This is a genomic window from Streptomyces kunmingensis (assembly GCF_039533535.1).
In the GTDB taxonomy this organism is placed as follows: domain Bacteria; phylum Actinomycetota; class Actinomycetes; order Streptomycetales; family Streptomycetaceae; genus Streptomyces; species Streptomyces kunmingensis.
On the sequence record NZ_BAAATS010000002.1, the window covers coordinates 375838 to 419422 of the forward strand.

Genomic DNA, 43585 nt, shown 5'->3' on the forward strand with positions numbered 1-43585 from the left:
CAGTTGCGGGTGCCGCCGGCGCCCTCCCCCGCGGTCAGCGTCTTTCGAGCCGGAAGAGTCTGATCTCGCGTTCCACCCGTGCCTGATACGCCGCGTACGGCGGCCAGAACTTCAGCGCGGCGGCCCACGCCTCCTCCCGCTCGGCGGAGTCGAGCAGCCGGGCCGTCACCGCGATGTTCTCGCCCCGCCAGTTGATCTCGGCGTCCGGGTGGGCCAGCAGGTTCGCCGTCCACGCCGGATGGCCCGGCCGCCCGAAGTTCGACCCGATGAGCAGCCAGCTGTCCTTCCCCTCCTCGGGCATACAGGCCAGCGGGGTGCGCCGCACGATCCCGCTCCTGGCGCCGCGGGCGCTGAGGATGACGCCGGGCAGCATCCGCGCGCTGAGCAGCACCTTGCCGCGGGTCAGCCGGTGGACGGCGCGGTCCAGGGCGGGGACGACGTGCGGGGCGATACGGGCGAAGATCCGGGTCGAGGAGACTTTCTGGACGAGCCGGACGCCGGGCGGTGCCATCAGACGCCCGCTTCCGCGGCCTGCGCGAACAGCTCGGCGGCCTGCGCCGCGCGGGCCCGCAGCAGATGGACGGGCCCGAAGAGCAGCTCGTCGCCGGTCGCCCGCTTCAGGTAGAGGTGCGCGTCGTGCTCCCAGGTGAAGCCGATTCCGCCGTGCAGCTGGACGGCTTCGGCGGCGGCCGTGCGCAGCGCTTCGAGGCCCTGGGCGAGGGCGAGCCCGCCGACGCGTTCGCCGCCGGGGACGCTCGCGGCCCAGGCGGCGTAGTACGCGGCCGAGCGCGCCGCCTGTACTTGTACGTACACGTCGGCAAGGCGGTGTTTGACGGCCTGGAAGGAGCCGATGGGCCGCCCGAACTGTTCGCGCTGCTTGACGTGCTCGACCGTCCGCTCCAGGGCCCGGCCGGCGGCGCCGACGGCTTCGGCGGCGAGCAGGGTGGCGACGCTGTCACCGGCGGCGGCGAGCGCGCCGACCACGTCGGCACCCTCCTCCCCCAGCAACTCGGCGCGCACATGGCGCAGTTCGATCCGGGCCTGCGGCCGTGTCTCGTCGAGGGTCGTCTGCCGTGTGCGTACGAGGCCGGGGGCGTCGTCGCGGACGAGGAACAGCAGCGTCCGGGAGCGGGCGAAGCCGCCGGTGTGCGCGGCGACGAGGAGCAGGCCCGCGCTGTGCCCGTCGAGCACCTGCCCGGCCTGCCCGTAGAGCTGCCAGCCGTCGCCCTGCCGGGTGGCCTGCACTCCGCCCGCGCGGCCCCCGCCGGCCCAGTCGCCCGCGTTGTCGGCGATGAGACCGAGGGCGGTGGCGAGCCCGGTGCCGGGTACGGCGAGGGCCGCGGTCAGGCCCCCGCCCGCGATCCGCGGCAACAGCCCGGCCTGCTGCTCCTCGGTGCCGAGGGCCGAGATCAGCGGGGCGGCGAGGCCGCTGGTGGCGAAGAGGGGGGTCGGCGCGAGCACGCGCCCCAGCTCCTCCTCCACCAGCGCCAGCTCAACGATCCCGGCGCCGACGCCGCCCCGCGTCTCGGGCAGGGCGAGGCCCGGCAGTCCGAGTTCGACACCGAGGGTGCTCCACAGGGCAGGGTCGTGGCCGGCCGGGGTGCGGACCGCGGCTTTGACGTCGTCCGGGGAGCAGCGTTTGGTGGTGAGTTCACGCAGCGTGCGGCGGATCTCCTGCTGTTCCTCGGTGAACCTTGCGTCCATGCGGGCCCCTTTCTGACGGGCCGTCATGTTAGGACGGGGGGCGGCGGATGCCCAGAGGCGGGCGCACGCGTTCACGGATGCCCGGAGGCGGGGCGCACGCGTTCACGGATGCCCGGAGGCGGACGCGCCCTTTCACGGGTACCGACACCCGGAGGCGGACGCGCCCTTTCACGGGTACCGACACCCGGAGGCGGACGCGCCCGTTACGAGCAGCCTTATCTGATGTACCGTCAGATTTATGACTGGCCCCCACCGTAAGGCCGCCATCACGGGCATCGCCCTCTCCGACTGCGACCGCGTTGACGAAGCCACCCCCTACGCCCTGCACGCCCAGGCCGCGCGCCGCGCGCTCGCCGACGCCGGGCTCACCCCGGACGCCGTCGACGGGTTCGCGAGCGCGGGCCTCGGCACGCTCGCCCCGGCCGAGGTCGCCGAGTACCTGGGCCTGCGGCCCCGCTGGGTCGACTCCACCTCGGTCGGCGGCGCCACCTGGGAGGTCATGGCGGCCCACGCGGCGGACGCCATCGCCGCCGGGCACGCCCGCGCTGTCCTCCTCGTCTACGGTTCGACGGCCCGCGCCGACATCAAGGCGAAGCGGCGTACGGCGAACCTGTCGTTCGGCGCGCGGGGCCCCCTCCAGTTCGAGGTCCCGTACGGGCACACGCTGATCGCCAAGTACGCGATGGCGGCCCGCCGCCACATGTACGAGTACGGCACCACGCTCGGCCAGCTCGCCCGGATCGCCGTGCAGGCGCGGGAGAACGCGTCCCGCAACCCGGACGCGATGTTCCGCGACCCCATCACCGTCGACGACGTCCTGTCGGGGCCGATGATCGCCGACCCGTTCACCAGACTGCACTGCTGCATACGCTCCGACGGCGGCGCCGCCGTGCTCGTCGTGGCCGAGGACCTGGTGCCGGACTGCGCGAAGCCGCCGGTCTGGATCCTGGGCTCGGGCGAGTACGTCTCCCACACGACGATGTCGCAGTGGGACGACTTCACCGTCTCGCCCGCCGCCGTCAGCGGCCGCCTGGCCTTCGAACGGGCCGGGGTCACCCCCGACGAGATCGACATCGCCGAGATCTACGACGCGTTCACGTACATGACACTGGTGACGCTGGAGGACCTCGGGTTCTGCGGCAAGGGCGAGGGCGGCCCGTTCATCGAGAAGAACCGGCTGCGGCACGACGGCGAACTGCCCACGAACACGGACGGCGGCGGCCTCTCCGCCCAGCACCCGGGCATGCGCGGCCTCTTCCTCCTCGTGGAGGCCGTACGGCAACTGCGCGGGGAGGCGGGCGGACACCAGGTGCACCGGCCGGACGGCTCCCCGCCCGCGCTCGCGGTCGCGTCCGGCACGGGGGGATGGTTCTGCTCGGCGGGCACGGTCGTACTCGGCCGCGACTGACGCGCCGCGGCACAGGTATAAGTACGGACACGGGCACGGTCCGGTCTCGGGCGAGGCGGAACCGTTACCCGTGCGGCGGCTGAGGCCCTGCTGAGCCGACCATTCCGGAGCTAGCGTCGGACGCTATGCGGGAACGTCTGCTCAGCGGCCGGTACCGGCTCATCGAGACCATCGGCTCCGGCGGCATGGGGCAGGTGTGGCGCGCCCGCGACGAGGAGCTGGGGCGGTTCGTCGCGCTGAAGGTGTTCGCGCCGCCGGACGACATCGAAACGGCCGAACGGCAGGAGCTGCTGCGCCGCTTCCACCGGGAGGCACGGGCGGTCGCGGCCCTCTCCACCCCCTACGTCGTGACCGTCCACGACCACGGGACCGACGAGTTCGACGGCGCTCAAGTCCCCTACCTGGTCATGGAGTTGATCGGCGGCGAGTCGTTGCAGGAGGTTCTGCGGCGCGAGGTCCGGGTCCCCGTCGACCGGGCCCTGGAGTGGGCGCGGCAGACCCTGCTGGGTCTGGCCGCCGCGCACGGCGCCGGGATCGTCCACCGGGACGTCAAGCCCGCCAATCTCATGGTCACGCCCGCGGGCCCGGACGCCCCGCACGGCACCGTCAGGATCCTCGACTTCGGGATCGCCGCGTTCGTGGAGGGCGCCGAGGCCGCGACACGGCTGACCAGGACGGGCGCACTGCCGATCGGAAGCGTGCTCTACATGGCGCCCGAACGGTTCCGGCAGGAGCCGGGCGACGGGCGTATCGACCTGTATGCACTGGGGTGCGTCCTCTACGAACTCCTCGTCGGCCGCCCGCCGTTCACGGGCCCTGCCGCCGGGGTCATGTACAACCACCTGAACGACACACCGATGCGCCCGAGCCGCATACGGGCCGAAGTCCCGCCCTGCGTCGATGACTTGCTCTCCTCGCTGATGGCCAAAAAGGCCGCGGACCGCCCGGCGGACGCGACCGCGGCGCTGGCGGCACTGGACGACATACTGGACGACGTACGGGACGACGCCGTACGGGAAGAGACGTCACGGAGCGTGGGCCCGACCCTGCTGCCCGCGAAGCAGCCACCCCCGACGCCCGCCCCTCCCCCCGTCCCTTCCCTCGTCCTTTCGCCCGTCCCTTCGCCCGCTCCTTCCCCGGCCCCTGCCTCCGCCCCACCCCCTGCCGCCGCTACGAAGAAGGCGCCCGCCGCCCCGGCCCCGCGCGCGCTCGCCCTGAAACGCGTACCGCGCCGCCGTCTGCTGCTCGGCGCGGTCTCCCTGATCTGCGTCGGAGCCGGGATCGCCGTGCCCGCGGTGCTGCGAGGCGGGGAGGGGGCGCCACCGGCCTCGCCCGGCATCATGCGCCCGGTCGACCGGCCGGTTTTCCGGATCGCCGTCACGAACCCGGGCGCCGACGCCGACGCCAACACCCATACCGATACCGATACCGGCACCGGCACCGGCACCGGCACCGAGGCCGTGCGGCAGGCCCTGGACGACTACGCGGGCCGGCTCCCGCTGGACGTGGTGGCGGTGCCGCGGGCCCACCGCATGACAGCGCGCGAGTTCGCGCGGCAGTACCCGGATGTCGTCGCCCGCGTCGGGGCCGCGGCGGACCTGCCCGACTTCCTGCGCGACCTCCCCGGACCGAGCACCTGCCAGGACCGCACAGGCCACCCCACGAGGGCGGCCGACCCTTCCGGCCTCGTCGAACAGTTCGCCTCGTACCTCGAAACCGGCCTGAAGACAGGGAGGTTGCTCGTCCCGGACGGCCCGGGGCTGAAGCCGCTGGCCGACCGGTTCGGTGCGGACCGGGGACCCGGCTACCGCTACACGACGTACGGGAAGCCGCTCTCCTCCCTCGAGCGGGACGAACTGCGCTCCCTGCTCGACCGGGCCGGGCCCGACACCGTCTACCTCGCCGACCGGTCGAACCGGCGGTTCGACGTGGAGGCGTTGCGCGACGCCGGCTACCAGGGACGTGTCGTCCTCGCGCCGGACCGCGATGACGGCTGCACGAGCACCGCTGCCGATTCCGGGACCGAGGACGGGACCGAGGACGTGGCCGAGGGCGTGGCCGAGGACGTGGCCGACGGCGTCTACCGCTTCCGCAGCGTCTCGAACGCCCCGTTCCGCGCGGGCGAGTGCCTCCAGGAGGCGTCCTGGTGCGACCGTGTCCGGCCGTTGATGACGCGGCCCGGCGCCCTGGAGGAGTACGAGGCGACGCAGGCGGTCGTCGCGGCGTTCCGGACCGCCGCGGCCGACGACACGACGGCGGCCGACGTCCGCGCACACCTCAAGGCCGCGCTCCCCACCACACGGGTCAACGGTCTTCAGGGCGACTACACCCTCGGTTCCCCGGACAGCGCCGTCACCCGCCCCGCCTGGGTGGAGCGGCGTACGGACGGCGCCTGGACGACGCTCGGCACGGTGGCGGCCCTCACCCGTACGTGATCAGCCGACACCCCTGCACCCCGAGGCTCCCCGGCCCGCCCCGCCCACCAGCCACAATCGCTCCATGGACACCGAACCGGACACCGGACCGCACAGCGCACCGCACGCCGAAACGGACAGCGCACCGCACGCCGGACCGCACAGCGCACCGCACTCGGAACCGAACAGCGAACTGGAGACCCTGCTGAGGTCCCTGCGCGTCTGGGACACCGAGCTGCCCGCCTTCGACCCCGAGGCCACGCCCGAAGCGCCGCTGCCCCTGTTCACGCAGTGGTTCGCGGCGGCCGTGGCGGCCGGGCAGTCCGAGCCGCACACCCCGTCGCTGGCGACCACGGACGCGGAGGGCCACGCGGACATCCGTACGGTGATGCTGCACGGCGCCGACGCCCGCTCCCTGCATTTCGCCTCGCACGCGGGCAGCGCCAAGGGCCGCCAGCTCGCCGCCCGGCCGTTCGCGGCGCTCGGCTTCTACTGGCCGGTGCAGGGCCGGCAGATCCGGCTGCGCGGCACCGTCCGCACGGCCCCCGCCGAAGTCGCGCACACCGATCTGCACGCCCGCTCGACGGGCGCGCTCGCCGCGGCCCTGACCGGCCGCCAGAGCGAACCGCTCGCTACGTACGAGGAGTTGGCCCGCGCCTCCGAGGCCGCCTGGGAACGGGCGCAGCGGGAGCCGGACGCGCGTGTGCCGTCCTGGACGGTGTACGAGCTGGAGCCGGACGAGGTGGAGTTCTTCCAGGGCGACGCGCGCCGCAGGCACGTACGCCTCAAGTACACGCGCCACGAAGGCGGTTGGGCCAAGGAGCTCCTCTGGCCGTGAGCCGGCCGGCACCGTGAGCCAGCCGGCACCCGGATGCCGTCGCCTCACATGCCTTCGGCGGGCCGGAACACCGGTATCGCGTACCCGGCCCCGTCCTGGCGGAAGGCGACCTGGAGGTCCATCCCGGTCCGCAGACCGGCCTCCGCGCAGTCCACGACCTCGGTCATCATCCGGGGCCCTTCGGCGAGGTCGACGACGGCCGCGACGTACGGGGTGCGGTGGCCGAAGGGGGGCAGGTCGTTGCGGTGCACGACGGACCAGGTGTAGAGCACGGCGCGCCCGCTCGCGACCCGCCACCGCACGACGTCGGGGGCGTCGCTCCAGCAGTACGGGCAGAACTCGCGCGGGTAGTGGTGGGCGCGCCCGCAGGCGGCGCACTGCCGCAGCAGCAGGCGGCCTTCGGCGGCCGCGTCCCAGTAGGCCCGGGTGAAGGCGTCGGGCTCGGGGACGTCGAACCGGGCGCCGGCCCCGTCCGCGGCCATCAGAACAGTCCGATCGCGTGGTCGAAAGACCAGGTCTGCCAGGACATGGCGAACAGTGCGACGACGGAGATCAGCGCCATCATCGCGTTCTGTCCCTGCTCGGCCCAGTCGTGGATCATGAGCGTGAGGTAGAGGAGATTGAGCAGCAGTCCGCCGATGAGCGCGACGGGCGTCAGGAAGCCTGCGACGAGGCCGAGTCCGAGGGCGAGTTCGGCGTAGACGACGACGTACGCCATGGTTCTCGGCCGCGGCCGGACCACCACGTCGAATCCGCTGCGCACGGCGTTCCACCGGTGTTTTTCCGCGATGTCCGCGGCCCACGCGATGCCGGTGCCGCGCTCGAACCAGGCCTTCCTGTCCTTGTGCCGCCAGCTCTCCAGCCACCACAGGCCGAGCCCGATGCGCAGTACGGCGAGCCATTCGGCGCCGTTGAGCCCTATCGCGTCCATGCGCTTCAGCCGCCTCACGATCGTCGCGCCGCAGGTTTCTGACGGTACGTCAGTTCAGCGCATACGGCGACACCCGCGCAAGAGCCCGGGCCTACGGCGACACCCGCGCAAGAGCCCGGGCCTACGGCGACGCTCGCGCAAGAGCCCGTACGACCACCGAGCCACACACGGGCGCGACCGCGAACCGCACTCGGGCCGCGACCGCGAACCACACACAGGCGCGACCGCGAACCACACCAGAGCAGCCGCGCTCCCGCGAACGCACCCGTGATCAATTCGCAACCGGATCCGGCCTTGACCGAGACCCATCAAGTGAGGGCGCGATTACGCTCCCGCACATGACCGCCCCGATTCCCTCACCGGCCGCCCGCAGCCATGAACGTCCGCCCGTGTACGTCATCGGCGGTGGCCCCGGCGGCCTCGCGGCGGCCGAGCGGCTCAAGGCGCACGGTGTACGGGCCGTCGTCCTGGAGAAGTCCGACCGGGTCGGCTCCTCATGGCGCGGCCACTACGACCGCCTCCACCTGCACACCACGCGCCGTCTCTCGTCCCTGCCGGGCCTGCCGATACCGCGCCGCTTCGGCCGCTGGGTCTCCCGGGACAACGTGGTGCGCTACCTGGAGAAGTACGCCGAGTACCACGATCTGGAAGTGGTCACCGGGGTCGAGGTCACGCGTATCGACCGCGCCCCGGACGGCGCCGGGTGGCTGCTGCGGGCCACCGGCGGGCGGGAGCTGACGGCCGCCGCGGTCGTCGTCGCCACCGGCTACAACCACACCCCGCGGCTGCCCTCCTGGCCGGGCTCCGCCTCGTACACCGGGCGGCTGCTGCACGCGAGCGAGTACCGCGCGCCCGGCCCCTACGCGGGCCGGGACGTCCTCGTCGTCGGCGCCGGGAACACCGGTGCCGAGATCGCCGTGGACCTGGCCGAGGGCGGCGCCGCGCGCGTCCGGCTCGCGGTGCGCACCACGCCGCACATCGTGCGCCGCTCCACGCTCGGCTGGCCGGCCCAGCGCACCGGCATCCTCTGCCGCCGCCTGCCGGTGAGGCTCGTCGACCGGCTGGCCGTCCCACTGGGCAGACTGAGCGTGCCGGACCTGACGGAGCGGGGGCTGCCGCGCCCCGGCACGGGCCTGTACTCACGGGCCCGCGCGGGCGCCATCCCGGTGCAGGACGTCGGCCTGATCGCCGCGGTGCGCGCGGGCACGGTCGAGCCCGTGGCGGCGCTCGCGTCCTTCGAGGACGCCGAGGTGGTCCTGGCCGACGGGACCCGCCTGACCCCCGACACGGTGATCGCGGCGACCGGCTACCGGCAGGGCCTGGAACACCTGGTGGGCCACCTCGACATCCTCGACCCCGCCACGGGCCGCCCGCGCTCCCACGGCGCCCGCACCCTGCCGGCCGCCCCCGGTCTCTACTTCTCGGGCTACACGAACCCGATCAGCGGCATGCTGCGCGAGCTGGCCCTGGACGCGGACCGGATCGGCAGGGCACTGGCCAGGTCACTCTGACGCGGGCCGCTCCGTCACTTCATCTCCGTAACTTCGTCTCCGTCACTTCATCTCCGTCACTTCGCCGGGTTCAGCACCACCTTCGCCGTGTTGTTGCCCGGCCTCGGGTCGAACGGGAAGCTGTCGCCGTAGGCAGGCCGGACGGTGACCGCACCGGTCGCGTTGCGTACCACCTTGTCCACGTGCAGCGAGAAGGCGAAGTCGCGCACCGCGTCCGGGGCGACCCACATCGGCGTCGAGCACGCATAGCGCGGGGCGCCCGTCGTGCCCTCGAAGTACCCGCCGTCCAGGGTGGTGGGGTGGCACTCCTCGGGGTAGGCCGTGACGGTCGAGCCCCGCGGCACGACGAGGGCGACCTCGGCGACCGGGTCGCCCGAGCCCAGGTTCGCCACCCACGCCGGGCCCGCGTTGCGGAAGCGCAGGCTCGCGGTGACGGTCCTGCCCGCCCCGGCCCGTATCGTGGCGCCGCGGGCCCGGAAGTCCGCGGTGTTGTCGGCGGTGATGTCCGCCTGCGCGTAGTCGTTCCCGGTGTCGATGTCGGTGGCGCCGCCGCCGACCGTGACGCTCACGTCGAGCCGCTCGTACAGGGCGTGCTCACGGACCGCGAGCCGCACACCGCCGGGCAGCGCGAAGGACTCACCGGGCTCCAGGGTCCGGTCGAAGACGCAGGTGGCGAACGTCATCGGCGCGTACTCCTCACCCTCCGGCGTGCGGTACTCGCACTCCGCGGGCCGCGCGACGAAGTCCAGGCCGTACGGGGCGGTCATCTCCAGGGTGAATCCGTGGGCGGCCTCGGTGCCCTTGTTCGTGACGGTCAGCGGCTGCGTCAGCGTGGAGCCGGGCACGGCGTGCTCCACCTTGTTCACCCCGCTCAGGGCGAGATCGGGGCCGGAGGCCACGGTGACGGCGGTCTCCTGGTCGAACGCGGTCAGTGTGCCGTCGGGGCCGCCGGTCGCCGTGGCGGAGTAGCGGACCGTGCCCTGGGCGCCGGCCTCGGAGCCCGCCGCGGCCCGCACCGTGAGGTGCACGTCGTCGGGATCGGCGCTGCCGTCGACGACGGGCACCGAGCACACGGCCGTCGTGCCGCTGGGCGTGCAGTTCGCGGGCCAGTCGACCTGTGCGAAGGAGGCGATCCCCGAGACGTCGACGCTCACGCGGCCGTCGGTCACCTCGAAGTCGGTGTCGTGGTGGTAGAGCCCGATGCTCACCTCCCGTAAGTCACCGGGGCTCTGCGCACTCGCCGCGGGAAGCACGAGGTCGGAGGGGGCGTTCATCCACAGCTGATCGATCTCGGGCTCGTCGGCGAAGGCGGGCACGCCCGCCGGGCCGAGCCCGACCAGTCCGATCACCACGGCCGCGACGGCGGCGCGAGCAGAAAGTCTCATGTCGTCCTCTGAGGTGGTGTAAGTGGTGGAAGTGGCACAAGAGGCGCGGCCGGAGACGACCGCTTGCGAACCAGACAATCCAGGCGCCCCCAGGGTTGTACGCCCCTCCCCCGTTCCACCCGCCCCCGGAGTGGGCAGGAAAGGGCCACGGGAGAGCGCGTCCCACATCCGCCCCAGGCTTTGCGTGCAGCCCTGTTCCTGACGGAGCGTCAAATCAGTAATCTGACAGTGCGTCAGTTCACGTACGGCGCCGATCGACACACCGCACAGGCAACAGTTGTCGCTGTCACACAGGAGCGGGGCGGACCGATGCTCGGATCGACTTACGGCACCCTGACCACCGACTCCCGCCGGGCCCGCGTGATCGCCTGCGGCGAGCAGCCCGGTCCTGCCGTGCACGGCAGGACCACCGCCGACGAGCGCGACGTCAGCGGACGCCCACTGCACGCCGACGTACCCGACCTGGACCGGTTCTTCCGGCCGGAGTCCGTGGCCGTCGTCGGCGCCTCGGACGCCGAGGGACGGCCCAACACGGGCATCACGCGCCAGCTCCTCGCCTGGGCGGAGCGGGTCGGCGCACGCCTGTATCCGGTGCATCCGACCCGGGAGTCGGTCTTCGGTCTGCCCTGCTTCCCGTCCGTCCCCGACCTGCCCGAAGAGGTCGATCTCGCCGTCCTCCTGGTCGCCGACCCGCTGCGCGTGGTCGAACAACTCGCTGAGACGAAGGTGAAGTTCGCCGTCGCCTTCGCCTCCGGGTTCGCCGAGACCGGCGACGCGGGCGCGGCCGCGCAGCAGCGGCTCGCCGAGACCGTCGAGGGCTCCGGGCTGCGCCTGCTCGGCCCGAACACCAACCTCAACGCCTTCGAGCGCTTCCGCGACGACCTCGACGGGCCCGCCATCGCGCTCATCACCCAGTCCGGGCACCAGGGCCGCCCGGTCTTCTCCCTACAGGAGCTGGGCATCCGTCTCTCGCACTGGGCTCCGACGGGCAACGAGGCCGATCTGGAGACCGCCGACTTCATCTCGTACTTCTCCGGGCGGCCGGAGGTCGGCGCCATCGCCGCCTATGTCGAGGGGCTCAAGGACGGCCGGTCCTTTCTGCTCGCCGCCGACCGGGCCGCGCGCGAAGGCGTGCCCGTCGTCGCGGTGAAGGTGGGCAGGACCGAGACCGGCGCACGCACCGCCGCCTCGCACACCGGGAAGCTGACCGGCGCGGACTCCGTCGTGGACGCGGCGATGCGGCAGTTCGGGGTGATCCGGGTCGACGGCCTCGACGAACTCCAGGACACGGCGGCGCTGCTGGCCCGCGCCAGGCCGCCCCGGTCGGACGGCGTCGTCGTGTACTCCATATCCGGCGGCACGGGCGCCCACTTCTCGGACCTCGCGACAACGGCCGGCCTGTCCCTGCCCACCCTCTCCGAGGCCAGGCAGACCGAACTGCACCAGTGGATCCCCGACTATCTGAACGTCGCCAACCCGGTCGACAACGGCGGGCACCCCGTCGGCGACGAGCGCGGCCGGAAGATCATCGACGCGATCCTCGCCGACCCGTCCGTCGGCGTGCTCATCTGCCCGATCACCGGCCCCTTCCCCCCGATGAGCGACAGACTCGCGCACGACCTGGTGGACGCCGCCGAACGGACGGACAAGCTGGTCTGCGTCGTATGGGGCTCTCCGGTCGGCACCGAGGCCGCGTACCGCGAGACGCTCCTCGGCTCCTCCCGGGTGGCCACCTTCCGCACCTTCGCCAACTGCATCACCGCCGTCCGCGCCTACCTCGACCACCACCGCTTCACCGCCGCCTACCGCTCGCCCTTCGACGAGGCGCCGCGCACCCCCTCCCCCTCGTTCCGCAAGGCGCAGGCACTGATGCGCCCGGGCAAGCAGCTGAGCGAGCACGCGGCGAAGCAACTGCTGCGGGCGTACGGCATCCGCGTACCGCGCGAGCAGCTGGTGACCAGCGCGGCCGCCGCGGTGCGCGCCGCTTCGCTCGTCGGCTATCCGGTCGTCATGAAGGCGTCCGCACCCCAGCTCGCCCACAAGTCCGAACTCGGCCTGATCAAGATCAATCTGACGTCGGCGAGCCAGGTCAGGGACGCGTACCGCGAACTCACCGACATCGCCCGCTACGAGGACATCGACCTCGACGGCGTCCTCGTCTGCCAGATGGTCGAGCGGGGCGTGGAGATGGTCGTCGGGGTCACGCACGACGACCTGTTCGGCCCGGCCGTGACCGTCGGCCTCGGCGGCGTGCTCGTCGAGGTCCTCCGCGACACCGCCGTCTGTGTGCCCCCCTTCGGCGAGCACCAGGCCCGCGCCGCGCTCGACCGACTGCGCGGCCGTGCGCTCCTCGACGGGGTCCGGGGGGCGCCCCCGGCGGACATCGAGGCGCTGGTCGAGGTGGTCCTGCGGGTCCAGCGCATGGCGCTCGAACTCGGTGACGACCTCGCCGAACTGGACATCAACCCGCTGATGGTGCTGGGCCGCGGCCAGGGCGCGGTCGCCCTCGACGCGCTGGCCGTCTGCCGCTGAGGGCCCTTCACCGAACCAAAACCGGAGCCATCCCCTCATGACGCTGCCCCCGCCCTCCCCCGAGACCGAACCTTCCTCATGGGTACTCCACGCCACTGACAATCACGTCTCCTGGATCACGCTCAACCGCCCCGAGGCGATGAACGCCGTCACCTGGGACCAGCGGGAACGCGTCATCGCACTCCTCGACGCCGCCTCCGCGGACCCGGACGTACGGGCCGTCGTCCTCACGGCCACCGGAAAAGGTTTCTGCGCGGGCGCGGACCTGCGCGGCGCGCCCGCCGCCCCCGGGGAGCGGATCGCGGGCGACGTCTCCCGCACGATCCGCCTGGGCGCCCAGCGCCTCGTCTCTGCCGTACTGGACTGCGAGAAACCGGTGATCGCGGCGGTCAACGGCACGGCCGCGGGGCTCGGCGCGCACCTGGCCCTCGCCTGCGACCTGGTCCTCGCATCGGAGTCGGCCCGCTTCATCGAGGTGTTCGTCCGCCGCGGCCTGGTCCCCGACGCGGGCGGCGCCTATCTGCTGCCCCGCCTTGTGGGACCGCAGCGCGCGAAGGAGCTGATGTTCTTCGGCGACGCGCTGTCCGCGGCCGACGCGGAGCGCCTGGGTCTGGTCAACAGGGTCGTGGCGGACGCGCAGTTGGCGAAGACGGCCAAGGAATGGGCCGACCGCCTCGCCACCGGCCCGACCCGCGCCCTGGCCCTCACCAAACAGCTGGTGAACGCGTCCCTGGACACCGACCGGGCCACCGCGTTCGCGGCGGAGGCGACGGCGCAGGAGCTGAACATGACCACGCACGACGCGAACGAGGGAGTCACCAGCTTCAGAGAACGCCGCGCACCGCACTACCGGGGCCGCTGAAGCCCCTGACCAGACCTCACGAGGGTCATGACCTTCATGACCTCCATGACCCTTCCCATCTGACGCTCCGTCAGCTTCACTGGTGGACATGATGGGACACGCAGGGATGGCGGCCACCGTCGTCCGGTACCTCAGGTCGGTCGGCGCCCCCACCTCGGCGGGCCCCGTGGAGCCGCTCCCGCGCCCCGAGCTGCGGGCGGTCGGGGACGACGAGCGCGCCCCGGTCGACCCGGCCGAGTTCCGCCGCGTACTGGGCACCTTCGCGACCGGAGTCACCGTGGTCACAGCCCCGCCGTCCGCGCCCGGCGAAGGCCCGGCCGGGTTCGCCTGCCAGTCCTTCGCGTCACTCTCCCTCGACCCGCCGCTGGTCGCGTTCATGGTGGCCCGTACGTCGACGACGTGGCCGCGGATCGCGCGCGCGGGGGCCTTCTGCGTGAACGTACTGGGCGAGGACCAGGGCGAGCTGTGCCGCGGTTTCGCGGTCAGCGGGGCCGACAAGTTCGCGGGCGTCGACCACACCCCGGCACCGGTGTCCGGCTCTCCCCGCCTGGACGGCGCGACGGCGTGGATCGACTGCGCGATCCATGCGGTCCACACCGGCGGCGACCACTTGATCGTGGTGGGCAGGGTGACGGCGCTGGGCACCCCGGCCGCCGACCGCCGACCGCTCCTCTTCCACAGGGGCCGCTTCACGAAACTCGGCGACCGAACCCCGTAGTCACTCAGACGGCGACGCTCGGAGCCCCCACGTTCCCGGCCTCACCGGCCTCCCCGGTGCGCCCGCGGCGGATCACCAGCGACATCAGGGCGGCGACGGCGCACAGGGCTCCGGCCGCGTACCAGACCACGTCGTACCTCCCGAAGACGTCCCGCGCCAGACCCCCGAGGAACGCCACCACCGCGGCCCCCACCTGGTGGGAGGCGAGCACCCAGCCGAAGACGATGGCGCTGTCCTCGCCGTAGTGCTCACGGCACAGAGCGATGGTCGGCGGAACCGTGGCGACCCAGTCGAGGCCGTAGAACACGATGAAGAAGACCATCGGCGGGTGGACACTCGGCGCGAGCAGAACGGGCAGGAACAGGAGCGAGATCCCGCGGAGCGCGTAGTACCCGGCCAGCAGCCGGCGCGCCTCGAACCGGTCGGTGAACCACCCCGAGGCGATCGTCCCGATGACATCGAACACACCGATGACCGCGAGCAGCGAGGCGGCGGCGGGAACGGGCATGCCGTGATCGTGGGCGGCGGGCACGAAGTGCGTCTTGACGAGCCCGTTCGTGGAGGCGCCGCAGATCGCGAACGTACCGGCGAGCAGCCAGAAAGGCCCGGTGCGGGCGGCCTTCACCAGCACGGTGACGGCGCGCCGGGCGGCCCCGGTCACGGGCGCGGGCTTGGGCACGAACTCCTGGGCCCCGTACGGCGCGACACCCACATCGGCGGGGTGGTCCCGCAGCAGCAGCCACACGAACGGCACGACGGAGAGCGCGGCGAGTGAGACCGTGACCGCGGCGGGCCGCCACTGGTGCTCCTCGACGATCCACGCGAGCAGCGGCAGGAAGATCAACTGTCCCGAGGCGCCCGCGGCGGTCAGCAGCCCTGTGACGAGACCGCGGCGGGCGACGAACCACCGGTTGGTGACGGTGGCGGCGAACGCGAGCGCCATCGACCCGCTGCCGAGCCCGACGAGCACGCCCCAGTACAGGACGAGCTGCCAGGCGGCGGTCATCCACACGGTGAGCAGCGACCCCAGCGAAATCACCAACAGCGCGACCGCAACGACTCTCCGTATGCCAAAACGATCCATCAGCGCGGCGGCGAACGGGGCGGTCACGCCGTACAGCGCGAGGTTCACGGAGACGGCGAACCCGATGGTCCCGCGGGACCAGCCGAAGCCGAGGTCCGGGTCGTGCAGCGGTTCGATGAGCAGTCCGGGCAGCGAGGCGAAGGCCGCGGCGCCGATGATCGTCACGAAGGTGACCGCGGCGACGGCCCAGGCGCGGTGCGGGCGTCTGCGGCCGTCGGTGCGGGGAACGGGATGCTGCGTCTGCGTCGTCACACCAGAGAGCATCCGGCAGCGGCCCGGCCCGATCGACTGGCCCGAATGCCAATGTTCGCTACGATCGGGCCATGACCGCGCACCCGTACTCGCAGCCTCGGCCGCAGCCGCACCGGGTCGCCGTACTCGCCCTCGACGGGGTCATCCCCTTCGAACTGGGCATCCCGCAGCGCATCTTCGGCCGCGCGCGCACCAAGGATCACCAGCCGCTCTACTCGGTCGTCACCTGCGGAGTCCGCGGGCCGGGCCCGGTCCATACCGACGCGGACTTCTCGATCCTCGTCGAGCACGGCCCCGAAGCGCTGGCCACCGCGGACACGGTGATCGTCCCGGCGTCGTACGAACTCGGCCCGGTCTACGAGGAGGGCCGCCTCACGCCCGACCTCGCCGAGGCCCTGGCCCGTATCCGCCCCGGCACGCGCCTGGTCTCGATCTGCACGGGCAGTTGGGTACTGGCCGCGGCCGGCTATCTCGACGGCCGGCCCGCCACCACACACTGGGCCGACGCGGCGGCCTTCCAACGGATGTTTCCGGCGGTCCGGGTCGACGCGGATGTCCTCTTCATCGACGACGGTGACGTCCTGACCTCCGCCGGGGTCGCCGCGGGCATCGATCTGTGCCTGCACATCGTGCGGCGGGACCATGGTGCGGCCGTCGCCAATGACGTGGCCCGCCGCACCGTGGTCCCGCCGCACCGTGACGGGGGCCAGGCCCAGTACATCCGACGCCCTGTCCCCGAGCCCCAGTTGGCGACCACGACGACGGCCCGCGCCTGGGCTCTGGCACGCCTCCACGAGCCCATCCAGCTCCGCGACATGGCTGAGCAGGAATCCATGTCCGTACGTACCTTTACGCGCCGCTTCCGGGAGGAGGCCGGCGTCAGTCCCGGGCAGTGGCTCACGCAGCAGCGGGTGGAGCGGGCGCGGCATCTGCTGGAGACCTCGGGGCTCTCCATCGACCAGGTGGCTCGTGATTCCGGGTTCGGGACGGCGCAATCGATGCGGCAGCATCTTCAATCGGCCCTCGGGGTGACGCCCACCACCTACCGCCGAACGTTTCGCTCCGCGGGTTGACCGGCCGACCCCGAGCGGTTCCTTTTCCCCCCAGAACACGGACCCCGCGCCGGCCACACTCCCCGGGGCTCCGCCCCAGCCCCCGCTGCCTCTCGTCCGCAAGGCGGGGCTTGATCGGGAACAGCCGGAGTGGGGGAGATTGCCACGCGCCCGGCGCTGGGGCGAAGCCCCGGGGCTCTGCCCCGAACCCCGCTCCTCAATCGCCGGCGGGGCTTGGATGGCGACAGCCGGAGCGGTGGGAATTGCCAGGCGCCCGGCGCTGGGGCGAAGCCCCGGGGCTCTGCCCCGGACCCCGCTGCCTCTCGTCCGCAAGGCGGGGCTTGAGTGGGGGCCAGCCGCAGGGGCTGCAGAAAACGACGTCGGCGGACAGGTAGGGGACAACGGGAGGGGGTGGGCGGGGTATGTCCGCGCGCAGCACCCCTGCCCCCAACCGCGGCAGCCGAAGCAAGCAGCGCTGACACCGAGATGGCGAGCACGGACATACCCCGACCGCCCCCGCCCCCACCCACACACCTGCCACAACGAACCCGACAGCCGCCAGCGATACCGCAACCAGCCACCCTCCATTCATCGCGACAGCGAACCCACGGCCTAAAACGTCAGAACCCCCCGCGCAACCCGCCCCGCCCCCGCATCCTCAACCGCCTTGCCGAACTCCTCCACCGGATACGTCCGCGTCACCAACTCGTCCAGCAACAACCGCCCCTCCCCATAGAGATCCGCATACAGCCGAACATCCCGCTGCGGCCGAGAAGACCCGTACCGGCACCCCAGCACCGCCTTGTCCAAGAACAACGAGGCCGGCACAAAAGACGCCTCCGCATCAGCCGCCGGCATCCCGAGCAGCACCGCCTGCCCACGCCGGTCCAGCAGATCGATCGCGGCCCGGATCAACTCCACCCGCCCCACGCACTCAAACACGTGATCGGCCCCCTCCGGCAGAACCCCCCGCACCTCCCCCACCCCGGTCAAAAAGTCCGTAGCCCCGAACAGCCGGGCAACCCCTTCCTTCCCCGCATTGGAGTCAACCGCAACAACCCTCCCCGCCCCAGCAATCCGCGCCCCTTGCAACACATTCAGCCCCACCCCACCCGCCCCGATGACAACAACCGAATCCCCAGGCTCAACCCGCGCCCGATTGAGCACGGCCCCCACCCCCGTAAGCACCCCGCACCCGAGCAACGCGGCAGACGTCAGCGGAATGCTCCGAGGAATCCGTACGGCCTGCACGGCCTTGACCACGGTCCGCTCGGCGAACGCAGAGTTCGACGCGAACTGATAGACCGGCTCCCCGCCCCGCGAGAACGGCTGCCCGGGCCGCCCGATGGCCCGCCGGCACATGGTCGGCCGCCCCCGGTCGCACTCGGCGCAGGCCCCACAGTTGGCCAGCGTGGACAGCGCCACATGATCCCCGGGGACCACATGCGTCACCCCGTCCCCCACAGCCTCCACAACCCCCGCCCCCTCATGCCCGAGCACCACGGGCCGCGGAAACGGAATGGTCCCGTCGATCACGGACAGATCCGAGTGACAGAGCCCGGCGGCGGCGACGGCGACAAGCACCTCACCGGCCCCCGGAACACGAACCTCCAGGTCGTCCACAACGCCAACCTTCTGCCCATCGAACAGAACACCTCTCATGACCTACGCCTCCGCCCTGGGAAGGCCGAGCACCCGCTCGGCGATGATGTTCCGCTGGATCTCGTCCGAACCGCCATAAATGGTGTCGGCCCGACTGAACAGAAAAAGACGCTGCCGAGCATCAAGTTCGTACGGGGAGTCGACACCCCAATCCGCCCCGCTCACCGCTCCCCGGGCCCCACGAACCCGCAGAGCGACCTCCCCCAGCCGCTGATGCCACCCACCCCACAGCAACTTGGCAACACTGGCGGCACCCACCCCCTCCGCTGCTCCTCCCCCCTCCCCGCTCCCCTCCCCGCCCCGCTCCCCAAGCGTCCGCAAGGCGTTCCACCGCATCACCCGCAACTCGGCCCACAACCGCACCAGCTCCCCACTCAGCACGGAATCACCCAAGGCCCCCGTGGCAACGGCATCCCGTACGACTCCTCGCAGCTCCTCCTCGAACCCCACCTGCTGCGCCAGCGTCGACACCCCCCGCTCGAACCCGAGCAGCCCCATGGCGACCCGCCACCCGTCGCCGACGCCGCCGACGACGTCCGCGGCGACGGCCCCGTCGAAGAACACCTCGTTGAACTCACTGGTCCCGGTCAGCTGCCGGATGGGCCGTACGTCGATGAGCCCCGGCTGATCCATGGGCACCAGCAGAAAGGACAGCCCCCGGTGCCGCACGGACCCGGCCTCGGTCCGGGCGAGCACGAAACACCAGTCGGCTTCGTGGGCGAGCGAGGTCCACACCTTCTGCCCGGTGACGCGCCAGCGCCCGTCGCGGCCCGGCTCGGCGGAGGTCCGCAGCGAGGCCAGGTCCGACCCGGCGCCGGGTTCGCTGTACCCCTGGCACCACAGTTCCTCGCCGCGCGCGATGGGCGGAAGGAACCGCTGCCGCTGCTCCTCGGTGCCGTGGGCGAGCAACGTGGGGGCCAGCAGATTCTCACCGATGTGCCCGCACCGGCCGGGTGCGCGGGCGCGGGCGTACTCCTCGGCCCAGACGACCTGCTGGGTCAGACCGACCGAACGGTTCCCGTACGACGACCGACGACCGCCGCCACCACCGCCACCATCGCCCCACCCCAACCCGATCCACCCACCACTGCCCAACTCCCGCTCCCAAGCCCGCCGTTCCCCCACCCCCACATGCTCACTACCGGCCCCGCCCTTCCCCACAACACCCGAGAACCGCCCGCCAAGGCGCTCCCGCAACCACTCCCTGGCCTCCTGCCGAAACACGGCATCCTCAGCCCCGAACCCGAACTCCACGCCGACCCCCTCCCCCTCCCGCACCCGCTCCCGCTCCCGCTCCCCCTCCAACGTCACTGATTCGGCCGCTTCTTGGCGGCGGCGGCCCTCGCCATCTCCTCCACGGCGGCGAGCAGCGGCATCGGATCGACCCCGACGGTCCCGGGAAGGAAGTCGGCGATCCGCTCGGGCGTCCAGGGCCCGTCCGCGTATCCGGCCCGCAGCTCCCGCGGCTGGGCCCAGACGGCGATCTTCGGCCCGGCGACGGTGTAGACCTGCCCGGTGATGCGCTCGTCCCGGGCCCGGTCGCTCAACAGGTAGACGACGAGGGCAGCGACATCCTCGGGCTCCCCGATCTCCTTGAGCTCCATGGGAACGTTGGCCGACATCCGCGTACGGGCCACGGGCGCGACGGCGTTGGCGGTCACCCCGTACTTGTGCAGCCCCAGGGCGGCGCTGCGCACCAGCGAGATGACTCCGCCCTTGGCGGCGCTGTAGTTGGCCTGGGCGACGGACCCCTGATGGTTGCCGCTGGTGAACCCGATCAGGGTGCCGCCCCCTTGCTTCCGCATGACGGCGGAAGCGGCGCGGAACACGGTGAAGGTCCCTTTCAGATGCGTGGCGACGACCGGATCCCACTCCTCCTCGGCCATGTTGAAGAGCATCCGCTCCCGCAGGATCCCGGCGACGCACACGACGCCGTCGATCCTTCCGAACTCCTCCACGGCGGTGTCGACGATCCGCTGCCCACCGCCCATGGTGGACACGTCATCGGCCACGGCCACGGCGACGCCCCCCGCGGCCTCGATCTCCTTCACCACCCCCAGCGCCACCTCGGACGTGGGCTCGGCGCCTTCCATGGAGACCCCGTAGTCGTTGACGACGACCTTCGCGCCCTCGGCGGCGCACGCGAGCGCCACGGCGCGCCCGATGCCGCGCCCCGCTCCCGTCACGGCGACGACCTTGCCTGCCAGGAAGTTCCCCACACCCGACCCCTTACGGCGCTATCTGACGGACCGTTAGATTTGCCTGTGATACGGATTCTACGGCCCGTCAGATACCGGAACACAAGACCCGGGAGACCTCCGATGCCGCTGCCCGCCGAGTTCCACGACATCGCCAAACGCGTGAACAACTGGGGGCGTTGGGGGGAGGGCGACGAGATCGGCACGCTGAACCTGATCACGGACGAGGTGGTCCGCGTGGCCGCGTCCGAGGTGCGTACGGGCCGCCGCGTCCCTCTCGCGCTGCCGCTCAGGGAGGACGGCGTCCAGGTGGGCCTGATCCCGGGCCGCATCAATCCGCTGCACACGATGGTCCAGATCAACCAGCAGATCTTCGGCCCGGACACGGTCGCGACGAGCGACGACGCGGTGACGATGGGCCTCCAGGCGGCCACGCACTGGGACGCGCTCACGCACGCCTCGCATTCGGGCCGCCTCTACAACGGCCGTCCGGCGGACACGATCACGGCACACGGCGGTGCCGAGTTCAGCGGCATCGACAAGGCGCCGTACATCGTCTCGCGCGGTGTCCTGCTGGACGTGGCGGCGGCGAAAGGCCTGGACCGGCTCCCCGGCGATCACGCGGTGACGCCCGAAGACCTGGACGAGGCGGCCGAGTTCGGCCGTGTCACGCTCCGCGCCGGGGACATCGTGCTGGTCCGCACGGGCCAGATCCAGGTCTTCCTGGCGGGTGACAAGCACGCGTACGGCTATCCGTCGCCGGGCCTGTCGGTCCGCACCCCCGAGTGGTTCCACGCCCGTGACGTGGCGGCGGTGGCGAACGACACCTTGACCTTCGAGATCTTCCCGCCGGAGATCGAGAACCTGTGGCTGCCGGTGCACGCGCTGCATCTGGTGGAAATGGGCATGCTTCAGGGCCAGAACTGGAATCTGGAAGCGTTGTCCACAGCCTGTGGAGAAGAAGGCCGTTACTCGTTCCTGCTCTCGGCGATGCCCGAGCCGTTCAAGGGGGCGACGGGCACACCGGTGGCACCGGTGGCAGTGCTGTAGAGAAACCGCCCCATCCACAGCAGGCCACGCCAGGGCGACGAACCCGCCACCCCCTCGGCAACGATCCGGATTGTCGCCGAGGGCCCCCGTCACAAGGGCCCTCGACGTCCCCTCGCAGCGAATCGCTGACCCCAAGCGTGATCAAACGGACACTCCACGTCAACACCCGTCCGGGTATTTGCGGTTAATGGGCCTATTGTCCAGGCGCGCACTGAAGCATCGCGCGGGAGCGGACCCGGCGCGTCGCCCCAGAACCCCGACGACGTCACACGGCCCGGCAGAGCCAGGCAGCCCGGCAAAACCAGGCAGCCCAGCCAGGCCGCACGGCCACACGCCCACGCGACCCCACGAGGTCACACCGCCTCGAAGGCGGCCCCGTCATAGACGGCCACGCCCGCCGAGGCGGAAGCCGCGCACCGGTCGATCTCGCACCAGATGGCCTTGCCCGCGCCCTCGGGCCGCCAGCCCCAGCGGTCGGCGAGCCCGTCGACGAGTTCCAGACCCCGCCCGTTCGTCGCCTCGCCGTCCGCGTGCCGGGGCGCCGGCGGCCGGGCGCAGGAATCGGACACCTCCACGCGCACGGTGCCGGGACACTGCTCCTGCGTACCGGTCAGCACCATGCGCAGCACCGCCGGATGCCCGGTGTGCACCACGGCGTTGGTGACCAGTTCGGAGACGAGCAGGATCAGCGTCTCGGCCAGCGGCTCGTCGGCCTGTATCCCGGAACCGGCGAGGCGCGTGCGCACCCACCTGCGGGCCCGTCCCACTTCCGCGGGGTCGGCCCCGACCTCCAACTGAACCTGAAGCACCTGCACCGCTCACACCATCCGAACCGGCGGACACGTCGCCTCGCGCCACTGACCATCCTGGCCACTGCCGGGGATCACGGTCCGTGATCCCGTTGCTGCACAGCATGGTTGACGTACAGTCACCCCAACAAGCGCTTCGGGCATATTCCAGCGCGAAGGAGTACGCGTGCGGCATACTGTGCGACGCGTCTTGTGGGGGGTCGAACAGGCGGGCGTGCTGCACCGCCCTGCGCCGCGAGCGGCAGACTTCCCCGGCCCCGGGGCCGCCTCGGAGGCAACACCGGCACCTTCGCCCGGGCTCAGCACCACTCGCATCTGCCACAAGGTACCGGAGCCGGACGCCGACTCCGCGCCGTGACGAGCGTCCCGAAGGACACAACCCGGTATCGACGCACGGTCACTGTCCGTGCACCTTTCCACAGGACATCCGTGCCCCCTACCGCTGTTCTCCTCACAGCGCGGCGGCGAGCACTTCCTCCGCGGCCCTGGCGCTGCCGCCCAACTCGGCGCGCACCCAGGCCCGCTTCAGGTGCAGATGGACGTCGGACTCCCAGGTGAAGCCCATACCGCCGTGCACCTGGAGGCAGTCGCGGGCACCCCGCACGGCAGTCTCGTCGGCGAGCAGTTCGGCGGCGGCGACCTCGACGGGGTCCCGGGTGACGGCGGCCGCGTAGACGGCGGCGCGGGCCACCTCCGTCCGTACGAGCATCTCGGCGCACAGGTGCTTGACGGCCTGGAACGATCCGACGGGGCGGCCGAACTGTTCGCGTTCCCGGGCGTGTTGGACAGCGAGTTCGAGAGTACGTCCGGCCGACCCGAGCTGTTCGGCGGCGTACAGAAGGGTCGCTTCGGCCGAAGGCGGTGCCGCCGCCGCGCCGGGCACGGCATGCAGAGGCGTGAGCGGGTCGACCGAGGCGAGCGGTTCGGCGTCCGTGACCTCCCCGCGCACCACGTCGGCCGCGTCGAGGCAGGGCACGAGCCCACCGAAGGGCCGGGTGACGACCGTGTCGCCGGAGGCCGCGCCCGGCACGTCCCCCGCCGCGAGGAACGTGGCCACCAGCGGCCCGGGCAGCAGGGCCCGGCCGCACTCCTCGAACACCACGACGGCCTCCGGCAGGCCGAGCCCGAGCCCGCCCGCCGGCTCCGGCAGACAGAGCGAGAAGAGGCCGGCCGCCCCGAGCTCCCGCCACAGCGCCCGGTCGACCCCGGGGGGACGCTCGACCGCGTCGCGCAGCGCGTCCCGCCCGAACCGCCCGGCGAGCAGCTCCCTCGTGCCGTCCCGCAACGCCCGCTGTTCGACGCTCAGTTGGAAATGCACGCCCGCCCCCCTTCAGCCTTTCGGCAGGCCGAGAACGCGCTCGGCGACGATGTTGCGCTGGATCTGCGACGTACCGGCCGCGATCGTGTAGGACAGCGACGAGAGCCGGTCGAGGGTCCATTCCTGGCCGGTGTCCAGCGCACCGGCTCCGCCGAGGACCCGGGCGGCGGCGTCGTAGAGCCGCTGCCGCGCGTGCGAGTACCGGAGCTTGAAGACGGATCCGCCGACGCCCGGCACGCCACCGCTCGCCTGGGCCTCGCTCACGTTCCACTGGGTGAGCCGCCACAGCGCGCTGAACTCGGCGTTCAGCAGCCCAAGTTCGCGTCGCAGCACCGCGTCGTCCCAGCGCCCGCTCTTGCGCGCGTGGGCGGCCAGTTCGCCTAGGACCCGCCGGCAGGCGACGACCTCCCCGACGAAGGCGGTGCCGCGCTCGAACGACAAGGTCACCATCGTGACGCGCCAGCCGTCGTTCTCGTTCCCGACCCGGTTGGCGACGGGTATCCGTACGTCGTCGAGGAACATCTGCGCGAACTCCGTCGACCCGGCGAGTGTGCGCAGCGGGCGCACGGTGATCCCCAGGGCGTCCATCGGCATGGCCAGCCACGAGATGCCGCGGTGCTTGGGCGCGTCCGGGTCCGTCCGTACGAGCAGCTCGCACCAGTCGGCGACCTCGGCGTGCGAGGTCCAGATCTTGGCGCCGTTGATCACGTACTCGTCGCCGTCGCGCACCGCGCGGGTGCGCAGAGCGGCGAGGTCGGAGCCCGCGTCCGGCTCGCTGAACCCCTGGCACCAGACGTCGTCGCCGCGCAGGATCGGCGCCAGCCAGCGCGCGCGCTGAGGTTCGCTGCCCTCGGCCGCGACGGTCGGCCCGGCGTGCAGCAGTCCGACGAAGTTCGCGCCCACATACGGGGCGCCCGCCTGCTCCGTCTCCTCCAGGAAGATCAGCCGGGTGGTCGGCGAGGCGTCCCAGTGGACCTCCCCGTACCCGGCGTCGTGGAGCCGGCGCTGCCAGCCGGTGTCGTACGCGCGCCGTCCGGGCCAGTCGCCGGGCGACGGCTTGGGGGGCAGCGTCGGCAGCACGCCCACGAGCCATTCCCGCAGCCGGGCCCTGAACGCCTCTTCCTCGTCGGTGTACGTGAGGTCCATCCACCACCCCTACTGGTCGAGTCCGAGGCCTGGCCCCCCCTGGGACCTCAGCCAGACCTGACGGCCCGTCAGGTGCAGGCTAGCCCCGCACCTCTGGACCGACAAGAAGCGCGGACTTACGCTTCCTTTCTGAAACTGACGCTCCGTCAGCTCTGCTTGCGGCGGCGACGGCGTGCCCGGGTACTCATTGGGGGTCATGGCATGACGCAGAGCACCGCACACGCCCTGGGCGCGTCCCGCACGCTCTGGGAGCTGGTCGAACGCCGCGCCGAGCTCACCCCCGACCGCCCGGTCCTGCTCCAGGGCGACCGGGCCCTGGCCTTCGGCGAGCTGCGCCTGCGCTCCGAGCGGGTGGCGGCGGCCCTGTACGAACGCGGCGTCCGCCCGGGCACGGTCGTCGCCTGGCAGCTGCCCACGCGCATCGAGACGGCCCTGCTCACCTTCGCGCTGGCCCGCATCGGCGCCGTGCAGACCCCCGTCATCCCGTTCTACCGGGACCGCGAGACCGGCTTCGCGCTACGGGAGTCCAAGGCCGACTTCTTCGCGACGCCGGGGACCTGGCGCGGCTTCGACCACACCGCCATGGCGCACCGGCTCGGCGCCCGCGGCGTCTTCGAGGCGTACGAGAACCTGCCCGAGGCCGATCCCGCCGTCCTGCCGCCCCCGCCCGCCGACGGCACGGCGGTCCGCTGGATCTACTGGACCTCCGGCACGACCTCCGACCCCAAGGGCGTGCTGCACACCGACCGTTCGCTCCTCGCGGGCGGCTCCTGCCTCGCCCACGCACTACACCTGTCGTCCTCCGACGTCGGCTCCATGGCCTTCCCCTACGCGCACATAGCGGGCCCCGACTACACCGTGATGCTGCTCCTGTACGGGTTCCCGGCGGTGATGTTCGAGCAGTTCGCCCTGCCGGACGCCCTGGACGAGTACCGGCGGCACGGCGTCACGGTGGCGGGCGGGTCGACGGCGTTCTACTCGATGTTCCTGACCGAGCAACGCAAGACCCCGGAGCGGAAGTTGATACCGACGCTGCGGCTGCTCGCGGGCGGCGGGGCGCCCAAACCGCCCGAGATCTACCACGCCGTGGTGCGCGAGATGGGCGTGCAGCTCACCCACGGGTACGGCATGACCGAGGTACCCATGATCACGATGGGGGCGCCGGACGACACGGCCCACCATCTGGCGACGACGGAGGGGCGCCCGCCCGAAGGCATGGAGATCCGGATCGTCGACGAATCCGGCACGCCCGTCCCCGCCGGGGTCGACGGCGCGGTGCGGCTGCGCGGGGAGGCCGTCTGCCAGGGGTACTCGGACCCGCGGCAGAGCGCGGACGCCTTCGACGCGGACGGCTTCCTGATCACCGGCGATCTCGGCCACGTCCTGCCCAGCGGCCATCTGGTCCTGACCGGCCGGGCCAAGGACATCATCATCCGCAAGGGCGAGAACATCTCCGCGAAGGAGATCGAGGACCTGCTGCACCAGCACCCCGCGGTACAGGACGCGGCGGTCATCGGCCTGCCCGACGCGGAGCGCGGGGAGCGCGTCTGCGCGGTCCTCGAACTACGAGAGGAACAGGGCCCGTTGACGCTGGACACGGTCACGGCGTATCTGCGCGGTCAGGGCCTGTCCACGTTCAAGCTCCCCGAACAGCTGGAGGTGGTCGACGCCCTCCCCCGCAACGAGACGCTCCGCAAGGTCCTCAAGTACAAGCTGCGGGAGCGCTATGCGGGCGAGGGCGGCGGCCTCAGAGCCTGTCTTTGAACCCCCTCCCCCAGCTAACGCTGGGAGGTGCCCCCAGCGCCCCGACGCCCGGTGCGCACGTTCGCCGCGCGGACGACGGGGGTTCAAAGACAGGCTCTCACTCCGGGACGGTGAAGTACCGCGCGAAGCCCTGGACGGCCTCGTCCTCGGAGATCCGGCCGTCCCCGTCCGCGTCCAGCGCGGCAGCCGCCGCCTCGGCGACCTCGGCCTCGACGCCCAGCGCCTTCAGCACCCGCTGCGCCGCGTCCGCGCCGACTCCGGCGCCGTCCGGGTCGGCGATCGCGATGGCGGCCCGCAGGAACGGCCGGGCGATCTCGGCGAACCGCTCCGGGCTGTCCCGCAGCCGCTTCACGGCCCCGGTCACGAACTCGCCCCGGGTCACCCGCTGATCGCCGTCCACGTCCGCGATCCCGGCCATGCCCTGCCAGAACGCCTCCGCGCCGGCGAACAGCGCCTGGCCCTTGTCGCAACGGGCCGTCGTGGAGAACTCGGCGAGCAGCGCCTTCGCCGCGACGTAGAAGTCCTCGCGGTCGATGTATCCGTTGCCGTCCTGGTCGAAGCCGGCGAACCGGGCCGCGATCCTCCGCTCGTCCATGCTCATGAGCCGCCTCTCGCATCAGTGGGTCCTACACCTGGGAGCGTACGTCGGACAGGACCGACCAGGGCCGGAAGTACGGCTGTTGTGGCAGGACTGGAAGAATTCCGGTCCACGGACGGGGTCCTGGGCCGGCGGTCGGAGCCTGCACATGACACAGGCTCCGGCCCTCAGGCCGACATCGGCTCCGCCTCGTCGTCCACGGCCGCCGTGACATCCGGATAGACCTCGAAGAGGCGGCGGACGCCGAGGGCGGCGAGCACCCGGTTCACGTGCGAGCCGTCCTCCGCGCCCTGGGCCGGCAGGATCACCCGGAGCCGGCCCTGGCAGGAGCGCATCAGACGGCGGGAGGCGATGAGCACGCCGACGCCGCTGGAATCGCAGAACAGCACGTCGGAGAGGTCGAGCACGAGGCTGCGCCGGCCGTCGGCGACCGCTTCGTGAACCTGCTGGCGCAGCGCCGGGGAGGTCACGAGGTCCATTTCCCCCGACACCCGCACAACGGCCCAGTCGCCCTGTCCTGTCTCGCTCACCCTGAGCGTCACGCGCCACGCCTCCTCTCGCTCACCGATGGCCCGCATCCGGAACCTGTCACTACGCTTGCACTGCGCGGCTGCCCGGCAGCGACACGCTGAAACACCCCCGCAGACCTATCACATATGGCCCGGTTAAGGCCGACCCGGTCATAATCGGTCGCTTCCGGTCGCGGTCCCGGCCGTTCTTTATCACCTGCTACCGCACCGGCGCGCACAATGCGGTAAAGGAGCGTGCGTTCCCGGGGCCTCGGTCTACATTCGGGTACTAGGCAGAACAGTTCAGCAGTTCAGCACTCAGCAGCACGGGCGGTCGGAGAGGGGGCCCCATGCCCAAGGACACTCCGTCCCGCTGGGACCGGAACATGCAGCAGCGCCTCGCGCACGGCGAGGCCGCCGCGCTCGGCGAGCTGTACGACCGGTTCGCCTCCCTCGTGCACGGCCTGGCCCACCGCGTCCTGGACGACGAGGACGCCGCCGACCAGATCACCCGCGAGGTCTTCACCCGGATCTGGGAGAACCCCGAGGCGTACGAACCCAAACAGGGCCCCCTGCGCTCCTTCATCGCCACGCTCACCCACCACCAGGCCGTCCAGCGGCTGCGCCAGACCGAGTCCGCCGCCCTCGTGCGCACCGGCCTCGGCACCACCGAGGAACTGGAGCGCAGGGTGCGCCACGCCTCCGCCGCGGCCCGCGCCGACTACATCGTGACGTCGATGCCCGCCCCGCTCCGGGCCGCCCTGGAGCTCGCCTACTTCCAGCGCCGCGACTACCGCCAGACCGCCGCCGACCTCGGGGTCACCGAGGACGAGGCGCGCCGCCGGCTCCGCCTCGGCCTGCAACTGCTCTCGACGGCGCACGACAGCGGCACACCGCCCGGCCGGTTCGGGAGCCAGGCGTGAGCGGGGCGCAGGGGCCCGACCGCTACGGCCCGTACGACGGCGAACCGGACCGCGGCGCCCACGACGGCGGCCCGGCGGACGCCCTGCGCATACCGACACCCCGCACCTCCGTCGAGGACACCGGCCGCCCGCTGCCCGACCTGCCCGCGCCCCTCGTCCTGGAACACCGCGTCCTCAAGTCGCTGCTCGGCGCCTGGGCCCTCGCGGCCTGCTCGCCCGAGGAGTCCGCCGCCGTCGACGACCACCTCGGCGACTGCGGCGCCTGCGCCGAGGAAGGGCTGCGGCTGCGCGACGCCGTCGGGCTGCTGCACGCCGAGGAGACCCTCGACCTCGACCCGATGCTGCGCGCCCGCGTCCTGGAGGGCTGCCTCACCCGCCGCCCCGCGCGCGTCCCGGTCCCCGGCTGGGCCACCCCGTACGACGCCGAGACCGCCCGCCTCGACGCGCTGCTCCAGGACATCGGCGACGGCGAATGGCAGGCACCGGTGCGGCTGCGCTGGTACGAGCACGAGGAGCAGGTCAGCCGCCGGACCACGGTCGCCGGCGTGATCGCCCACCTCACCAGCGTGGACGGCCTCGTCGCCCGCGCCCTCGGCCTCGAAGACCCGGGCGAGCGGGACTCCGCGGCCGCCGGCGCGCTGGACGGGCTCGGACCCGCCGAGCGTACGGAGGCGTACTGGCAGGCCTCCGGGTTCTCACCGACCCGGGCCGTGCGCGCGCCCTGGCGGGAGCAGTCCCACGCCCTCATCCGTACGGTCTCCTTCGCCGGATCGGACGCGGTGGGCCCCAGCGGCTCGGGGCGGCTGCCCGTCCCGTACGGCGACTGCGACCTCGCCCTGCGCGACGCCATGATCGACCGGGCCTTCGAGTGCTGGATCCATGCGGGGGACATCGCCGACGCGGTCGACTACCCGTACGAGCCGCCGGCCCCGCGCCATCTCAACCGCATGATCGACCTCGCGGCCCGGATGCTGCCCGCCTCCCTCGCCGCCCGCCGCGACAGCGGCCTCGCCGCCCCGGCCCCGGCCGACGGGCCCGGCCGCAAGCTGCGCCTCGAGGTCGAGGGGGCGGGTGGGGGTGAGTGGCTGATCTCCCTCGACGGGGGTTCCGCCGGGCGGGAGGTGGCGCATGTCGCCCTGGACGGGGTGGAGTTCTGCCGTCTCGCGGCGGGTCACGTATCGCCTGACGAGGCGGCGGCGGGGCAGGTCGGTGACCGGGAGGCGATCCGGGACGTCCTGTCTGCGACGGCAGCGCTGAGCCGCTTGTAGCGGGGCCGTCGCCAGGTGCGGGTGGGTGCTACCCGCTCGCGCAGTTCCCCGCGCCCCTCAATGGGTTGATCTACGACTGCGGCTCTCGTCGTGGCTAGTCGCGCAAGTTCCCCGCGCCCCTGGAGCATGCGGCTTCGCCGCAGCCCCATGAGAGGCGCGCTTCGCGCGCCCCTTGAGGTGGCGCACGCAGTGCGCACCTCAGGGGCGCGGGGAACTGCGCGAGAAGCCCCACCGAGCCCGCGGACAAAGAACAACCCAGGGGCGCGAGGAACTGCGCGACCAGCCACAACGGCGCCGCACCCACAAAACGGCAGCGCACGGCACACGCCCAGGGGCGCGGGGAACGGCGCGAGCAACCACGACGAGAGCCGCACCCGCCGAACAAGCCGGCAAGGGGCGCGGGGAACTACGCAACCAACCCCACCGGGCCGCACCCTGTGACGAGAACGACCCCGGCAAGGGGCTACGCGAAGACGACCGTGCGCCGCCCGTTCAGAAGAATGCGCCGCTCCGCATGCCACTTGACGGCCCGCGCCAGCGCCTGGCACTCCACGTCACGCCCCACAGCGACCAGCTGATCCGGCGTGACGTCATGCCCGACCCGCTCGACCTCCTGCTCGATGATCGGCCCCTCGTCGAGGTCGGCGGTGACATAGTGCGCGGTCGCCCCGATCAGCTTCACACCCCGCGCATGCGCCTGGTGATACGGCTTCGCACCCTTGAAGCTCGGCAGGAACGAATGGTGGATGTTGATGATCCGCCCGCTCAGCTGCTTGCACAGGTCGTCCGAGAGCACCTGCATGTACCGCGCGAGCACGACGAGCTCGACGCCCTCGTCCCGCACCAGGTCGATGACCTGCTGCTCGGCCTGCGCCTTGGTGTCCTTGGTGACCGGGATGTGGTGGAAGGGGATGTCGTAGGAGCCGACGAGCTCGCGGAAGTCCGTGTGGTTGGAGACGACGGCGGCGATGTCGACGGGCAGCGCCCCGATCCGCGCCCGGAAGAGGAGGTCGTTCAGGCAGTGCCCGAACTTGCTGACCATCAGGACGACCTTCATCCGGTCCGAGGCCCGGTGGATCTGCCAGTCCATCTGGAACGAGTCCCCGATCGCGGCGAAGCTGGCGCGCAGCTTCTCCACGGTGACGGGCGAGTCCGCGCTGAAGTGGACCCGCATGAAGAAGAGCCCCGTGTCGTGGTCACCGAACTGCTGGCTGTCCTCGATGTTGCAGCCGGTCATGAAGAGATAGCTCGACACGGCGTGCACGATGCCCTGCTTGTCGGGGCAGGAGAGGGTGAGGACGTACTGCTCGGAGCCGGTGGCGACAGGTGCGGGCGCGTTCATGCGAAAAGGTTCGCACATCGGCGGCGTCCGGCGACCGCACGTCTTGGGAACCGGACGCCCGACGGCACGGAGAGCCGCCCGGTTCTACGCGGCCCGCGTCATGATCTGCAGCACTTCCAGGGTCCGGGGCGCCTCGTCAGGGTCCTCCCCGTCGCTCGTGGCGAGCCTCACATGCGCGTCCCGCGCCGACCGCACGGCATCCGGCCACCCCGGATCGTCCAGATAGGCGGAGACGGGCGCGTCGGGGCCGACCTGGTGCATGATCCGCAGCACCCGCAGCACGGCGGTGTCGACGAGGGCCGCTTCCTGCGAGTCCCTGAATATCGTCCCGACGTATTTCTCGGCGGACCAGTTGTCCAGCCAGGTGTCCTCGACGAGGCGGTACACGGCGTCGGTCACGTCCCCGTACCCGTCCACGCCGGCCAGCCAGACGTTCCGCTGGAAGGAGGGGTCGGAGAGCATGTGCAGCGCGGAGCGCACATTGCTGCGCCAGCGCCACCACGGCATGTCGTTGAGTGGCATGCCGCCCATCTTTGTGGAGCGACGGCCGCGGCGGGAAGAGTTCTCCGAGCTTTGCACGGTCATCGATCGTACGTCCCGTCCCGGAACGCCCCGACCTCCCCCCGTAATTCACCTCCGCGTCACCACGTGTTGACCACGGGTCACTCGGCGATTCGGGATGCGGGGGAATCGTGCAGGTCCATGACCGGTCGGCGCCACACCAGTAGCAAGAGCACCTTCCGCATCGCAGCCGTCGCCCTGGGCGCGGCCCTGGTGGCCGGCTGCGGCCTGGTCCCCGGGTCGGCGGAGAGCGCCGGGGACGGGACCGTCACGGTGATGACGTGGGCGCCGGAGAAGACCGACGCGACGAACATGCCCGGCATGCCGGCCATGGCACAGGCGTACGCGCGCTGGGTCAACGCGCACGGCGGTCTCGGCGGCCGGGAACTGAAGATCCTCACCTGCAACGACCGGAACGACAGCGTGGGCGCCGCGAAGTGCGCGCGCTCCGCCGTCGACCAGGACGTCGTCGCCGTCGTCGGCTCCTACAGCCAGCACGGCCGCGCGTTCCTCTCACCGCTGGAGTCCGCCGGCATCCCCTACATCGGCGGCTACGGCGTCAGCGACGCGGAGTTCACCAGTCCGCTCTCCTACCCGGTCAACGGCGGCCAGGCCGCGCTGCTCGCGGGCAACGGCGAGCAGCTCGCCGGGGCCTGCGACCGCACGGTCCTGGTCCGCCCCGACACCATCGCGGGCGACGAACTCCCGTCCCTGCTGAACAGCGGTCTCGCCCTGCGCGACCGTTCCGCCGCGACCGATCTGCGGGCCGCGGAGAACGCCACCGACTACGGCGGCCAGGCCCTTCAGGCGCTGACCACGGCGAGCGCGGCGCCCGCCGGCGAGGGCTGCGTCGCCGCGGTGCTCGGGGACCGTACGGACACGTTCTTCGACTCGTTCCGGCGGCTGCGCGCGGACTATCCGGCGGTGCGCACGGCGACCGTCCTCGGCAGCGTCGACCAGACCGTCATCAACCGCTCCGGCGGCGCGGGCAGCCCGTACGAGGGCGCGTACGTCACCGGCTGGTACCCGGCGGCCGACGACGCGCGCTGGGACCCGATGCGCAAGGCCATCAACGAGCAGGCCTTCGGCGACAACCGCATCGACCCGGCGGACGCGGGCGTGCAGACCACCTGGATCGCGTACACCGTCCTGAAGCAGCTCGTCGAGGCCCTCGGCGACCGTGAGGTCAGCGCACGCGCGCTGCGCATCTCCCTCGACCAGGGCAGGAAGGTCACGACGGGCGGCCTGACGCCTGCGCTGCGCTGGGGCTACGACCACATGTCCGCGGCCGGCGACTTCCCCCGCCTGGTCAACGCCCGGGTCACCTTCCAGCAGGTGCGCCAGGGCCGCCTCGTCGCGACCCGCAAGGGCTCGGTGGACGTGACGGACACGCTGGCGAAGGCATCCTGAGCAGGGCGCCCGCCCGGCCCTCCTACAGCTGTACGGCCGACCGCTGGGTCAGCTCGTACTTCGAGGCGATCGTGTTCCACAGGCCGGAGGCCTTCGTCTTCTCGGTGGACGCCGTCTGGCTGGACGAGTCGCCCGCGTGCCGCTGGGGCGTCACCTTGGCGTGCCCCTTGTGGCAGCCCTTCTTCCCGGCGGCCTGGTCGCCCCACGCCGCGTAGTGGGTGTCCGCCGACGCGGACGCCTTCCACGCCTTGGTGAGGGCGTCCTTCAGCGCGACGTTGTCGGGCAGCTGGTCCATGGTGAGGGCGTTGAGCCGCGTCACCAGGTTGTTGCGCTGGGTCGCTGCGTCCCGCAGGGCCTGGGAGGCCGGGCCGAGCTCTTTGCAGGCGCCGATGTTGGCGACGGCTCCGACGACCGCCTCGCGGCTGTTGCCCGAGTCGGCGAGCAGCTTGTCGAGGGCGACGGCCTGCTCCTTGGCCGGGTCGGCGGCCGGCGAGGACTGGTCCGAGGCGGCGGGCGAGGAGTCCGAGACGGTCTTGGTGGCGTCGGTCTTCGGGTCGTCGTCGCCGCCGCTGAGCAGGGTGCCCGCGCCGATGCCGACGACGAGGAGCCCGACCCCGACCGCGGCGATCAGCGGCACCTTGGAGCCGGTACGCGACTTGCGGCGCGGCGGCTCCGGCTCGTACGCCTGCTGCTGCGGCGGGGTCTGCGGTCCGCGCCCGCCCGGCCCGCCCGGCATGTGCGGGGCGTGCTGCTGCGCCTGCTGGGCGCGCGGGTCGAAGCGCGGCATCTGCTGCGTGGAGCCGGCCTCGCTCTCCGGCTCCGTACGGAACAGGGCGTCGAACTCGGCCGGGGGCTGGCGCTCGCCCGGCTCGCCGGGGCGCATGTCGTAGGAGGCGTTCTGCGGCGGCGACGGCTGCGCGGGCACCGGCGGTATGTACTGGGTCGCCTCGCTGTCCGGGCCCCCGGGTACGGCGTCGGGCAGCGCCCCCGGCATCGGCTGACGCACCGCGCGCCCCAGGTACTGCGTGGCGTCAGCGGCGGGCGCCTCGGGCGGCAGCAGAGCGGCGGCGTGCTGCTGAGGCTGCTGCTGATACGGCTGCGGTTGCTGCTGATGCGGCTGCTGCTGGGCGACCGGCGCTATGTACTGCGTGGCGTCGCCGTCGTAGGAACCGGCGTACGGAGCACCGTAGGCACCGCCCTGCGACGCGTCGTAGCCGGTGGGCGCGGCGGGCGGCAGCGGTGCCGCGCCGCCGTGCGGCGGCAGCGCCTGGGTGGGCGCCTGCGGCGGCAGCGGGGCGCCCGCCTGCGGCTGGCCCCACTCGTACGTCGGCATCGGCCCCGCGGCCTGTGCCTGCTGGGACTCGGGCCCCCACGGCTGGCCCCACGGGGAGGCGCCCGTGGGTCCTGCCTGGTCGCCGAACGTGCCCGGCAACAGGGGCTCTCCGCCGTCGGCGGGCAGCACGATGCCTTCATGTGCCTGCCGTGCCGCGGGAAGATGCGGATCTTCTCCGTGTCCGCGCTGCTGCGTCACCGGGACTCCTACGTATGGGGGACCTTCGGAATCGTCGGCTCACGCTACCGGGTCCCCGCACGCCCGTGCTACGCACCTCAAATCTCGGGAGCCTCCCCCGTGGCGGGAGTAACAAAACAAAGCGGTCGGGCGCTGTTTACACGACCCCCCTCCGGATCACGCGGCCTGCAACTCCACCCGCGCCCCGAACTCCCGTACCACCGGCTCCTCTCCGAACGGTTCGAGCCGTTCCTTGAGGTCCTCCAGATACTCCGCGCCCCGGTTGGAACGCAGCGTGCCGAGCAGCTCCACGGCCCGAAGTCCCGTGGCACAGGCCTGCTCCACCTCACGCTGCTGCACCTGGGCCGTGGCAAGGAGCACCAGGCCGATGGCGCGCCTCCTGGCCCGCGACTCCGGATGCCCGTCGAGCGACTCCTGCGCACATCGCGCGGCGTCCCTCGGCTGCCCCAAGTCCCGGTGACAGTGTGCGAGTTCATCGGCCAGATAAGCGTGGTCGAAATGGCTGATCCACGCCGGGTCGTCCCCGGAACCGCCCAGCCCTTCGGCGCGCTCCATCGCGGTGACCGCCGCACCGGAAGCGGCCTGCGCGGCGCGGGCGTCCCCGAGAAGAGCGTGGCCGCGCGCTTCGGCCGCGTGGAACATCGCCTCCGCGCGCGGTGTCACGCGCCCGCGCGCCCCCTCCTGAGCCGCGCGGGCGAGCTGGGCGATCTCCCGCGGATTGCCGAGCTGCGCCGCGAGATGGCTCATGGAAGCGGCCAGGACGTACCCGCCGTATCCGCGGTCCCCCGCGGCCTGGGCCAGCCTGAGCGCCTGGATGTAGTAGCGCTGGGCGAGCCCCGGCTGTCCGGTGTCGACCGCCATGTATCCGGCGAGCTCCGTCAACCGGGCGACGGCCGCGAACAGTTCACGCCCCACGGACTCCCGGTAGGACCCGGCGAGCAGCCCGCTCACCACACTGTTCAGGTAATGCACGACCACCGGGCGCACATGCCCGCTGCCGTACTGGTGGTCGAGATCGGTCAGCGCCTTCGTCATCGCCCGCACCGCCGCCACGTCCGACGGGCCGACCCGCGGCCCGGCGGCCCGTCCGACCTGCGAGTCGGGCACGGAGATCAGCCAGTCACGGCTGGGCTCGACGAGCGCGGACGACGCGACGGAGGACCCGGAGAGGAAATCTCTGCGTCCTACGTCACTGCGCCACAGCTCACACACCTGCTCGATGGCGCCGAGCACGGTCGGCGAGAACTGCAGACCGACACCCGAGGCCAGGTTCTTCCCGTTGGCCATGCCGATCTCGTCGATCGTCACCGTGCGGCCGAGCTTGCGGCCCAGCGCCTCGGCGATGATCCCCGGCGCCCGGCCGCGCGGCTGCTGCCCGCGCAGCCAGCGCGCCACCGACGTCTTGTCGTACCGCAGATCGAGACCGTGCTCGGCTCCGCACATGTTGACCCTGCGGGCCAGGCCCGCGTTCGAACAGCCCGCCTCCTGGATGAGTGCCTGCAGCCGTTCGTTGGGCTGTCGCGCGACGAGTGGCCGTGCGGCCATGGCATACCCCCTGCTGTGCCCGTCTCCCGGTGGCCGGCCGCGAATGACAGCCGGTTCGATGGATCACTGCCCGGCGGAGAAACGGAAGATGCACCACAAACGGGTAGCAAACCGCGCGCTCGGCGTGGCGCAACCCGACGGGGCCTCCTGCCCGGTCTCCCCCTCGTTCCCTCACCGCACTACCCATCCCCCGCTGCCGCCTCGCGCGCGCGCCCCCACCCATGCATCCATGCGCCCCAGATGCGGGAACGATGCTCCCGTCCCGCCCGCGTGTACACCCGTAACCCCGGGTGGCGGCGGGAGTTGAGAACGTCGTGGAAGAGACCATCGCAGGCACCTCGGACGTCACCTCACCCGTCACCGCTGCCGGACAGATCCCCCAGCAGCGCGGCGACTCCCTCCTCGACACGGCCGTGCGCTATGCGGAAGAGCGGCACTGGGACGTGGTCCCCGGCACCTGGCTGGAGTCCGACGACGGCGTCCAGCGCTGCTCGTGCGGCGACGTCCGCTGCCCGGCGCCCGGCTCCCACCCCGCGCGCCCCGACTGGGCGACGCAGGCCACCGGCAGCGCGACGGGCGCCCGCCGCCTGTGGTCGAAGCAGCCGAAGGCGTCGATCCTGCTCCCCACCGGCCGTACGTTCGACGCGATCGACGTGCCCGAGACCGCCGGGTTCCTCGCGCTGGCCCGCATGGAGCGCATGGAGCTCACCCTCGGCCCGGTCACCTGCACCCCCGACCGCCGCATGCAGTTCTTCGTCCTGCCCGGCGCGACCCTCAAGGTCCCCGACCTCGTCCGCAAACTGGGCTGGCCCCCGGCCTCCCTGGACCTCGTCACCCTCGGCGAAGGGGCCTACGTCGCGGCGCCCCCCACCCGCTTCGGCAACCAGGGCGCCGCCCAGTGGGCCTGCCGCCCCACCGCCGCCAACCGCTGGCTCCCCGACGCGGAGGAACTCATCTCCCCGCTCGCGTACTCCTGCGGACGCGAGGGGCGGCGCGGCTGAGGCGTGTCACCGCGCCCGGGCGGCGGCCACGTATCGTGCCCAGACGCACGACCACGCCGACGAAGGGAGCGCGCCCAGGTGGCCTCGACCGGGGAAGCAGCAGCCGTACGCGTACACGACCTCTGGAAGACCTTCGGGCAGCAGGCCGCCGTCGCCGGCATCGAACTGACCCTCCCAGCAGGCAAGTTCATCGGACTCGTCGGCCCGAACGGGGCCGGCAAGACCACCACCCTCTCCATGGTCACCGGACTGCTGCGGCCCGACCGCGGCACCGTGCACGTCGCGGGCCACGACGTCTGGGCCGACCCGGCCGAGGTCAAGGCCCGCATCGGCGTCCTGCCCGAGGGCCTGCGTCTCTTCGAGCGTCTCTCGGGGCGCGAACTCCTCGCGTACACCGGCAGACTGCGCGGCCTGCCCGGCGCCGAGGTCGACAAACGCGCGGCCCAGCTCCTGGACGTCCTCGACCTCTCCTCCGCCCAGCACAAACTCGTCGTCGACTACTCGACCGGCATGCGCAAGAAGATCGGCCTCGCCGCGGCGCTCCTGCACAACCCCGAAGTCCTCTTCCTGGACGAGCCGTTCGAGGGCGTCGACCCCGTCTCGGCGCAGACGATCCGCGGCGTCCTGGAACGCTTCACCCGGGGCGGCGCCACCGTCGTCTTCTCCTCCCACGTCATGGAGCTGGTGGAGTCGCTGTGCGACTGGGTCGCCGTCATGGCGGCCGGCCGCATCCGCGCCCAGGGCCCCCTCGCGGACGTGAAGGGCGACGCGGCCTCCCTCCAGGAAGCGTTCCTGAAACTGGTCGGGGCCGGCGGTCGGGACGGCGGCGGCACCCTCGACTGGCTGGGCGGCAAACGGTGACCCGCGTCCTCGTCCAGCTCAAACTCGCCCTGCTGCGCAACGGACTGCGCCAGTCCGCCGGACGCCGCGCCGCGTACATCGCCTCGGTCGCCGCCGTCCTGCTGGTCACGGCGCTCCAGCTCCTCGGCCTCGTCCTCCTCCACGGGAACACGCACGCCGCCACCGTCGGCACCCTCCTCACCGCCCTGCTCGCCCTCGGCTGGGCCGTGCTGCCGCTCTTCTTCCCCAGCGGCGACGAGACCCTCGACCCGACCCGCCTCGCGATGCTGCCGCTGCGCCCCGACCCGCTGGTCCGCGGACTGCTCGTGGCCTCCCTCGTCGGCGTCGGGCCCCTCTTCACGCTCTGCCTCGCGGCGGGCGCCGCGTACGCCGCCGCGCGCGGTCCCGCCGCCGCCGTCGTCGCCGTGCTCGCGGTGCCCCTCACCGTCCTCACCTGCGTCGCGCTCGCCCGGGCCGTCGCCGCCGCCAACATCCGGCTGCTCACCAGCCGCAAGGGCCGCGACCTCGCCGTCCTCAGCGGCCTCGTCGTCGCGATCGGCGCCCAGCTCGTCAACTTCGGCGCCCAGCGCCTCGGTTCGGCGGGCGGGGTCGCGGCGCTCGACCCCGTGGCGGACGTACTGCGCTGGATCCCTCCGGCGTCGGCGATCGGCGCGGTCGACGCGGCGGGCAACGGCGCGTACGCCACGGCCGCGGCCCAACTCCTGCTCTGCGCGGCCGGATTGGCGGCGCTCCTCACCGTCTGGCGTCGTGCCCTGACCCGCCTGATGACCTCCCCCGACGGATCGACGATCCAGGCCGCGGAACCCACCCGCCGCCGCACCGGCAGCGGCCGCCGCCTGCTCCCCGACGGCCGCACCGGCACCGTCATGGGCCGCACCCTGCGCTACGTGTGGCGCGATCCGAAGACCAAGGCCGCCTGGATCACGTCCCTCGCCATCGGACTGATCATCCCGGTCTTCAACGCCCTCCAGGGCACCGGTTCCGTCTACTTCGCGTGCTTCGCCTCCGGGATGCTCGGCATCCAGATGTACAACCAGTTCGGCCAGGACACGTCCGCGTTCTGGATAGTGGCCATGACGATCGCCTCACCCCGCGACGCCTACCTCGAAATGCGTGCCCGGGCCCTGGCGCTGCTCCTGATCACCGTCCCCTACGCCACGCTCGTCACCGTCGTCACCACGGCGATGCTCGGCGCGTGGGCGGACCTCGCGGAGGTGCTCGGCCTGTCCTTCGCTCTGCTGGGCGCGATGCTCGCGACGGGCGCCTGGTCCTCGGCCCGCTTCCCGTACTCGATCCCGCAGGAGGGCTACAAGAACGTCGCCCCGGGCCAGGCCGGCCTCGCCTGGATCTCCATCTTCGGCGGCATGGTGGCCGCGGCCCTGCTCTGCGCCCCCGTCCTCGCGCTCACGATCACCCTGCACGCGCAGGGCGCCGACGCCTGGTCCTGGACCCTCCTCCCGATCGGCGCGGCCTACGGCACGGCGGCCACCTTCCTCGGCCTGCGCCTGGTGGCCCCGCGCACGGCGTCCCGTCTGCCGGAGATCCTGACGGCGGTGAGCAAGGGCTAGCCGCCCGTAGAACGCAGGCGACCCGCGAGCCATGGTTCCTCCCGTACGAGACGGTCGGAAGCCGGCCGGACGTACCGGCGGCTCGCGGGTCGGGTGACTGCTTGGGAATAGGGCCGGCTGCACGCACCACTCACGTGCTGGTCCGGCGCCGAATTCGAGATGCGACGTCGGGCCGCTAGCCCGCAGTCACCTCAGACGTCCGGCGTGCATACATGCTCCGAACCACCTCCTCTCCTCTGTGCAACACAGCCTACGAATCGACGCGGCGGCCCTCAACCGGTTTTTCGAGACCTTGGGAACACGGCAGGAACGGGGCGGCCGTCGGGTGGTGGGGGCGTAGGGGGCATGCTGGAGGGGTGCGGTTATGGGATTTCGCGAAGTTGACCGAACTCCGTGTGGGATGCGTCACGTTCGAGTTGAATGATCTGAAGCAGTACGCGCAGTACGAGGACCGCGCGGTATTCGTAGCGCCGACACAGCCTGCAGGGGGTGCCAGGTGAGTGCTTCCCGGCGTAGTGGGACCACCGACGCGCTCGGGCCCGATGAGCCGGAGCGGGACGGGGCCGATCTGCTGGCCGCGTTGCTGGACGGGATGGACGCCGCGCTGTGCGCGTTCGACGCCGATGGGGTCGTGACCCATTGGAACCGGGAGGCCGAGCGGATCCTGGGCTGGTCGGCGGGGGAGGCCGTGGGGCGGACGGGGTTCGCGGGGTGGGCCGTGCGGTCCGCCGACGCGGACGAGGTGCAGGGGCGGCTGCTGGCCGCGATGCACGCGCCGGGGCGCCAGGTGAACGAGTTCGCGCTGGTGACCAAGGACGGGGGCCGGGTCCTCGTACGGACCCAGTCCGCCGTCGTGCGGGGGGCCGACGGGAAGCCCGCCGGGGTGTACTGCGCGTTCAGCGAGGTGCACGCGCAGATCGACCTGGAGCGGTCCATCGCGCTGAGCGAGGCGCTGTTCGAGGACGCCGCGTGGGGTGTGGTCCTGGTCGACGCCGACCTGCGGCCCGCCGTGGTGAACGCGCATGCCGCGCGGGCCCTGGGTTCCGGCCGCAGCGCCGTGCTCGGGCGGCCGCTGGGCGATCTGATCTCCCAGGGTGTGGAGGAGCTGGAGGGCGCGCTCGGCCATGTGCTGGCGGAGGGGGCGCCGCCGTCGCCGACGGAAGTGTGGGTGACGCTGCGGCTGCCCGGCGAGGACGGTGCGCGCCAGGAGCGCCGGTGCTGGCGGAGCGGGTTCGTGCGGCTTGCGTCGCCGTTGGCCGAGGAGCCGGTGCCGCTGGGCGTCGGATGGCTGTTCCAGGACGTGACCGAGGCCAAGCTGATCGAGCAGGAGGCCGCTCAACTCCGCTTCCGGGCCAACCAGTTGCACCGGGCCGCGCGCGCCGCCGCGGAGTGCGAGGATCCGGCGGAGGCGGCGACCGTGCATCTGGACTTCGCACTGGCGGGGTTCGCCGATCACGCGGTGATCGACCTGCTGGTGAGCGAGGAGCCGCCGCGGCTCGTGCGCGGCGCGGCGACGCCGTCGGGGGCGCCCGGCGCCAGTCTGCTCGTGACGCGGGGCGCGCTGCCGGTGCGGTACGCGGAGGGGCACCCGGCGTTGCAGTGCGTGGACCGGGCCGGTTCCGTGCGGGCCGGCGCGCCGGAGCCGACCGGTGCGGCGGCGGCGCAGTGGGCGGCGGCCCGGCAGTGGCCGGGGGGGTCGGTGTTCGCGTTGTGCGCGGCGCTGCGCAGCCGGGGGCGCACGCTCGGGGTGGTGACGTTCCTGCGCGGTGTCAGCCGCACCCAGTTCGAGCGCGGGGACGCGATGTACGCGGAGAGCGTGGCGGTACGGATCGCCGGCGCGGTGGATCTGGCGGCGCTGGGTTCGGCCTAGAAGCCTTCTCGCTGTCCGGGCCGCCGCTCAGTGCTGGTAGAAGATGCGGTCGCGGTACTCGGCGAAGACCTTGGCGTTCCAGTCGTGGCCGCCGTCGACGTTGCCGGAGCGGAGCAGCGGTGGCTGGATGCCGCGGTCGGCGAGGGTGGCGGCGCAGGTGGCGAGCGTGGCCTGCATGAGGGCGCTGGTGGTGACGGTGGAGGCGGAGGCGAAGGGGGCGTCGACGCCTTCGTGGTCGAGTTCCGCGTCGCCCACCGCGATCTTGGAGTCGAGGACGATGTCGCAGTGGTCGCGCAGGTACGTGCCGGAGGCGTGGCGGGAGCGGGGGGCGTCGGGTCCGCTCGCGTACGCGAGGGAGGTGACGCCGATGACCTTGAGGCCGAGCGCCCGGGCGTTCATGGCCATCTCGACGGGCAGCGCGTTGCGGCCGGAGAGGGAGATGATGACGAGGGCGTCGCCCGCGGTGGCGGGGCTGGAGTCGAGGACCGCGGCGGCCAGGCCGTCGACGCGCTCCAGGGCGGAGCCGAGGGTGGCGGGCATGACGTCGACGCCGACGGCGCCGGGGACGGCCAGCAGGTTCATCAGGGCGAGGCTGCCCGCGCGGTAGACGACGTCCTGCGCGGCGAGCGAGGAGTGGCCGGCGCCGAAGGCGAAGAGGCGGCCGCCCGCGACGACGGTGTCGGCGAGGAGGGTTCCGGCGGCGGTGATGTTCTCCGTCTCCTCGTCGCGGACCCGCCCCAGCAGGGCGATCGCGGTGTCGAGGTACTGCGTGGCCGGCTTGCTCTCGCGCATCGGCGTAGCCCCTTGAGTCGTGGTGTCGCGGATCACGGTGCGGTCTGGACCAGGCTTGTGTCAATACGCTTCGGGACCCTGCCCTGGGCGCCGTTCTCCCGGTGCGGGACGGTTGTCAGCGGTATGCGTCAGAATTGAGGGCAGGGCCAGCGACACGAGCGACGCGGCGAGCCAGCGGGGCCGCCGCGGAGCAGAGAGCTACACGAGGGGCACGTATGTCCGGACTGATCGACACCACGGAGATGTACCTCCGCACCATCCTCGAGCTCGAAGAGGAAGGTGTGGTCCCCATGCGCGCCCGGATCGCCGAGCGGCTCGACCAGAGCGGCCCGACGGTCAGCCAGACCGTGGCCCGTATGGAGCGGGACGGCCTGGTCGCCGTCGCCGCCGACCGGCACCTGGAGCTGACCGACGAGGGGCGCCGCCTGGCGACGCGCGTGATGCGCAAGCACCGGCTCGCCGAGTGTCTGCTGGTCGATGTGATCGGCCTGGAGTGGGAGCAGGTGCACGCGGAGGCCTGTCGCTGGGAGCACGTGATGAGCGAGGCCGTGGAGCGGCGCGTCCTGGAGCTGCTGCGGCACCCGACGGAGTCGCCGTACGGGAACCCGATCCCGGGGCTGGAGGAGCTGGGCGAGAAGGACGGGGCGGACCCGTTCCTGGACGAGGGCATGGTCTCGCTCGCCGATCTGGACGCGGGCGCGGACGGCAAGACGGTCGTCGTGCGGCGGATCGGTGAGCCGATCCAGACGGACGCGCAGCTGATGTACACGCTGCGCCGGGCGGGCGTGCAGCCCGGTTCGGTGGTCAGCGTGACGCAGTCGCCGGGCGGGGTCCTGGTGGGCAGCAGCGGTGAGGCGGCCGAGCTGGAGGCGGACGTCGCCTCGCACGTCTTCGTGGCCAAGCGCTGAAAGCCTGACCGGTGACTCAACTGCCCCGCCGCGCGGGGCAGTTGCCACGCTCTTGTGCGCGCGGCACATTCGCGCAGAAAGCAAGATTCACTGTGCGGAATCGCAGCGGTGGGGCGCGCTACGTGCAAGGCTGTCGCGTGAGGCATATGACCGGAGGGGGCCTGGTATGGACCTGCCGTTCGGGATGCGTCGGGACCCGGGTCGGGGCCGAGGAGCGCGGGAGACACTCGGAGCGACTTCTGAAGCAGAGGGCCCCGGCG

The 43585-nt window shown here is 72.2% G+C and carries 37 protein-coding genes; 18 read left to right on the plus strand and 19 right to left on the minus strand.

Features of this window, described 5'->3' with window-relative positions; genetic code table 11:
- Positions 1–34 precede the first annotated feature (34 nt).
- Together ABD366_RS03815 and ABD366_RS03820 are read right to left on the minus strand one after the other, a co-directional pair.
- Positions 35–511, minus strand: a complete 477-nt coding sequence (locus tag ABD366_RS03815; protein ID WP_324771988.1) for a nitroreductase family deazaflavin-dependent oxidoreductase — start codon at positions 509–511, stop codon at positions 35–37.
- Positions 511–1704 (minus strand): acyl-CoA dehydrogenase family protein, encoded by a 1194-nt coding sequence (locus tag ABD366_RS03820; RefSeq protein ID WP_324771987.1) that lies wholly within the window; start codon positions 1702–1704, stop codon positions 511–513. The genes ABD366_RS03815 and ABD366_RS03820 overlap by 1 nt, the downstream gene beginning before the upstream one ends.
- Before the next feature lie 238 nt (positions 1705–1942).
- On the opposite strand from ABD366_RS03820, the gene ABD366_RS03825 reads away from it, so the two are divergent.
- The 3 genes from ABD366_RS03825 (at position 1943) to ABD366_RS03835 (ending at position 6364) form a co-directional block, all read left to right on the plus strand.
- Positions 1943–3112 (plus strand): thiolase C-terminal domain-containing protein, encoded by a 1170-nt coding sequence (locus ABD366_RS03825; RefSeq protein WP_324771986.1) that lies wholly within the window; start codon positions 1943–1945, stop codon positions 3110–3112.
- Positions 3113–3237: 125 nt separating this feature from the next.
- A complete protein-coding gene (locus tag ABD366_RS03830) occupies positions 3238–5547 on the plus strand; it encodes a serine/threonine-protein kinase (protein ID WP_324771985.1) in 2310 nt (769 codons plus the stop codon).
- Between the two features lie 64 nt (positions 5548–5611).
- Positions 5612–6364, plus strand: a complete 753-nt coding sequence (locus tag ABD366_RS03835; protein ID WP_324771984.1) for a pyridoxine/pyridoxamine 5'-phosphate oxidase — start codon at positions 5612–5614, stop codon at positions 6362–6364.
- Between the two features lie 44 nt (positions 6365–6408).
- On the opposite strand, the gene ABD366_RS03840 is transcribed toward ABD366_RS03835, so the two are convergent.
- Together ABD366_RS03840 and ABD366_RS03845 are read right to left on the minus strand one after the other, a co-directional pair.
- Positions 6409–6846: a Zn-ribbon domain-containing OB-fold protein gene (locus ABD366_RS03840; RefSeq protein WP_324771983.1), complete on the minus strand. Its 438-nt coding sequence runs from the start codon at positions 6844–6846 to the stop codon at positions 6409–6411.
- Positions 6846–7295: a DoxX family protein gene (locus ABD366_RS03845; protein WP_324771982.1), complete on the minus strand. Its 450-nt coding sequence runs from the start codon at positions 7293–7295 to the stop codon at positions 6846–6848. Before ABD366_RS03845 ends, ABD366_RS03840 begins: the two co-directional genes overlap by 1 nt.
- Positions 7296–7633: 338 nt before the next feature.
- On the opposite strand from ABD366_RS03845, the gene ABD366_RS03850 reads away from it, so the two are divergent.
- Positions 7634–8806, plus strand: coding sequence for a flavin-containing monooxygenase (locus ABD366_RS03850; RefSeq protein ID WP_324771981.1), 1173 nt, complete (start codon positions 7634–7636; stop codon positions 8804–8806).
- Positions 8807–8862: 56 nt separating this feature from the next.
- Here the strand turns inward: ABD366_RS03850 and ABD366_RS03855 are convergent, their stop codons facing one another.
- A complete protein-coding gene (locus ABD366_RS03855) occupies positions 8863–10191 on the minus strand; it encodes a COG1361 family protein (protein WP_324771980.1) in 1329 nt (442 codons plus the stop codon).
- A 309-nt stretch (positions 10192–10500) separates the two neighbouring features.
- Between ABD366_RS03855 and ABD366_RS03860 the strand changes: the two genes are divergently transcribed.
- From ABD366_RS03860 to ABD366_RS03870, 3 genes are all read left to right on the plus strand, one after another.
- Complete coding sequence (locus ABD366_RS03860; protein ID WP_324771979.1) at positions 10501–12723, plus strand: acetate--CoA ligase family protein; 2223 nt, start codon at positions 10501–10503, stop codon at positions 12721–12723.
- A 37-nt stretch (positions 12724–12760) separates the two neighbouring features.
- Positions 12761–13585 (plus strand): enoyl-CoA hydratase/isomerase family protein, encoded by an 825-nt coding sequence (locus ABD366_RS03865; RefSeq protein WP_324771978.1) that lies wholly within the window; start codon positions 12761–12763, stop codon positions 13583–13585.
- Between the two features lie 91 nt (positions 13586–13676).
- The gene (locus ABD366_RS03870; RefSeq protein ID WP_324771995.1) at positions 13677–14303 is read left to right on the plus strand and encodes a flavin reductase family protein; all 627 of its coding nucleotides are present in this window, start codon (positions 13677–13679) and stop codon (positions 14301–14303) included.
- Between the two features lie 4 nt (positions 14304–14307).
- Here ABD366_RS03870 and ABD366_RS03875 read toward each other — a convergent pair whose 3' ends face one another.
- Entirely contained in the window at positions 14308–15651 is a 1344-nt protein-coding gene (locus ABD366_RS03875; protein ID WP_324771977.1) for an MFS transporter, read from the minus strand.
- Between the two features lie 59 nt (positions 15652–15710).
- Here ABD366_RS03875 and ABD366_RS03880 point away from each other — a divergent pair, with 59 nt between their 5' ends.
- Positions 15711–16712 (plus strand): GlxA family transcriptional regulator, encoded by a 1002-nt coding sequence (locus ABD366_RS03880; protein WP_324771976.1) that lies wholly within the window; start codon positions 15711–15713, stop codon positions 16710–16712.
- 591 nt (positions 16713–17303) lie between these two features.
- Here ABD366_RS03880 and ABD366_RS03885 read toward each other — a convergent pair.
- From ABD366_RS03885 to ABD366_RS03895, 3 genes are read right to left on the minus strand one after another with little or no spacing between them, the layout of a single operon-like run.
- On the minus strand, positions 17304–18353 hold the full coding sequence (locus tag ABD366_RS03885; protein ID WP_324771975.1) for an alcohol dehydrogenase catalytic domain-containing protein: 1050 nt from the start codon (positions 18351–18353) through the stop codon (positions 17304–17306).
- Positions 18354–18356: 3 nt separating this feature from the next.
- On the minus strand, positions 18357–19607 hold the full coding sequence (locus ABD366_RS03890) for an acyl-CoA dehydrogenase family protein (RefSeq protein WP_324771994.1): 1251 nt from the start codon (positions 19605–19607) through the stop codon (positions 18357–18359).
- Between the two features lie 53 nt (positions 19608–19660).
- The gene (locus tag ABD366_RS03895) at positions 19661–20572 is read right to left on the minus strand and encodes an SDR family oxidoreductase (protein WP_324771974.1); all 912 of its coding nucleotides are present in this window, start codon (positions 20570–20572) and stop codon (positions 19661–19663) included.
- A 102-nt stretch (positions 20573–20674) separates the two neighbouring features.
- Here ABD366_RS03895 and ABD366_RS03900 point away from each other — a divergent pair, with 102 nt between their 5' ends.
- Positions 20675–21601: a cyclase family protein gene (locus tag ABD366_RS03900; RefSeq protein ID WP_324771973.1), complete on the plus strand. Its 927-nt coding sequence runs from the start codon at positions 20675–20677 to the stop codon at positions 21599–21601.
- A gap of 353 nt (positions 21602–21954) precedes the next feature.
- Here ABD366_RS03900 and ABD366_RS03905 read toward each other — a convergent pair whose 3' ends face one another.
- The 3 genes from ABD366_RS03905 to ABD366_RS03915 form a co-directional block, all read right to left on the minus strand.
- Positions 21955–22416 (minus strand): ATP-binding protein, encoded by a 462-nt coding sequence (locus tag ABD366_RS03905; protein WP_324771972.1) that lies wholly within the window; start codon positions 22414–22416, stop codon positions 21955–21957.
- Between the two features lie 445 nt (positions 22417–22861).
- A complete protein-coding gene (locus tag ABD366_RS03910; RefSeq protein WP_324771971.1) occupies positions 22862–23728 on the minus strand; it encodes an acyl-CoA dehydrogenase family protein in 867 nt (288 codons plus the stop codon).
- Between the two features lie 12 nt (positions 23729–23740).
- Positions 23741–24874, minus strand: a complete 1134-nt coding sequence (locus ABD366_RS03915) for an acyl-CoA dehydrogenase family protein (RefSeq protein ID WP_324771970.1) — start codon at positions 24872–24874, stop codon at positions 23741–23743.
- A 201-nt stretch (positions 24875–25075) separates the two neighbouring features.
- On the opposite strand from ABD366_RS03915, the gene ABD366_RS03920 reads away from it, so the two are divergent.
- Positions 25076–26638, plus strand: a complete 1563-nt coding sequence (locus ABD366_RS03920; protein ID WP_324771969.1) for a class I adenylate-forming enzyme family protein — start codon at positions 25076–25078, stop codon at positions 26636–26638.
- A 97-nt stretch (positions 26639–26735) separates the two neighbouring features.
- Here the strand turns inward: ABD366_RS03920 and ABD366_RS03925 are convergent, their stop codons facing one another.
- Both ABD366_RS03925 and ABD366_RS03930 read right to left on the minus strand, forming a co-directional pair.
- Entirely contained in the window at positions 26736–27233 is a 498-nt protein-coding gene (locus ABD366_RS03925) for an EF-hand domain-containing protein (RefSeq protein WP_324771968.1), read from the minus strand.
- Between the two features lie 170 nt (positions 27234–27403).
- Positions 27404–27778 (minus strand): STAS domain-containing protein, encoded by a 375-nt coding sequence (locus ABD366_RS03930; RefSeq protein ID WP_324771967.1) that lies wholly within the window; start codon positions 27776–27778, stop codon positions 27404–27406.
- A gap of 317 nt (positions 27779–28095) precedes the next feature.
- Here ABD366_RS03930 and ABD366_RS03935 point away from each other — a divergent pair, with 317 nt between their 5' ends.
- Together ABD366_RS03935 and ABD366_RS03940 are read left to right on the plus strand one after the other, a co-directional pair.
- Positions 28096–28668 (plus strand): sigma-70 family RNA polymerase sigma factor, encoded by a 573-nt coding sequence (locus ABD366_RS03935; protein WP_324771966.1) that lies wholly within the window; start codon positions 28096–28098, stop codon positions 28666–28668.
- Positions 28665–29936 carry a maleylpyruvate isomerase N-terminal domain-containing protein gene (locus ABD366_RS03940; RefSeq protein ID WP_411293797.1) on the plus strand — a complete coding sequence of 424 codons (1272 nt, stop codon included), beginning with the start codon at positions 28665–28667 and terminating at the stop codon, positions 29934–29936. The genes ABD366_RS03935 and ABD366_RS03940 overlap by 4 nt, the downstream gene beginning before the upstream one ends.
- Positions 29937–30399: 463 nt before the next feature.
- Here the strand turns inward: ABD366_RS03940 and purU are convergent, their stop codons facing one another.
- Positions 30400–31278: a formyltetrahydrofolate deformylase gene (gene purU, locus ABD366_RS03945; RefSeq protein ID WP_324771965.1), complete on the minus strand. Its 879-nt coding sequence runs from the start codon at positions 31276–31278 to the stop codon at positions 30400–30402.
- An 84-nt stretch (positions 31279–31362) separates the two neighbouring features.
- On the minus strand, positions 31363–31863 hold the full coding sequence (locus ABD366_RS03950) for an SCO4402 family protein (protein WP_324771964.1): 501 nt from the start codon (positions 31861–31863) through the stop codon (positions 31363–31365).
- A gap of 117 nt (positions 31864–31980) precedes the next feature.
- Between ABD366_RS03950 and ABD366_RS03955 the strand changes: the two genes are divergently transcribed.
- Positions 31981–33249 carry an ABC transporter substrate-binding protein gene (locus ABD366_RS03955; protein ID WP_324771963.1) on the plus strand — a complete coding sequence of 423 codons (1269 nt, stop codon included), beginning with the start codon at positions 31981–31983 and terminating at the stop codon, positions 33247–33249.
- 22 nt (positions 33250–33271) lie between these two features.
- On the opposite strand, the gene ABD366_RS03960 is transcribed toward ABD366_RS03955, so the two are convergent.
- Positions 33272–34780: a hypothetical protein gene (locus tag ABD366_RS03960; protein WP_324771962.1), complete on the minus strand. Its 1509-nt coding sequence runs from the start codon at positions 34778–34780 to the stop codon at positions 33272–33274.
- Between the two features lie 156 nt (positions 34781–34936).
- A complete protein-coding gene (locus ABD366_RS03965; protein ID WP_324771961.1) occupies positions 34937–36325 on the minus strand; it encodes an NsdA family TPR-like regulatory protein in 1389 nt (462 codons plus the stop codon).
- A gap of 314 nt (positions 36326–36639) precedes the next feature.
- On the opposite strand from ABD366_RS03965, the gene ABD366_RS03970 reads away from it, so the two are divergent.
- The 4 genes from ABD366_RS03970 (at position 36640) to ABD366_RS03985 (ending at position 41625) form a co-directional block, all read left to right on the plus strand.
- The gene (locus ABD366_RS03970; protein ID WP_324771960.1) at positions 36640–37326 is read left to right on the plus strand and encodes a bifunctional DNA primase/polymerase; all 687 of its coding nucleotides are present in this window, start codon (positions 36640–36642) and stop codon (positions 37324–37326) included.
- Between the two features lie 78 nt (positions 37327–37404).
- Complete coding sequence (locus ABD366_RS03975; protein WP_324771959.1) at positions 37405–38187, plus strand: ABC transporter ATP-binding protein; 783 nt, start codon at positions 37405–37407, stop codon at positions 38185–38187.
- On the plus strand, positions 38184–39755 hold the full coding sequence (locus ABD366_RS03980) for a transporter (protein ID WP_324771958.1): 1572 nt from the start codon (positions 38184–38186) through the stop codon (positions 39753–39755). Before ABD366_RS03975 ends, ABD366_RS03980 begins: the two co-directional genes overlap by 4 nt.
- 496 nt (positions 39756–40251) lie before the next feature.
- Positions 40252–41625, plus strand: a complete 1374-nt coding sequence (locus ABD366_RS03985) for a PAS domain-containing protein (RefSeq protein WP_344441091.1) — start codon at positions 40252–40254, stop codon at positions 41623–41625.
- A 27-nt stretch (positions 41626–41652) separates the two neighbouring features.
- On the opposite strand, the gene ABD366_RS03990 is transcribed toward ABD366_RS03985, so the two are convergent.
- The gene (locus ABD366_RS03990; RefSeq protein ID WP_324765926.1) at positions 41653–42417 is read right to left on the minus strand and encodes an SIS domain-containing protein; all 765 of its coding nucleotides are present in this window, start codon (positions 42415–42417) and stop codon (positions 41653–41655) included.
- 215 nt (positions 42418–42632) lie between these two features.
- Between ABD366_RS03990 and ABD366_RS03995 the strand changes: the two genes are divergently transcribed.
- A complete protein-coding gene (locus tag ABD366_RS03995) occupies positions 42633–43325 on the plus strand; it encodes an iron-dependent transcriptional repressor DtxR (RefSeq protein ID WP_324765927.1) in 693 nt (230 codons plus the stop codon).
- Positions 43326–43585: the final 260 nt, after the last annotated feature.

What these genes read in the sequence shown, in the direction of transcription:
- ABD366_RS03815 (WP_324771988.1), bottom strand. Translation starts at nt 511, where the DNA reads ATGGCACCGCCCGGCGTCCGGCTCGTCCAGAAAGTCTCCTCGACCCGG.
- ABD366_RS03820 (WP_324771987.1), bottom strand. Translation starts at nt 1,704, where the DNA reads ATGGACGCAAGGTTCACCGAGGAACAGCAGGAGATCCGCCGCACGCTG.
- ABD366_RS03825 (WP_324771986.1), top strand. Translation starts at nt 1,943, where the DNA reads ATGACTGGCCCCCACCGTAAGGCCGCCATCACGGGCATCGCCCTCTCC.
- ABD366_RS03830 (WP_324771985.1), top strand. Translation starts at nt 3,238, where the DNA reads ATGCGGGAACGTCTGCTCAGCGGCCGGTACCGGCTCATCGAGACCATC.
- ABD366_RS03835 (WP_324771984.1), top strand. Translation starts at nt 5,612, where the DNA reads ATGGACACCGAACCGGACACCGGACCGCACAGCGCACCGCACGCCGAA.
- ABD366_RS03840 (WP_324771983.1), bottom strand. Translation starts at nt 6,846, where the DNA reads ATGGCCGCGGACGGGGCCGGCGCCCGGTTCGACGTCCCCGAGCCCGAC.
- ABD366_RS03845 (WP_324771982.1), bottom strand. Translation starts at nt 7,295, where the DNA reads ATGGACGCGATAGGGCTCAACGGCGCCGAATGGCTCGCCGTACTGCGC.
- ABD366_RS03850 (WP_324771981.1), top strand. Translation starts at nt 7,634, where the DNA reads ATGACCGCCCCGATTCCCTCACCGGCCGCCCGCAGCCATGAACGTCCG.
- ABD366_RS03855 (WP_324771980.1), bottom strand. Translation starts at nt 10,191, where the DNA reads ATGAGACTTTCTGCTCGCGCCGCCGTCGCGGCCGTGGTGATCGGACTG.
- ABD366_RS03860 (WP_324771979.1), top strand. Translation starts at nt 10,501, where the DNA reads ATGCTCGGATCGACTTACGGCACCCTGACCACCGACTCCCGCCGGGCC.
- ABD366_RS03865 (WP_324771978.1), top strand. Translation starts at nt 12,761, where the DNA reads ATGACGCTGCCCCCGCCCTCCCCCGAGACCGAACCTTCCTCATGGGTA.
- ABD366_RS03870 (WP_324771995.1), top strand. Translation starts at nt 13,677, where the DNA reads ATGGGACACGCAGGGATGGCGGCCACCGTCGTCCGGTACCTCAGGTCG.
- ABD366_RS03875 (WP_324771977.1), bottom strand. Translation starts at nt 15,651, where the DNA reads ATGCTCTCTGGTGTGACGACGCAGACGCAGCATCCCGTTCCCCGCACC.
- ABD366_RS03880 (WP_324771976.1), top strand. Translation starts at nt 15,711, where the DNA reads ATGACCGCGCACCCGTACTCGCAGCCTCGGCCGCAGCCGCACCGGGTC.
- ABD366_RS03885 (WP_324771975.1), bottom strand. Translation starts at nt 18,353, where the DNA reads ATGAGAGGTGTTCTGTTCGATGGGCAGAAGGTTGGCGTTGTGGACGAC.
- ABD366_RS03900 (WP_324771973.1), top strand. Translation starts at nt 20,675, where the DNA reads ATGCCGCTGCCCGCCGAGTTCCACGACATCGCCAAACGCGTGAACAAC.
- ABD366_RS03915 (WP_324771970.1), bottom strand. Translation starts at nt 24,874, where the DNA reads ATGGACCTCACGTACACCGACGAGGAAGAGGCGTTCAGGGCCCGGCTG.
- ABD366_RS03920 (WP_324771969.1), top strand. Translation starts at nt 25,076, where the DNA reads ATGACGCAGAGCACCGCACACGCCCTGGGCGCGTCCCGCACGCTCTGG.
- ABD366_RS03925 (WP_324771968.1), bottom strand. Translation starts at nt 27,233, where the DNA reads ATGGACGAGCGGAGGATCGCGGCCCGGTTCGCCGGCTTCGACCAGGAC.
- ABD366_RS03935 (WP_324771966.1), top strand. Translation starts at nt 28,096, where the DNA reads ATGCCCAAGGACACTCCGTCCCGCTGGGACCGGAACATGCAGCAGCGC.
- purU (WP_324771965.1), bottom strand. Translation starts at nt 31,278, where the DNA reads ATGAACGCGCCCGCACCTGTCGCCACCGGCTCCGAGCAGTACGTCCTC.
- ABD366_RS03950 (WP_324771964.1), bottom strand. Translation starts at nt 31,863, where the DNA reads ATGACCGTGCAAAGCTCGGAGAACTCTTCCCGCCGCGGCCGTCGCTCC.
- ABD366_RS03955 (WP_324771963.1), top strand. Translation starts at nt 31,981, where the DNA reads ATGACCGGTCGGCGCCACACCAGTAGCAAGAGCACCTTCCGCATCGCA.
- ABD366_RS03965 (WP_324771961.1), bottom strand. Translation starts at nt 36,325, where the DNA reads ATGGCCGCACGGCCACTCGTCGCGCGACAGCCCAACGAACGGCTGCAG.
- ABD366_RS03990 (WP_324765926.1), bottom strand. Translation starts at nt 42,417, where the DNA reads ATGCGCGAGAGCAAGCCGGCCACGCAGTACCTCGACACCGCGATCGCC.
- ABD366_RS03995 (WP_324765927.1), top strand. Translation starts at nt 42,633, where the DNA reads ATGTCCGGACTGATCGACACCACGGAGATGTACCTCCGCACCATCCTC.